The sequence below is a fragment of the Brachybacterium aquaticum genome (assembly GCF_014204755.1).
Classification (GTDB): domain Bacteria; phylum Actinomycetota; class Actinomycetes; order Actinomycetales; family Dermabacteraceae; genus Brachybacterium; species Brachybacterium aquaticum.
The window spans coordinates 1,534,893-1,592,563 of the sequence record NZ_JACHLZ010000001.1 but is presented as its reverse complement, the minus strand read 5'-3'; the positions used below and the strand labels follow the sequence as shown (position 1 = coordinate 1,592,563).

Here is a 57,671-nt window from a genome sequence, read left to right as displayed (position 1 = left end):
GCCGAGGACACCGACGTCGCCGAGATCCCCGAGGACGAGAGCACCGCCGACCCCGCTGACGCCTCGTCCGACGACTCCTCGACCGCCTCGACTGCCGACGACGCCGCGGAGGGCGCCGCCGATGCACCCCGCGGCGCGCACCTCGAGGACGGCCCGTACGACGCGGCCGACGCTCCCGAGGAGGACCGCATCGACCTCGGCGGTCTGCTCGTGCCGACCATCGACGGCATGGAGCTGCGCATGGAGGTCGACCAGCGCAGCGGCGCCGTCACCGGCGCGAACCTCGTCATCGAGGGCTCCTCCCTGCAGGTCCAGGCCTTCGCCGCCCCCAAGTCCCGCGGACTGTGGGAGGAGGTCCGCTCCTCCCTGCGTGACTCCGTGGTCAAGCAGGGCGGCACCGCCGAGACCCGGCCCGGCGCCTTCGGCACCGAGCTGATCACTCGCCTGCCCATCAAGCGCCCCGACGGCCGCACCGGCTACCGTCCCGCCCGCTTCATCGGCATCGACGGGCCTCGCTGGTTCCTGCGCGGCATCCTCACCGGCAAGGCGCTGGGCGATGCGGAGCAGTCCCGCCGCTTCGAGACCCTCGTCTCCCGCCTCGTCGTGGTGCGCGGCGCCGAGGCGATGGCGCCGCAGGAGCTGATCCCGCTGCACCTGCCGGGGGAGCGGCCCGGACTCGCCCAGATCCGCTCCGGCCCGCTGGACCCGCTGGCGCGGGGCCCCGAGATCACCGAGATCGGATGAGCACCCACCGAAGAGGCGATCCGCCCCGCCAGAGCCCGTCGCACGGGCCCGCGGAGCCGAACGGCCCGCGAGGACTCGTCGACCCCGCGAGCCCGTCGGCCGACGAGCCCGGTGCCGGCGCACAGGATGTCGACGGGCCCGACGTCGACGGGCCCGGTGCCGGCGCGGACGGCACCGCCCCGCGCAGCGGGCTCGGGGCCGTGCTGCAGGAGGAGGAGTTCTCCGTCTCCGACGCGATCGGCGGCCGACGCGGCATCGTCGAGTCCGTGCTGCCCACCCTGCTGTTCGTGGTCCTGTTCGTGGTCGCGCACTCCGTCGCGATCGCCGCGATCTCCGCGGTCGCCGTGGTGGTCGTGCTGCTACTGGCCCGCCTCGTGCAGCGCCAGAGCCCGGCCACCGTGCTCGGCGGCCTGATCGGCGTGGCGCTCGGCGCGATCCTCGCCCTACGCTCCGGTGACGGCGAGGACTTCTACTGGCCCGGGATCATCACCAACGCCGTGGCGCTGGTCGTGCTGCTGCTCTCGATCGCCGCCCGGTACCCGCTGATCGGCCTGTTCGTCAGCGTGCTGGACCCGCGGGTGAAGGACTGGCGCGAGGACCCCGACGCGTTCCGCGTGTACACCCGCGCGACGCTGCTCTTCGCGGCGCTCTACGCCGCGAAGGTCGCGGTGCAGCTTCCGCTGCTGCTGACCGGCCAGGTCGCTGCGCTCGGCGCCGCGAAGATCGCCATGGGCCTGCCCGCCTTCGCCGTGATCGCCTACCTGGTGTGGCTCATGCACCGCGGGCTGCTCGCCCGGCGCGACGCCCGCTGAGCTGATCGCAGCTCTCGGGGCGGCCCCGTCAGCCGACGTGATCGGGGAGACGCGCCGGGCCGGGCGCGACCCTCGTCCACAGGATGAGATGATGGACCGCGACGCGGCCCGGGGCCCCGCCCCGCACCGCCCATCGCAGCAGTCCGAGCACGCCTCGGACCCGGACAGCAGGAGAGTGGTCCGATGACCGACGCCGACCGCGCAGCGAGCGGACCCGCCCTCGGCGGCCGACTCCTCACCCTGACCGCCGGAGGGCCCGCCGCGGGCGGCACCTTCGTGGCCCGCCACGAGGGACGGGTGGTCTTCGTGCGAGGCACAGCGCCGGGCGAGACCGTCACCGCACGTCTGCTCGAGGACCCCGAGGAGAAGGCCGACGCCCGCTTCTGGCGCGCCGAGGCCCTGGACGTCCTCGAGGCCGGCGTGGACCGCGTGCCCTCCGTGTGGGAGGAGGCCGGGGTCGACGGCGTCGGCGGCGCCGAATGGGCGCACATCGCCCTGCCCGCCCAGCGCCGCATCGCCACCGAGGTCATGCAGGAGCTGCTGCGCCGCGCCGGGGTGAGCAGCTACCCCGTCGACGAGGTGCAGGTCGAGCCCGCGCCGCACGACGCCGACGGACTCGGTTGGCGCACCCGCGTGCGCTACGCCGTGGACGCCGACGGGAAGGTCGGTATGCGTGGCTGGCGCTCCCACGAGGTGCGCTCCGTCGGCGCCGACCCGCTGTCCGCGCGCGCCGTGCGCGAGCTGCGCCTGGGGGAGTGGACCGCCCCCGAGGGCACCGAGGCCGTGGACGCCGTGGCCCCGTCGGCCGGTCCCGCCTCCGTGGTCCTCATCGGCCGCGACCTCGACCCCGACGCCGTCGAGATCCCCGAGAGCTGGGGCGACGCCGACGTCGCGGTGCGCACCGCCAAGGGGCTCGTGCCCCTGCGCGGCGACGGCACCGTCCACGAGCGCGTGGGCGAGCGGCTGTTCGCCGTGAGCGCCACGGGCTTCTGGCAGTCCCACCGCCGTGCCGCCGAGCTGCTCAGCGAGGTCGTCGCCTCCGGCCTGCGCGCCCCCCGCGGTGGGAGCGCCTGGGACCTCTACGGCGGAGTTGGCCTGTTCACCGCGGTCGCCGCCGAGCAGGTGGGCCGCGACGGCTCCGTCGTGTCCGTCGAGGGCAACCGCCGCGCCTCCCAGCTGGCCGCCCAGAACCTCGAGGACCTCCCGCAGGTCTCCACCGCCACCGCCGACGTCACCGACTGGGTGCGCGCCCGCCGCGGCGGCGTGGACGCCGTGGTGCTCGACCCGCCCCGCGCGGGGGCCGGCGTGGAGCTCATGGGGCTGCTCGCCACCGCCGTGCGCCAGCGGATCGTGTACGTCTCCTGCGAGCCGGCCACCCTCGCCCGCGACCTCGCCGCGATCGAGAAGAAGGGCTGGAAGATCGTGGACCTGCGCGCCTTCGACCTCTTCCCCCACACCCACCACATCGAGTCCGTGGTGGTGCTGGAGCGCGCGAGCTCCTGAGCCGGGCGGACCGCGGGGGCGCTGCGGCGCCCTCCGCAGAACTCCGCAGCCCCCGACGTTCCTCGACGGCCTGCGGCCCTGGTCACATGCCCTCCCGTGTCCTGACGCGCCGTCAGGTCCGGGGGCATGCGCGTGGTATGGTTTATCTTGACGTCAAGATATCTGCCGGCCAGGCCGGCGGCCCCGTCGGCGCACCTCCTCGAGGGAAGTTCCTCGGTCGCAGTGCGCCCGTCGGCGCGCGTTCGTCCGCGAGGGACGCTCCGCGCGCCTACGATGATGGGGCTGATCCCCTACCAAAGGAGTTCGCCTGATGAGCACCGTCGACTCGTTCGCCGCGAAGCAGAACCTCGCTGTCGGGGGCACCGACTACGAGATCTTCGCGCTGGACGCCGTGGAGGGCGCGGACACGCTGCCCTACAGCCTCAAGATCCTGCTCGAGAACCTGCTGCGCACCGAGGACGGGGCGAACATCACCGCCGATCACGTCCGCGCGCTCGCGAACTGGGACGCCTCGGCCGAGCCGTCGGTCGAGATCCAGTTCACCCCCGCCCGCGTGATCATGCAGGACTTCACCGGCGTGCCCTGTGTCGTGGACCTGGCCACCATGCGCGAGGCCATGCAGGACCTCGGCGGCGATCCTGAGAAGATCAACCCCCTCGCCCCGGCCGAGATGGTCATCGACCACTCCGTCATGATCGACGTGGCCGGCCGCCTCGACGCGCTCGAGCAGAACATGGAGCTCGAGTACGAGCGCAACCGCGAGCGCTACCAGTTCCTGCGCTGGGGCCAGACCGCCTTCGACGACTTCAAGGTCGTCCCCCCGGGCACCGGCATCGTCCACCAGGTCAACATCGAGTACCTGGCCCGCACCGTCATGACCCGTGAAGTCGGTGGCGTGCTGCGCGCGTACCCCGACTCCTGCGTCGGCACCGACTCCCACACCACCATGGTCAACGGCCTGGGCGTGCTGGGCTGGGGCGTCGGCGGCATCGAGGCCGAGGCCGCGATGCTCGGCCAGCCGGTCTCCATGCTCATCCCGCGCGTGGTCGGCTTCAAGCTCACCGGCGGGATCCCGCCGGCCGCGACCGCGACCGACGTCGTGCTCACCATCACCGAGATGCTCCGCAAGCAGGGCGTCGTGGGCAAGTTCGTCGAGTTCTACGGCGAGGGCGTCTCCCAGGTCCCGCTCGCCAACCGCGCCACCATCGGCAACATGAGTCCCGAGTTCGGCTCGACCGCCGCGATCTTCCCGATCGACGAGGTCACCGTCGACTACCTGCGCCTGACCGGCCGCTCCGAGGAGCAGCTCGCGCTGGTCGAGGCCTACGCCAAGCGCCAGGGCCTGTGGCACGACCCCTCCACGGAGGTCGAGTACTCCGAGTACCTCGAGCTGGACCTGTCCACCGTGGTGCCCTCGATCGCCGGCCCGAAGCGCCCCCAGGACCGCATCGTGCTCACCGAGGCCAAGGAGTCCTTCCGCGAGGTGCTGCCCTCCTACGCCACCGGCCACGAGGTCCAGGGCAACGGCGACGGCTCCTTCCCTGCCTCCGACCCGGCCACCCCCGACTCCGACAACGAGTCCGGTGGCGCCGCGCCCGAGCACCAGCACGTGGTCGGCCGCGCCTCCAGTCCGGTCCAGGTCAAGGGGCAGGACTTCTCGATCGACCACGGCATCGTCTCGATCGCCTCGATCACCTCCTGCACCAACACCTCCAACCCCTCGGTGATGATGGCCGCGGGCCTGCTCGCCCAGAACGCGGTGGACCGCGGCCTGGCCGCGAAGCCGTGGGTGAAGACCTCGATGGCGCCCGGCTCCCAGGTCGTCACGAACTACTACACCAAGGCCGGTCTGTGGCCCGCGCTCGAGCAGCTCGGCTTCCACCTGGTCGGCTACGGCTGCACCACCTGCATCGGCAACTCGGGCCCGCTGTCCCCGGAGATCTCCGAGGCCATCGCCGAGAAGGACCTCGCCGTCACCGCGGTGCTCTCGGGCAACCGCAACTTCGAGGGCCGCATCAACCCCGACGTGAAGATGAACTACCTGGCCTCCCCGCCGCTGGTCATCGCCTACGCGCTCGCGGGCACCATGGACTTCGACTTCGAGAACGACGCGCTCGGCGAGGACAAGGACGGCCAGGACGTCTACCTGCGCGACATCTGGCCGAACCCCACCGAGGTCGAGAAGGTCATCTCCGAGTCCATCAACCAGGAGATGTTCACCGAGGACTACAAGGACGTCTTCACCGGCGACGAGCGCTGGCGGAGCCTGGAGACCCCCGAGGGCGCGACCTTCGACTGGGACGCCGAGTCCACCTACGTCCGCAAGCCCCCGTACTTCGAGGGCATGGAGCTGACCACAGAGCCGGTCACCGACGTCGAGGGCGCCCGCGTGCTGGTCAAGGTCGGCGACTCGACCACCACCGACCACATCTCGCCCGCCGGCTCCATCAAGCTGGACTCCCCGGCCGGCCGCTACCTGCAGGAGCACGGGGTCGCCCGCAAGGACTTCAACTCCTACGGCTCGCGCCGCGGCAACCACGAGGTGATGATCCGCGGCACGTTCGCGAACATCCGCATCAAGAATCAGCTGCTCGACGGCGTCGAGGGCGGGTACACCAAGAACTTCCTGACCGGTGAGCAGGAGTTCATCTACGACGCCGCCCAGGCCTACGCGGAGAAGGACATCCCGCTCGTGGTCCTGGCCGGCAAGGAGTACGGCACCGGCTCGTCCCGCGACTGGGCCGCCAAGGGCACCAAGCTCCTCGGCGTCCGGGTCGTCATCGCCGAGAGCTTCGAGCGCATCCACCGTTCGAACCTCATCGGCATGGGCGTCCTCCCGCTGCAGTTCCCGGCCGGCGAGACCGCCGAGTCCCTCGGCATCGACGGCACCGAGACGTTCTCCTTCACCGGGATCACGGCGCTGAACGAGGGCACCACCCCGAAGACCGTCAAGGTCGTCGCTGCCAAGGAGGACGGCACCGAGGTGTCCTTCGACGCGGTTGTCCGCATCGACACCCCCGGCGAGGCGGAGTACTACCGCAACGGCGGCATCCTGCAGTACGTCCTGCGGTCGCTGGTCACTGCGTGAGCGACGTGCTGCGAGGAACGAGCGGTAGGAGCTCGCGCAACAGGTGCTGCGTGAGCGACGTGCTGCGAGGTACGAGCGGTAGGAGCTCGCGCAAGAAGTAGAGCGTGACCGTTGCCCCTCGCGCCCCGGAACTCGTCATGGGTTCCGGGGCGCGGCCCGTTCAAGGGAGTGCCGAGGTCCGACCATGCACCCCTGCGCACCGCGTCTGCACCGCGTTGCACATCGGGCGCGAGGGCCGTGAATCCCCGGTGAAGATGTGCACAGATGTGACCATGTCGCGCGTCCGTCCAGGTCACGACGACGTACTCTGGGCAGGTCCCGATCCCGTCCCCGAGGGAGGACCGCGCGTGTCCACCACCGAGCAGCGAGCTGTCGCAGTGTCGCGACCCGCAGCGAGCGTGACCCCGTCCTCGCCCGCCTCCGCACCGGAGGAGCCGGCGATCCCCGAGAGCCCCGAGGCGCTGCGCGCCCTGCCCGCGCATCAGCTGCCCGGGCTCGCCCGCACCCTGCGTCGCCGCCTGGTGGAGATCTGCTCCGAGGCCGGCGGCCACCTGGGCCCGAACCTCGGCGTGGTCGAGCTGACCCTCGCCCTGCACCGCGAGTTCCGCTCCCCGCAGGAGCCGATCGTCTTCGACACCGGCCACCAGGCCTACGTCCACAAGATGCTCACCGGCCGCGCCGATCTCGAGGGTCTGCGCCGGCAGGGCGGCATCTCCGGCTACCCCGACCGCGGCGAGTCTCCCCATGACGTGGTCGAGAACTCCCATGCTTCTGGCTCCATCGCCTGGGCCCACGGCATCGACCGCGCCCACCGCCTCGCCGGCACCGCCGGCGTGGCGGTCGCGGTGATCGGCGACGGCGCCCTCACCGGCGGCGTCGGGCTCGAGGCGCTCAACGAGCTCGCCTCCGACACCGGCTCCCGCACCGTCGTGGTCCTCAACGACAACACCCGTTCCTACGCCCCGACCGTCGGCGGGATCGCCCGCCATCTCGCGGCGCTGCGCGAGGGCCGGCTCCGCGCGGGGGAGGACGTGTTCACGGGGCTGGGCCTGACCTACCTCGGCCCGATCGACGGGCATGACCACGGCGCGCTCGCGTCCGCGATGCACCGCGCCCGCGCCGCCGCCGAGGACCCGGACAGCTCCGGCGTGGTCGTGCACGTGCTGACCCGCAAGGGCGCCGGCTTCGCCCGCGCCGAGGCGGACGCCGTGGATCACTGGCACGCCACCGGGCCGTTCTCCCTGGAGGGGGAGGAGGCCACCAAGCCGGCCGCCCGCACCTGGAGCGCGCGCCTGGGCGAGACGGTGCTCGAGGCAGCCCGCGCCGACGAGCGCGTGGTCGCCGTCAGCGCCGCCATGGTCGACCCCGTGGGCCTGACCCCCCTGCAGCAGGAGATGCCGGGACGGGTGCTGGACGTCGGCATCGCCGAGCAGCTCGCCCTGGACACCGCCGCCGGCCTCGCCGCCGGCGGCCGCAGGCCCCTCGTCGCGCTCTACGCCACGTTCCTGAACCGCGCCCACGACCAGCTGCTGCTGGACCTCGCCCTGCACGGCGAGGACGTGACGATCACTCTGGACCGCGCCGGCGTCACCGGCGATGACGGTCCCAGCCACCACGGCATCTGGGACCTCGCCCTCGCCTCCCAGGTGCCGGGCCTCAGCCTCTGGGCCCCGCGCGACGGCGCACGCCTGGATGCCGCCGTGCCCGCCGCGCTCGCGACCTCCGGCCCCTCGATCGTGCGCTTCCCCAAGGGTGCCTGCCCGTCGGACCTCCCCGCCCTCGCCGCGCTGCCCGCCGGCGACGTGCTTTCGGGCGACGCGGAGGCCGCGGTCGACGTGCTGCTGGTGAGCATCGGCGCCCTCGCCGACCGCGCCGTGACCGCTGCCGAGCAGCTGCGCGCCCAGCACCCGGCGCTGAACGTGCTCGTGCTCGACCCGGTCCAGGCGCTGCCGCTCTCCCCGGCGCTGCTCGAGTTCGCCGCCTCTGCCCGCGCCGTCGTCACGCTCGAGGACGGCCTCGGCGAGCGGGGGATCGGCGCGGCGCTCGCAGCGGCGCTCGGCCGACGGGCCACGCTCTCAGCGCCCGCGCCCGTGGTGCGCACGCTGGGCATCGCGCTGGAGTTCATCCCGCACGCCAAGCGCGATGCGATCCTCACCGCGCAGGGCCTGGACGCCGCAGGGATCGCCGCGACGCTCGAGGAGCTCGTCGGCTGAGAGACCTCGCCGGCCGGCAGACCCGGCCGGTTGACGGACCTCGTCGGTTGACGGACCTCGTCGGTTGACGGACCTCGTCGGTCGGCCGCCCGGGCCCGGCACGGCTTGGCCGGACCAGTGGGTCGCGCTCTGGTCAGCCCAGCGAGCTGCGCGGGGCGGGGTCGTCGGCCCGGGCGGTGAGCACGACCGGTGCGCCGTCGGTGACCTGCAGGGTGTGCTCGGCGTGCGCGCCGCGGGAGCCGTCGGCCGAGAGCTGGGTCCAGCCGTCGCGCTCGTCGACCACGAGGTCCGAGGTGGTCGGCACGAGGAAGGGCTCGACCGTGATCAGCTGCCCCGCCACGAGCTCGGCACCGCCGCCGGGAGTGCCGTGGTTGGGGACGAACGGGGCCTCGTGCATCGTGCGGCCCACGCCGTGCCCGCCGAAGCGGTCGTTGATCGTGTAGCCCAGGGAGTGGGCCTCGTTCATCACGGCGTGGCCGATGTCGCCCACGGTCGCCCCGGCGGTGACCTGGTCGATGCCGGCCCACATCACCTGCTCGGTGTCGCGGATCAGCTGCAGGTCCGCGGCGCGGGGCGTGCCCACGGGGATCGTCAGGCACGAGTCGGCGACCCATCCCTCGAGCGAGACCGCGAAGTCCAGCGAGAGCAGGTCCCCGTCCTCGAGCACCCGGTCGTAGGGGCGGCCGTGCAGCACGCCCTCGTTCAGCGAGGTGCAGATGACGTACCCGAAGGGGGAGGCGCCGAACACGGGGTGGTAGTCGATGTAGCAGCTGGTGGCGCCGGCCTCGCGGATCATGCGGTGGGCCTCGGCGTCCACCTCCAGGAGGTTCCAGCCCACGTCCACGACCTCGCGCAGGTGCGAGAGGACGGAGGCGACGAACTCGCCCGCGGGGCGGGCCTGCGCGGTGGTGGGCAGCTCCTGGGTCGAGCTGCGGCGCCTGCGTCCGAGGATCATCGCTGCTCCTGCCAGGTGACCAGGCGCGCGCCCACCCAGGCGATCGCCGGGGCGAAGAGGGCGGCGCCGATCAGATGGGCGAAGACCATGCCCGCCGGCAGGCCGGTGAAGTACTGGATGTAGCCGACCATGCCCTGGGCGAGGGTGAGGGCGAGCAGCGCCCAGGCGGCGGTGCTCGCCTCGCGCCGGGCGCGCAGGCGGTGCAGCACCACCAGCAGCGCGATCAGCAGGGCGAGGAAGGCGTAGACCGCCATCGCGTGGACGCGGGAGATGACCACCGGATCGAGCATGATGCGGGTGATGTCCCCGGAGTCGCCCGAGTGCGGGCCGGTACCGGTGACGATGGTGCCGAGCACCAGCACCACGAAGCCGACCACCGCGAGCGCGACGTACAGGCCGAGCACCTTCCCGGGCACGGCCAGGCGCACGCGCCCGTCCCCGTCGTAGAGCCGCACCAGCAGCACCGTCGACAGCGCCCCGATCACGGGGGAGATGAGGAAGTGGGGGCTGACCAGGCCCGGGTGGAGGTCGAGCCACACCACGAAGGCGCCGATGAGCGCCTGCAGGGCGGTGCCGATCAGCGGAACCCAGGCGAGCATGCGGAAGCCGCGCCCCTTGTGGGACAGCCACCGGTAGGTCACCACCAGCACGGCGATCGCGAAGATGCTCAGCACACCGGTGAGGGTGCGGTTGCCGAACTCGACGAAGGGGTGGATGCCCGACTCCATCGTCAGCACGGGGGTGAACTGGCCGGGCTCGCAGTTGGGCCAGGTCGAGCAGCCCAGCCCGCTGCCGGTCAGGCGCACCGCGCCGCCGGAGAGGATGATGCCCATCTGGCAGATCAGGTTGCCCCAGAGCGCGATGGCGGCCAGGCGCGCCCGGCGCTGCGGCCCCCACGAGGTCAGGCGGGCATCGGGCAGGGTTGTGATCCGCCCGTGGCGCTCAGGGGTGCGCGCAGCGGGGGCGAGGGCGGGGCTGGACATGCCCAGCAGTCTAGGTTCCGCAGCGGACCGCTGTCTGGACGCCGGGCCCGGATGCGAGGGATCCCGCACCCGTCCGGTCGCTCAGGCGCCCGGCCCGTCGCTCAGACGTCCGTCCAGCGGAACCAGCGGATCACCGCGGCGACCCCGGCGACCGCCCACAGCAGCAGCACGACCACCGAACCGGCGGAGAAGGGGCCGTTCCCGAGGCAGGCGCGCAGCAGCTCCCCGAGCGCCCCGGAGGGCAGCAGGTCCACCAGGCCCCGCAGGAAACGCGGATAGGCGGCGGCGGGGAAGGCGACGCCGCCGGCGGCGACCAGCACCACGAACACCAGGTTCGACACGGCCAGCACGGCCTCGGTGCGCAGGGTCCCGGCGACCAGCAGGCCGAGCGCACCGAAGGCGACGGTCCCGACCAGCCACACCGGCACCGCGGCCAGCAGACCGAGCAGCTCCGGGCGCCACCCCAGCACGAGCGCGAGCAGGCCGAGCACGACCACCTGCAGCACATGCGTGGCGAGCGTGGCGAGGATCTTGCCGGCCAGGTACCCGTCCCGACCCAGCGGCGTGGTCGCCACCCAGCGCAGCACGCCGTTGCGCCGGTCGAAGCCGGTCATGATCGCCTGCGAGGTGAAGGACGTGGAGATCAGGGCGGTGGCGAAGGTCGCGGCAACCGCGGTGTCGATCGCCGGCACGCCCTCGATGCGGCCAAGTGGCAGCAGGCGCAGCCCGATGAGCACCATGGCGGGCATCACGATCGCGACCATGAGCTGCTCGCCGTTGGACAGCAGGATCCGCGCCTCGAGAGCGGCGTGGGCGAGGATGCGTCGCAGCGGCGGGGCGGGGCGCGGGCTCCGGTCCTCGGGGGCCGACGGGGTGGAGCCGCTCGTCGCGGCCCCGTTCGTCGCGGACCCGTTCGCCTCGGCCCCGTTCGCAGGGGCGGTGGTCGGCTCGGTCATCGCGTCTCCTCCGTCGCGGTGGTGTCCGGGCTGCGCCCCGCACGGGCGGTGGCGTCGGCCTCCTCCATGAGGTCCAGCAGCACGCTCTCCAGATCGGCGGCGCCGCCGGCGGTGACCTCGAGGGAGGCGCCGTGGCGGGCCGCCGCGGCGCGCAGGTCGGCCTCGAGCGCAGGGGCGACGGCGGGGTCCACGCCCGTGGCGGTCGCCTGCACGGTGAGACCGCCGTCGCGGGAACGGTGGGCGCTGATGACCTCCTGCACGGAGCCGGAGGCGACGACCTTCCCGCGGGCGATGACGTGGACCGCGTCGGCGAGACCGGTGACGTCGTCCATGAGATGGGTGGTCAGCACCACCGCGGTGCCGGTGCGGGCGAGGCCCCGGATCAGGGTGCGCACGCGCTTGCGGATCGCGGGGTCCATGCCGGCCGTCGGCTCGTCGAGGAACACGAGGTCGGGGCGGCCGATGATCGCAAGCGCCAGGGCCAGGCGCTGGCGCTGGCCGCCGGAGAGCCGGCGCACCAGGGTGCGGCCGAACTCGTCGATGCCGAGGTGCTCGGCGACCTGGTCGACGTCGAGCGGCGCCGCGTGCAGGGTCGCGCCGTAGCGCAGCAGGGACATCGCGGAGGTGCCCGAGACCAGACCGCCGTCCTGGATCATCACCCTCACCCGGGCACGGTGCTCGGGTCCGGCGCGCCAGGGGTCCTCGCCGAGGACCCGCACGGTGCCGCCGTCGGGCCGCAGCAGTCCCGTCGCGCAGGAGATGGAGGTGGTCTTGCCGGCACCGTTGGGGCCCAGGAGCGCCGTGACCCGACCGCGCTCGGCGGTCAGGCTCAGGCCGTCCAGGGCGCGGACGGCGCCGTAGCTGAGGGTGAGCTCGTCAGCGACGAGCGCGGGGGAGAGGTCGTCCATGGCGCGACCATGGTAGGCCTCCCGCCCGCGCTCGCTGTGCTCAGCCCGGGAGCGGTGTGATCAGCTCGCCGGCGGAGCGCCGCTCAGCGCCCGGTGACGTGCAACGGGGTGTGCGCCGGATCGACCACCTCGGCGGCGAGCGGCGCCTCGGGGGCGGCGCCGCCCGGACCCCAGGTGTCGGTCTCGAACCGGTCGCGGTCGTGGGCCTCCATCAGCGGGGACAGGTCCGGGCCCAGCGGCACGACCTGGGTGGGGTTGATGTCCTCGTGTACGTAGTAGTAGTGCCGCTTGATCTGCACGAAGTCGACCGTGTCGCCGAAGCCGGGGGTCTGGAACAGGTCCTTGGTGTAGTTCCACAGGTTCGGCATCGAGGCGAGGGTCTGGCGGTTGGCCTTGAAATGGCCGTGGTAGACGGGGTCGAAGCGGATCAGGGTGGGGAACAGGCGCACGTCCGCCTCGGTGATCGAGGGACCCATGAGGTAGCGGGACGTGCCGAGGCGCTCCTCGAGCTCGTCCAGCGCCTCCCACAGCAGCGCGAACTCGCGCTCGTAGTCCTCCTGGGAGCCGGCGAAGCCGACCTTGTACACCCCGTTGTTGACGCGATGGAGCATCCACTTGTTCAGCGCGTCGATCTCCTCGCGCTGCGCCTCGGGGTATAGGTCCGGGGCGCCCTCGCGGTGGAACTCGGTCCACTCGGTGGCGAAGTCCAGGGTGATGCGCTGGAAGTCGTTGGTCACCACGGCCTTGGAGGGCACGTCCACGACGGCTGGGACGGTGATGCCGCGGGGGTAGTAGGGGAAGCGGGCGAAGTACGCCTGCTGCAGGCGCTCGTAGCCGAGCACCGGGTCGACCCCGCCCTCGTCGAGGTCGAAGGTCCACGAGCGCATGTCGTGGGTGGGACCGGGCATGCCCACGGAGAGCACGTCCTCCAGGCCCAGCAGGCGGCGGGAGATCAGGGTGCGGTTCGCCCAGGGGCAGGCGCGCGCGGCGATGAGCCGGTAACGGCCCGCCTCGACGGGCCAGCCGTCGCGGCCGTCGCGGGTGATCCGGTCGTCGATGTAGTTCATGTCGCGATCGAACGCCTTGCCCTGCGTGACGTAGTAGCCGCGGGTCGAGTTCTCGGCGGTGGTGTCGGCGGTGGTGCTGGTGCCAGTGGTGTCTGCGGTGGTCATGCGGTCTCCTCCTGGGCGGGTCGGGGCTGATGGCGCCAGAGTAGTTGAAAACCGAACTAAATGGAAGTGCAGGGTGACAGGTGGGTCAGGGGGTGCGGGGCCGGGTGGCCCCCGTCGGCCGACGATCGCGCAGGTAAGGGCACCCTTCGTGCTGTGCCGCACACTACCCCGGCCCGTATTTGGAAAGCATTCTGTTGTAAAATCATGGGGGTCGAGGAGGGAGGATGCCACGATGACCGAGCCCGATCTCGAGCAGGACGTCGCGCAGTCCACGCGCGACCGACTCGTCGAGGCGATCTCCGCCCACGGGCCCATCGCGGCCCGTCAGCTGGCCGAGCGATTCGGCCTCACCAGCGCCGCCGTGCGGCGCCATCTCGCGGCCCTCGAGGCCCACGGGGTGATCATCGAGCACGAGGTCCCCGTCGCCCAGCGCGGCCGGGGCCGTCCCAGCAAGACCTTCGTGCTCGCCCCGCCCGTCCATGAGGGGCAGCCCGGCGGCTACGACGAACTCGCCGTGCTGGCCCTGGACGAGCTCGCACGACTCGGGGGCGACCAGGCGGTGGCGTCGCTCGCGGAGCGCCGCATCGCCGACTGGGAGCGCCTGCTCGCCGAGCGGGTCGCCGAGGCGGAGCAGGCGGGGGAGTTCGTCTCCACCGCGCGCCGCCTCGAGCTGCTCTCGCAGCTGCTCTCGGAGCGGGGGTACGCCACCACGGTGCGCCCGCTGCACGTCCCGCTCCCCGTCGGCCGCCGTGGAGGGTCCGCCACCACGCGTACCCTCGTCACGGCACAGCTCTGCCACGGCCGCTGCCCCGTCCTGGACGTGGCGGCGGACCATCCGGAGCTGTGCGAGGCCGAGACCCGCGTCATCTCCCGCATGATCGGGGCTCCCGTCCAGCGCCTGGCCACCCTGGCGCAGGGAGCTCACGCCTGCACGACCCACATTCCGCTCACCGAGGGAAGGACACCATGACGAGCGCACCGGAGAAGCTCACACAGGACGAGATCATCGAGTCCGTGGGCCAGTACGCCTACGGCTGGCACGACGACGACACCATCGGCGCCAGCGCGCGCCGCGGGCTGAGCGAAGAGGTCGTCCGCGACATCTCGGCCAAGAAGGGCGAGCCCGAGTGGATGCTCGAGCGCCGCCTGAAGGCCCTGAAGCTGTTCGACAAGAAGCCCATGCCCACCTGGGGCCCGGACCTGTCCGGCATCGCCTTCGACGACATCAAGTACTTCGTCCGCTCCACCGAGAAGCAGGCCACCTCCTGGGAGGAGCTGCCCGAGGACATCCGCGAGACCTACGACCGGCTCGGCATCCCCGAGGCGGAGAAGCAGCGCCTGGTCGCCGGCGTCGCCGCGCAGTACGAGTCCGAGGTCGTCTACCACCAGATCCGCGAGGACCTGGAGGAGCAGGGCGTCATCTTCCTGGACACCGACACCGCGCTCAAGGAGCACCCGGAGCTGTTCAAGGAGTACTTCGGCACCGTCATCCCCTCGGGTGACAACAAGTTCTCCGCACTGAACACCGCCGTGTGGTCCGGCGGGTCCTTCGTGTACGTCCCCAAGGGCGTGCACGTGGAGATCCCGCTGCAGGCCTACTTCCGCATCAACACGGAGAACATGGGCCAGTTCGAGCGCACGCTGATCATCGCCGACGAGGGCTCGTACGTGCACTACGTCGAGGGCTGCACAGCGCCGATCTACAAGTCCGACTCGCTGCACAGCGCCGTCGTGGAGATCGTCGTGAAGAAGGACGCCCGCGTCCGCTACACGACTATCCAGAACTGGTCGAACAACGTGTACAACCTGGTCACCAAGCGCACCACGGTGGAGCAGGGCGGCACCATGGAGTGGGTCGACGGCAACATCGGCTCCAAGGTCACCATGAAGTACCCCGCCGTCTGGCTGATGGGCGAGCACGCCCGCGGCGAGACGCTGTCCATCGCCTTCGCCGGCGAGGGCCAGCAGCAGGACACCGGCTCGAAGATGGTGCACATGGCGCCGCACACCTCGAGCTCGATCGTCTCCAAGTCGGTCTCCCGCGGCGGCGGCCGGACCTCCTACCGCGGCCTGGTGCAGGTCATGCCCGGCGCCGAGCACTCGGCCTCGACCGTGCTGTGCGACGCGCTGCTGGTGGACACGATCTCCCGCACCGACACCTACCCCTACGTCGACGTGCGCGTCGACGACGTCCAGATGGGCCACGAGGCCACCGTCTCCAAGGTCTCCGAGGAGCAGCTCTTCTACCTGATGAGCCGCGGCCTCGAGGAGACCGAGGCGATGGCGATGATCGTGCGCGGCTTCATCGAGCCCATCGCCCGTGAGCTCCCGATGGAGTACGCCCTGGAGCTGAACCGCCTGATCGAGCTGCAGATGGAAGGAGCAGTCGGCTGATGACGACCACTGATGTGAAGGGTGCCGAGTCCCTCGGGGACCCGACGGCCAATGAGAACGTCGGCCACGCCGCGGGCGCCGCGCCCGTGGCCGCCCAGACCGCCCTGGAGGGCGTCGAGACCGCCGCCGCTCCCGAGCTCGAGGACGAGGCGATCGCCCTGCCGGGCGATGCCCCGTCGGCCCGCGCCGCGCTGAACCGCGGCGCCCGCCTGCGCTCGTTCGAGATCGGCGACCACACGCGCCCCAAGAGCGACATCGAGGAGTGGCGCTTCACCCCGCTGCGCCGCTTCGCGCCGCTGTTCGAGGACGTCGCCACCGACGACCGCGAGGGCGATGCCGCGCTGGACTACGCCGTCACCGTCCCCGAGGGCGCCCCCGAGGCCTCAACCCTCGCGCCCGGTCAGGCGCCCCGCGGCACCACCCTGGTACCCGAGGACCTGCCCGCCGCGATCGCGTCGGCCCGCACCGAGCAGGCGCTGCACCTGGTGGCCGCGAAGAACGCCGCGTACGAGCAGCCGTTCCGCGTGGACGTCACCGGTCGCGGCGCGGACCGCCGCGGCAACGCGCACCTCGTGCTGGAGACCCAGGAGTCCTCGAGCGCGACCTTCGTGCTGAACCACACCGGCTCCGCGCAGTACGCGCAGAACGTCGAGCTCGTGGTCGGCGACAACTCGCAGATGACCGTCATCGCCCTGCAGGACTGGGACGACGACGCGCTGCACATCGCCACCCACCACGCGAAGCTCGGCCGGGACGCGAAGCTCAAGCACATCGTCGTCTCGCTGGGCGGCAGCGCCGTGCGCGTCAGCGCCATCGGCGAGTTCTCCGCCCCCGGCGCCGAGCTCGAGAACCTGGGCCTGTACTTCTCCGACGAGGACCAGTACCTCGAGCACCGGCTCTTCGTGGACCACGCCGCCCCGAACTGCTCCTCGGACGTCGCCTACAAGGGCGCGCTCCAGGGCAGAAAGGCGCGCTCCGTGTGGGTCGGCGACGTGCTGATCCGCAAGGAGGCCGAGGGCACCAACACCTACGAGCTCAACCGCAACCTCGTCCTCACCGAGGGCGCCCGCGCGGACTCCGTGCCGAACCTCGAGATCGAGACCGGCGAGATCGAGGGCGCCGGCCATGCCGCCGCCACCGGTCGCTTCGACGACGAGCAGCTGTTCTACCTGCGCGCCCGGGGCATCCCCGAGGCCGAGGCGCGGCGGCTCGTGGTGCGCGGCTTCTTCGCTGAGCTGATCCAGAAGATCGACGTCCCGGAGATCCGCGAGCACCTCTTCGAGTCCATCGAGAACGAGCTCGCCCGGAGCATGAACTGATGCCGGACGCCTTCGTCCCCGTCGCCGCCCTGGCGGACCTCGACCCCGGCACGGCGCTCGACGTCGTCGCCGGGGGCATCGAGATCGCCCTGGTGCGCGACGCGGACGGCGGCGTCCACGCCCTCGAGGACCTCTGCTCGCACGACGAGATCGCGCTGAGCGACGGCGACGTCGAGGGCTGCACCATCGAATGCTGGAAGCACGGCAGCCAGTTCGACCTGGTCACGGGTCGACCCCTGCAGCTGCCGGCCGTCCGTCCCGTGCGGGTGTTCCCCGTGCGGATCGACGAGGGCAGCGGCGAGATCCTGGTGGATCCGACCGCCGCCCCCGCCACCTGAGTCCCCGGGCACCCGCCCGTCCCACTGCTTCACCGTCACCACCAGCACCCCTGGTCAAGGAGATACCGCACATGTCGATCCTGGAGATCAAGAACCTCCACGCCACCGTCGAGACCCCTGAGGGCACCAAGGAGATCCTCAAGGGTGTCGACCTCACCATCCGCTCCGGCGAGACCCACGCGATCATGGGCCCCAACGGCTCGGGCAAGTCCACCCTCGCCTACGCCATCGCCGGCCACCCCAAGTACGAGATCACCGGCGGCGAGCTGCTGCTGGACGGCGAGGACGTCCTGGAGATGAGCGTGGACGAGCGCGCCCGCGCCGGCCTCTTCCTCGCCATGCAGTACCCGGTCGAGGTCCCGGGCGTGACCGTCTCGAACTTCCTGCGCACCGCCAAGACCGCGGTCGACGGCGAGGCCCCCGCGCTGCGCACCTGGGTCAAGGACGTCAAGGGCGCCATGGACGACCTGAAGATGGATCCCGTCTTCGCCGAGCGCAACGTCAACGAGGGCTTCTCCGGCGGCGAGAAGAAGCGCCACGAGATCCTCCAGATGCAGCTGCTCAAGCCCGGCATCGCCATCCTCGACGAGACCGACTCCGGCCTCGACGTCGACGCGCTGCGCATCGTCTCCGACGGCATCAACCGCGCCAAGGAGAACACCGAGGTGGGCATCATGCTGATCACCCACTACACCCGCATCCTGCAGTACGTGAAGCCGGACTTCGTCCACGTCTTCGTCAACGGCAAGGTCGCGGAGCAGGGCGGCCCCGAGCTGGCCGAGCGCCTCGAGAACGAGGGCTACGACCGCTTCCTGACCGGCGCCCAGGCCTGATGCGCCACGTCGCCGCGGCCCCGTCGCTGGGCCGCGGCGACCCACCCCCAACGATCGGGAGGATGCCATGACCGACCAGACCACCCCCGCCTCGACCGTCGGCGTCGAGGACGTGCTCGAGGCGATGAAGGACGTGATCGACCCCGAGCTCGGGATCAACGTCGTCGACCTCGGCCTCGTCTACGGCGTCACCGTCGAGGACGGCAACGCCGTCATCGACATGACGCTCACCTCTGCGGCCTGCCCGCTCACCGACATGCTCGAGGAGCAGACCTTCGCGGTGCTGGACCCCATCACCGAGTCCCACCGGATCAACTGGGTGTGGATGCCGCCGTGGGGCATGGAGAAGATCACCGATGACGGCCGCGAGCAGCTGCGCGCCATCGGGTTCAACCTCTGAAGCCCTGCTGACGCCCTGAGCTCCGTCGCCGCGGAGGCCCACCCCTGTGCGGGGTGCTCCTGCGCGGGCCCGCGGCGAGTTGTGCGCCCTCAGGGTCGATGTCCCTCGCGACATCGACCCTGAGGGCGCACAACTCTGTCCGGACCCGTCAGCCGACGACGGCGGCGGCGTCGGTGAGCTCGAGCCCGTGCGCCTCGGCGGTGCCGGCGTGGGTCAGCGCGCCCTCGTGGGTGTGCAGGCCCGCGACGAGCGCCGGATCGGCCCGCAGCGCGTCACGCCACCCGGCCCCGGCGAGCTTCAGGATGTAGGGGAGGGTCGCGTTGTTCAGCGCTGCGGTCGCGGTGACCGGCACCGAGCCGGGCATGTTCGCCACACAGTAGTAGACGGTGTCGTGCACCCGGAAGGTGGGGTCGTCGTGCGTGGTGGGGCGGGAGTTCTCGAAGCAGCCGCCCTGGTCGATCGCGACGTCCACCAGCACCGAGCCCGGCTTCATTCGCGCGACCATCTCGTCGGTGACGAGCTTTGGCGCCTTCTTGCCCGGGATCAGCACGGAACCGACCACGACGTCGGCCCGCTCGATCTGCTCGGCGAGGTCGAGGCTGGTCGAGTAGCGGGTGAGGATCCCGCCGTGGTGCATGTTCGCGATCTGCCCGAGCCGCGCGACGTTGAGGTCCATGACGGTGACGTTCGCGTGGAGGCCGTGCGCCATGAGCGCCGCCTGCTCGCCGACCACACCGCCGCCCACGACCAGCACGTTCGCCTCGGAGGTGCCGGGCACGCCGCCCATCAGCACCCCGGAGCCGCCGAGCGGCGACATCAGGTGGTACGCGCCCACCTGCGCGGCGAGGCGGCCGGCGATCGCGCTCATCGGCGCGAGCAGCGGCAGGGAGCGGTCCGGCAGCTGCACGGTCTCGTAGGCGACCGCGGTCGTGCCCGACGCGAGCAGCGCCTCGGTGAGCTCGCGATCCGCGGCCAGGTGCAGGTAGGTGAAGAGGATCTGCCCCGTCCGCAGCCGCCCGTGCTCCTCCGGGAGCGGCTCCTTGACCTTCACGATCATCTCGGCCTGCTCCCAGACCTCGTCGGCCGAGCCGAGGATCCTCGCGCCCGCGGCCTCGTAGTCCGCGTCGGTCACGCGTGAGCCGAGACCGGCACCGGTCTCCACGACGACCTCGTGCCCGCGCACCACCAGCTCGTGGACGCCGGCGGCTCCCAGACCGACCCGGTTCTCGTTGTTCTTGACCTCCCGGGGCACCCCGATGCGCATGTCCAGCCTCTCTACTGTCCCTCGTGGCCGCGGTCACGGCCTCGGCCCCAGGATGACACCTCGGCGGGGCTTCCGCGGCGGATCCGCGCGGGCGGGCCGCGGGGCTCGGCCGACGTGTGGACGCCGGGTCTCGGCCGACGGGGGAGCGGCGAGGGGGCCGGGCTGTGGGACGCGGCACCGTGGGCGGATATCCGAGGGCTGCGACGGCCCGTCGGCCCTAGACTCGATCCGGCCCTTCGCGGCCGTCCCTCGTCGACAAGGAGCCCCATCCCGTGATCACCGTGCACGACCTCGCCATCCGCGTCGGCGCCCGGCTGCTCATGAGCGACGTCTCCTTCCAGGTCACCGACGGGGACCGGGTCGGTCTGGTGGGCCGCAACGGTGCCGGCAAGACGACGCTGACCAAGGTCCTCTCGGGCACCCTGGACCCCACCGAGGGCAGCGTCGAGGTCTCCGGCGAGCTCGGCTACCTCCCGCAGGACACCCACAGCGGCGAGGACACCGAGAGCGTGCTCGCCCGCATCCTCTCCGCCCGCGGGCTCGACGGGATCCTGAAGCGCCTGCGCCGCGCCGAGCAGGAGATGGGCGACATGAACCTCTCCGAGGCCAAGCGCATCAAGGCCATGGACCGCTACCCGCGCCTGGAGGCCGAGCTCGACGCCGCCGGCGGTTACGCGGCCGAGGCCGAGGCCAAGCGGATGGCCGCGAACCTCGGCCTCCCCAACCGCCTCCTCGAGCAGGAGCTCGGCACCCTCTCCGGCGGCCAGCGCCGCCGCGTGGAGCTCGCCCGCATCCTGTTCTCCCAGGCCACGACGATGATCCTGGACGAGCCGACCAACCACCTCGACCACGACTCGATCGTGTGGCTGCGCGAGTACCTCATGACCTACCGCGGCGGCCTGATCGTGATCAGCCACGACGTGGAGCTCGTCGAGCAGGTCGTGAACAAGGTGTTCTACCTCGATGCGAACCGCTCGGTCATCGACATCTACAACATGGGCTGGAAGCAGTACCTGCGCCAGCGCGAGGACGACGAGAAGCGTCGCAAGCGCGAACGTTCCAATGCGGAGAAGAAGGCCACGGCCCTGACCGCCCAGGCCGAGAAGATGCGCGCCAAGGCCACCAAGGCCGTCGCCGCCCAGAACATGCTCAAGCGCGCCGAGCGGATGCTCGACGGCGTGGAGGGGGAGCGGCAGAAGGACCGCGTCGCCTCGCTGCGCTTCCCCAAGCCGGCCCCCTGCGGCAAGACCCCGCTCATGGCCGAGGACCTCTCGAAGTCCTACGGCAGCCTCGAGATCTTCACCGGCGTGGACCTCGCGATCGACCGCGGCTCGCGCGTGGTGATCATCGGCCTGAACGGCGCCGGCAAGACCACCCTGCTGCGCATCCTCGGCGGCGTGGACCAGCCGGACACCGGGCAGATCATCCCTGGTCACGGCCTGCGCATCGGCTACTACGCCCAGGAGCACGAGACCCTCGACCTGGACCGCACGGTCCTGGAGAACATGATGACCGCGGCCTACGAGCTGCCCGAGGTCGAGGCCCGCAAGATCCTGGGCTCCTTCCTGTTCACCGGCGACGACGTCCACAAGCCCGCCCGCGTCCTCTCCGGCGGCGAGAAGACCCGCCTCGCGCTCGCGGCCCTCGTGGTCTCCAGCGCCAACGTGCTGCTGCTGGACGAGCCGACCAACAACCTCGACCCCGCCAGCCGCGAGGAGATCCTCGGCGCGCTCGCGGCCTTCGAGGGCGCGGTCGTGCTGGTCTCCCACGACCCCGGCGCGGTCGCGGCTCTGAGCCCCGAGCGCGTGCTGATGATGCCCGACGCCGTCGAGGACCTCTGGAACGCCGAGTACCAGGAGCTCATCGAGCTCGCCTGAGCCCCGCGGCGGCAGCGCCCGCCGGCCGCCCTCGACACCCCCTGTCGGCGCCCTCGGGCACCCCCGCCGGCCGCCCTCGGGCACCCCCGTCGGCCCCGCTCCGACGGGATTGTCGGCGCGCCCGATTTGCGAGCCTGTGACGTGCGGCATAGTCTCGGGCGTCATCCGGCCCCCTCCGGAGCGCCGGACCTCATCGCAGAGGTCCTCGCGCATCCGTTCCCCGCGCCGGCTCGACGAGGAGGAGCGAAGACCGTGAGCGAATCCGCCCGACCGTCCGCGCTGCGCAGACTGTGCGCAGCCGGCGCCGCCCTCGCGCTGGGGGCGACGCTCTCCGCCTGCGGCTCGGCCGACTCCGGCCCCCCGGAGCTGACCTGGTACATCAACCCCGACAACGGGGGACAGGCGCAGATCGCCCAGCAGTGCACCGAGGAGGCGGACGGCGCGTACACCATCACCACCTCGCTGCTCCCGCGCGACGCCGCCAGCCAGCGCGAGCAGCTGGCCCGCCGCCTGGCCGCCGGCGACCGGTCCATGGACATCATGAGCCTGGACCCGCCCTACATCCCCGAGCTCGCCGAGCCCGGCTTCCTCGCCCCGGTCCCGGAGGACCTCGTCGAGTCCTCCACCCAGGACGTCGTCGAGGGCGCCGTGCAGGGAGCCACCTGGAAGGACGAGCTGGTCGCGGTCCCGTTCTGGGCCAACACCCAGCTGCTGTGGTACCGCGAGTCGGTCGCCGAGGAGGCGGGCCTGGACATGTCCCAGCCCGTCACCTGGGACCAGCTGATCGAGGCCGCGGAGACCACCGACTCCTACCTCGGCATCCAGGGCATCCGCGCTGAGTCCATGACCGTGTGGGTCAACGCCCTCATGGAGTCCCAGGGCCAGGCGATCATCGAGAACCCCGACGCCCCGGCCGACGAGACCCAGCTGGCGCTGGACTCCCCGGCGGGCGACGAGGCCGCGAGGATCATCTCCACCATCGGCTCCGAGGGCCTCGCCGGCCCCGGCGCCACCACCCAGGACGAGAACGTCGCCATGGCCCAGTTCCAGGGCGACCAGGGCTCCTTCATGGTGAACTGGCCGTTCGTCTACACCGCCACCCAGACCTCCGTCGAGCAGGGCAGCGTCGACCAGGAGGTCCTGGACGACATGAAGTGGACGACCTACCCGCAGATTACCGAGGACCAGGAGTCCACACCCCCGCTGGGAGGGATCAACCTCGGCGTCGGCGCGTCGAGCGAGCACCCGGACCTCGCCTACGAGGCGATCCGCTGCATCGCCTCTCCCGAGAAGCAGGCGCAGTACTTCCTCTCGGACGGCAACCCGCCGGCCTCCACCACCGCGTACGACGACCCGGAAGTGCAGGACGCCTACCCCATGGCGCCCGAGATCCGCGAGTCCCTCGAGCGGGCCGCGCCCCGCCCGCAGACCCCGTACTACAACGAGATCTCGCTGGGCATCCAGCAGCACTGGACCCCGATCTCCGACGTCACGGAGTCCACGCCCGCCGAGTCCCAGGAGTTCATCCAGTCCGTGCTCAGAGGGGAGGCCCTGCTGTGAGCGAGACCGCAGCCGCACCGACGAGAGCGGCGGACCCGCCGGTCGAGGAGCGTCGGAAGCCGAAGAAGGCGCCGCTCAGCGACCGCGCCCGGGCGGAGCGCCGCCTCGGGATCATGCTGGCCGCCCCGGCCTTCGTGGTGATGGTCGCCGTGACCGTCTACCCGATCGTCCAGGCGTTCTTCGACTCCCTGTTCTCCTACCGCCTCACCGCCCCCGACGAGCGCGAGTTCGTGGGCCTGGCCAACTACGGCGTGCTCTTCACCGACCCGGTGTTCTGGAAGGACCTGGGCGTCACGGTGCTGATCACCCTGGTCACCGTCGCGGTCGAGCTCGTGCTCGGCTTCGTCCTGGCGCTGGTGATGCACAACGCGATCACGAAGCTGCGCGGCCTGCTGCGCACCGCGATCCTCGTGCCCTACGGCACGATCACCGTGGTCTCCGCCTTCGCGTGGTTCTTCGCCTTCGACATCAACACCGGCTTCGTGAACTCGTGGCTGCCCTTCGTGGAGGACAGCTTCAACTGGTTCGGCTCGGCGGCCCCGGCGCTGACCGTGATCATGCTCAGCGAGATCTGGAAGACCACCCCGTTCATATCCCTGCTGCTGCTGTCCGGCCTCGCACAGGTCCCCGGTGAGCTCACCGAGGCCGCTCGCGTGGACGGCGGGACCCGCTGGGAGATCATGCGCCGCGTGGTCCTGCCGAACATGAAGGCGGCGATCATGGTCGCGGTCCTGTTCCGCGCCCTGGACGCCTTCCGCATCTTCGACAACGTGTTCATCATGACCAACGGCGCCTACGGCACCGAGGTCCTCTCGCTGCTGGCATACCGCACCTCGATCGGCCGGCTCGAGATCGGGATGGGCTCGGCGATCTCCGTGGTGCTGTTCCTGTGCGTGATCGGCATCGCGATCGTCGCGATCAAGGGCTTCAAGGTCGATCTGACCTCGGGGGAGGGACGCTGAGATGAAGGGCATGACCACCAAGCAGAAGGTCGGCTGGATCGCGATCACCGTCGTGGTGCTGGTGTACACGCTGGGGCCGCTGGTCTCCATCCTGATGACCTCGTTCAAGGCCACCGGCGACCTCACCACCGGACGCTTCCTGCCCACGAGCTTCGTGCTGGACAACTACACGCAGATCTTCGCCGGCTCCGCGCGGGACCTGTTCCTGCCGGCGCTGCGCAACTCGATCGGCATCACCCTGATCGCCACCGCCATCGCGGTGGTGCTGGCGACCCTGTGCGCCTACGCCATCGCCCGCCTGGACTTCCCGGGTAAGCGCCTGGTGCTCTTCAGCGCGCTCGGCGTGTCGATGTTCCCGGTGATCTCGATCGTCACGCCGCTGTTCAACCTGTGGCGCACCATCGGCCTGTACGACACCTGGGCCGGCCTGATCATCCCGTACCTCTCACTGACCCTGCCGATCTCGATCTACACCCTCGCCGCGTACTTCCAGCAGATCCCCTGGGATCTCGAGCGCGCGGCCCAGGTCGACGGCGCAACCAGCTTCGAGGCCTTCCGGAAGGTCATCGTCCCGCTCGCGCTGCCCGGCGTGTTCACGACCGCGATCATCGCGTTCTTCATCGCCTGGAACGACTTCGTCTACGGCATCTCGCTGACGTCGACGTCCGCCGCGCGGCCGGTCCCGGCGGCGCTGGCCTTCTTCACCGGCGCCTCGCAGTTCGAGGAGCCCACCGGCGCGATCTCGGCCGCCGCGATCATCGTCACCATCCCCATCATCATCATCGTCGTGCTCTTCCAGCGCCAGATCGTCTCCGGTCTGACGCAGGGCGCGGTCAAGGGCTGACCCCAGGAGGTACCACCGGCCATGGCCACCATCGAGATCCAGAACCTGGTCAAGAAGTACGACGACGGCTTCCCCGCCGTGAACGACGTCAGCCTCGACATCGCCGACGGCGAGTTCGTGATCCTCGTCGGCCCCTCGGGCTGCGGGAAGTCGACGCTGCTGCGGATGATCGTCGGCCTCGAGGACATCACCGACGGCGAGTTGCGGATCGACGGCAGGCGCGTCAACGAGATCGCGCCCCGCGACCGCAACCTCGCCATGGTGTTCCAGAACTACGCGCTCTACCCGCACCTGACGGTGTACGACAACATCGCCTTCCCGATGCGGCTGAGCAAGAACAACGTCTCCGAGGACGAGATCGACAAGCGCGTGCGCCACGCCTCGTCGATGCTCGGGCTCGACGACCACCTGGAGCGCAAGCCCGGCAACCTCTCCGGCGGTCAGCGCCAGCGCGTGGCGATGGGCCGGGCGATCGTCCGCAACGCCGACGCCTTCCTCTTCGACGAGCCGCTGTCGAACCTCGACGCCAAGCTGCGCGGCCAGATGCGCACCCAGATCGCGCAGCTGCAGCGCCGCCTCGGCATCACCAGCGTCTACGTCACCCACGACCAGACCGAGGCGATGACCCTCGGCGACCGGGTCGCGGTGCTGAAGAAGGGCCGCCTGCAGCAGGTCGCCTCCCCGCGAGAGCTCTACGAGCAGCCCGCGAACCTGTTCGTCGCCGGCTTCATCGGCTCGCCCTCGATGAACTTCCTGCCCGCGCGGGAGGCCGACGGACGCCTGCGCACCCCCATCGGGGACCTCTCCGCGCCGGACCGCGTCATCGAGGCCGCCCGCGGCAAGGACCTCGTGCTGATCGGCGTGCGGCCCGAGCACTTCGAGGACCTCGAGTTCGTGGACGAGGCGCTGCTCGAGCACGGCACCGAACTCACCGCCACCCCCACCCACACCGAGTGGCTCGGCAACGAGCAGTACGGCTACATCGACTACGAGAAGGACCCCAAGGTCGCCGAGGTCCTCGACGAGCTCGCGAAGGACCTCGACCAGGACGAGATCCCACCTCAGGTCGTCGTCACCCTCAGCTCCGCCAGCCGCATCCGCGGCGGCAACGAGGCGAAGCTCTGGGTCGACACCCGCAAGCTGCACGTCTTCGACGTCTCGACCGGTGAGAACCTCACCCGCGACGAGGAGAAGGGCGCGGAGCTCACCCGCCGCGCCGCCGAGGACCGTCAGCGCGAGATCGAGAACGCTGCCGCCGCGGACGGCTGAGCACAGCAGCGCGATCGAGCACAGCAGCGCGATCGAGCACAGCAGCGCGATCGAGCACAGCAGCACCCGCGCGCGCCGGGCCCCGCCGAGGAGGCGGGGCCCGGCGCGCCGTCGGCCGACGGCGCGCCACCACCGGATTCAGCCTCTCATACGTGTACCGTGACAAACGCCTGATATCCGCTGTGAAAGGCCCGTCGTGTTCGTCCTCTCCCTCTCCGGTCGCCCCGGCCACGGCCGCCCCGCCGTCGACCCCGTCCCCGCATTGCTCGAGGCGCTCGCGGAGGTGGAGCTGCCCCTGCCGCCCGAGCGCACCGCCGGCCCCGACGCGCTCATCCTCGCCGCCCGCGGCGAGACAGCCCTCGAGGTGATGCTGCGGGCGCTGGAGGTGGGCGGCACCGCCATCGGCCTCGGCATCGGGGCGGTGGACCGCCCGCTGCCCGTCTCCGTCCGCGAGCTCGGCGGCCCGGCCGTCGCCGCCGCCGCGCAGGCCCTCGCCGCGGCGACCACCACCTCCCAGGTCCCGCTCGCCGTCCGCGCGGCCGATGCGCGCCAGCAGGACACCGCCACCGACGTCGAGGCCGTGCTGCGCCTGATCGGCTGGATGGTCCGCACCCGCAACCGCGGCCAGCGCGAGACGGTCCGGGCGCTGCGCGAGGAGCCCGGCGCCACCCAGGCCCGCCTCGCCGAGCGGCTCGGCGTCACCCAGCAGACCGTCTCCCGCGCCGTGAAGACGAGCGGCTGGCGCGAGGAGAGCGCCGCCCACCCCCTGGCCGTGCGGCTGCTGAGCATGATCGACCTCACGTCGAGCCGCTGAGTCCGTCGGCCGCCGGGGGAGAGGCGGGCCTGCGCGCTATCCTTGGTCCGCCCCGACGACTACCGAGGAGACCCATGGCGACGACGAACGACCTCAAGAACGGAATGGTGCTGGTCCTCGATCAGCAGCTCTGGAGCGTGGTCGAGTTCCAGCACGTCAAGCCCGGCAAGGGCCCGGCCTTCGTGCGCACCAAGCTCAAGAACGTCATGTCCGGCAAGGGCGTGGACAAGACCTTCAACGCCGGTGTGAAGGTCGAGACCGCCACCGTGGACCGCCGCGACATGCAGTTCTCCTACATCGACGGCGACATGTACGTGTTCATGGACACCTCGAACTGGGAGCAGACCAACGTCTCCGAGGAGACCGTGGGCGAGGCCAAGGACTTCATGCTCGAGGGCCAGGACGTGGTCATCGCCTTCCACGAGGGCAATGCGCTCTTCGTCGAGCTGCCCGCCTCCGTGGTGCTCACCATCGAGTTCACCGAGCCCGGCCTGCAGGGCGACCGCTCCAGCGGCGGCACCAAGCCCGCGCGCCTGGAGACCGGCCGCGAGATCCAGGTCCCGCTGTTCCTGAACCAGGGCGACAAGGTCAAGGTGGACACCCGCTCCGGCGACTACCTCGAGCGCGTCAAGTGACCCGAGGCTCCACCACGGGCGGCGCCGACCAGCCGAAGGCCCCGAAGCCGACCGGCCTCCCCCTCCCCACCCGGGAGGGGGCGGAGGTCGAGCTCGAGCGCACCGTCCCGGCCGCCGCGGACCGCCTCCACGGGCGCACCCGCGACCGCATCCGCGCCCTGGACGTGCTCTTCGAGGCCGACGCCAAGCAGGCGCCGGTCCTCGACGTGCTCCAGGAGCGGCTGCGCCGCACCGCCGCCCAGACCCCGCTGCCCGAGCGCTCGCGCGCCCTGGTGGAGCTGTACGCCCCGCACGCCACGGACATCGACGAGGACCTCGCCACGCACTCGCGCGACTGGCCCCTGCATCGCATGCCCGCGGTGGACCGGGCGATCCTGCGCCTCGGCGCCGCCGAGGTGCTGCACGGTGCGGCCGACGGGGAGCGCGGCGCTATCATCGGCGAGTACACCAAGATCGCCGAGGTCCTCTCGACCGACGACTCCCCGCGCTTCGTCAACGGGCTTCTCCAGCGCCTCGTCGACGTGAGCGGCCTGCTGCCCTGAGCAACCTCTCCTGAGATCCCGCCGCTGACCGCGCCGCCCGCCCCGTCCGAGGGGCGGGCACGCCGGTGCCTGCACCGGCCCGCCTACTAGACTTGGCACCGCTCGCACGAGCATCCCCACCCCTTTAACGACACGTCCCGTGAGGCGTGGAAGGGAGACACCGCATGACCACCGCATCACCCGCCGGCGACGGCACCGAGAAGCCCGCGGGCCCAGGTCCGGAGCCGGGCGCAGAGCGCTCCCGCGTGCTGGGCCCCGAGGAGATCCGCCGGGCCCTCACCCGCATCGCGCACGAGATCCTCGAGAGCGGCCACGGCGCTGACGACCTCGTGCTCCTGGGCATCCCGCACCGTGGCGTGCCGCTGGCCCGCCGCCTCGCCGAGCAGATCGCCCGCGCCGAGGGCCGCCCGGACGACGAGGACCTCTCCGCCCTGTACGGGTCGCTGGACATCACCATGTACCGCGACGACCTGCGCCGGAACCCCACCCGGGCCCCGAGCCCCACCCGCATCCCGCCCGCCGGCATCGACGGCCGCACCGTCGTGCTCGTGGACGACGTGCTCTACTCGGGCCGCACCATCCGCGCGGCGCTCGATGCGCTGGGCGCCGTCGGCCGTCCCGCCGCCGTGCGCCTGGCCGTCCTCGTGGACCGCGGCCACCGCGAGCTGCCGATCCGCGCCGACCACGTCGGCAAGAACCTGCCCACCTCCCGGACCGAGCGGGTCCACGTCCAGCTCGCCGAGACCGACGGCGAGGACGCGGTGGACATCGTCCGCCCCGCCGCAGCCCCGGCGGCCGCATCGACCGGTGAGGGGGAGCGCGCATGAGGCACTTCATCTCCATCGCCGACCTCTCCCGCGAGGAGGCCCTCGAGGTCCTCGCGACCGCCGAGCACATGGCCGGCACCCAGTCCCGCGCCATCCGCAAGCTGCCCACCCTCGTGGGCACCACGGTCGTAAACCTCTTCTTCGAGGACTCCACCCGCACCCGGATCAGCTTCGAGGCCGCCGCGAAGCGCCTCTCCGCGGACGTCATCAACTTCTCCGCCAAGGGCTCCAGCGTCTCCAAGGGCGAGTCCCTGAAGGACACGGCCCTGACCCTCCAGGCCATGGGGGCCGACGCGGTCGTGGTCCGCTCGGGCTCCTCCGGCGCGGCGCACCTGCTCGCCCACGCCGGCTGGATCGACCAGCCGATCGTCAACGCCGGTGACGGCGCGCACGAGCATCCCACCCAGGCGATGCTCGACGCCTTCACCCTGCGCCGCCACCTGCGCCCCGGCGACCCGCGCGCCGACCTCGAGGGCCTGCACGTGGTCATCGTCGGCGACGTGCTCCACTCGCGAGTGGCCCGCTCGAACGTGCTGCTGCTGACCCTGCTCGGTGCGCGCGTCACCCTGGTCGCCCCGCCCGCGCTGGTGCCCGTCGGCGCCTCCGCCTGGCCCTGCGAGATCTCCTATGACCTCGACGCGGCGCTCGCGACCGGCCCCGACGCCGTGATGATGCTGCGCGTGCAGCGCGAGCGGATGGTGGGCGGCGGGTTCTTCCCGACGGCGGGGGAGTACTCCCGCCGCTACGGGCTGAGCATCGCCCGTGCCGCCGCCCTGCCCGTGCACACGATCGTCATGCACCCCGGCCCGATGAACCGCGGCTTCGAGATCGCCGGCGCCGTCGCGGACTCCCCCCGCAGCGTCATCGTCGAACAGGTCGCCTCCGGCGTGTTCGTGCGAATGGCCGTGCTCTACCACCTGCTCGCCACCGACGACCGGGAGACGACCCGTGACCGCTGAGACCACCGCCCCCCAGGCCCCTGTTTCCCGGGCCTCTGCGTCCCCGGCCGACGAGCCCGCCGGCCCCGCCACCGCCCTGCTGCTGCGCGGCGGCCGCCCCTACGGCGAGGACGTCCAGGACGTGCTCGTCGTCGGCGGTCGCATCGAGGCCGTCGGCCCGGACCTCGAGGCGCCCGAGGGCGCCGAGGTGATCGACGCGGGCGGCTGCATCGTGCTGCCCGGCCTCGTCGACCTCCACACCCACCTGCGCGAGCCCGGCGGGGAGGAGGCCGAGACCGTCGAGACCGGCACCCGCGCCGCCGCCCGCGGCGGCTACACCGCCGTGCACGCCATGGCCAACACCACCCCCGTCGCCGACACCGCGGGCGTGGTCGAGCAGGTCGCCCGCCGCGGCGAGAGCGCCGGCTGGTGCACCGTCCGCCCCGTCGGCGCCGTGACCGTGGGCCTCGGCGGCGAGCGGCTCGCCGAGCTCGACGCCATGGCCAACTCCCGCGCCCGTGTGCGCGTGTTCAGCGACGACGGCAAGTGCGTGCATGACCCCGTGCTCATGCGCCGCGCGCTCGAGTACGTGAAGTCCTTCGACGGCGTCATCGCTCAGCACGCCCAGGACCCGCGCCTGACCGAGGGTGCCCAGATGCACGAGGGCGTGGTCTCCGCGGAGCTGGGGTTGGCCGGCTGGCCCGCCGTCGCCGAGGAGTCGATCATCGCCCGCGACGTGCTGCTCGCCCAGCACGTCGGCTCCCGCCTGCACGTGTGCCACCTGTCCACCGCCGGCAGCGTGGACATCGTGCGCTGGGCCAAGGAGCGCGGCATCGCCGTGACCGCCGAGGTCACCCCGCACCACCTGCTGCTCACCGACGAGAACGTGCGCCAGTTCGACGCCGTGTTCAAGGTGAACCCGCCACTGCGCACCGCCGAGGACGTCGAGGCGGTCCGCGCCGGACTCGCCGACGGCACCATCGACATCGTCGCCACCGACCACGCCCCCCACCCCGCGGACTCCAAGGACCGCGAGTGGGACCAGGCCGCGATGGGTATGACCGGTCTCGAGACCGCCCTGTCCCTCGTGCAGTCCACCATGGTCGACGAGGGCCGCCTCACCTGGAGGGACGTCGCCCGGGTGATGTCCGAGAAGCCCGCCGAGATCGGCCGCGACGAGGACCAGGGCCGCCCGCTCGCCGTCGGGGAGCCCGCGAACCTGCTGGTCTGGGACCCGCGCCCCGTCCGCGTCACCGACCCCGCCGAGCACGCCTCCCTCGGGCGCAACTCGCCCTTCGCGGGCCTGGAGCTGCCCGGTGCGAACCGGCTCACCCTGCTCGGCGGCCGACCCACCGTGCGCGACGGCGCGGTGGTGGAGCGGTGAGCGACCGGCTCGTCCCCGTCCTGCTGCTGACGCTGCTCTTCCTCGCGGCGCTCGGCGCCATGGCCTGGGGCTGGCGGCGCCGCGGACGCACCCAGTCCGACCTGCCCGCCCCGTCGGCCGCGGCGCTCGAGGAGCTGGGGGAGACCCTCGCCCACGGGCCCGTCGGCGCGATCTACGTGGACACGGTCCTGGCCGAGCAGCCGCTCGAGCGGGTCGTCGCCCACGGCCTCGGTCAGCGCGCCCGCGCCGAGGTCTCCCTCGGCAGCGGCGGCTCCTGGCATCTCGAGCGCCAGGGCCTCGGCGCCCTGACCATCCCGGCAGGCGCTGTCGCCGAGCTCACCTCCGGCCCGGGCATGGCCGGCAAGTTCGTGGGCGGCGACGGCCTGCTCATCATCCGCTGGCGCCTCGGCGACCGGCTCCTGGACACCGGCCTGCGGCTCGACGACCGCGCCGATCACGACCTCCTGCTCTCCCGGAAGGAGCACGCATGACCACCTCCGCCCCCACTGCCTCCCGACCCCCGGTGCGCCGCGCCCCGCACGAGCGCGCCCTGCTGGTCCTCGAGGACGGCACCGTGCTGCGCGGCTCCGCCTACGGGGCCCGCGGCGCCCGCCTCGGCGAGGTCGTGTTCTCCACCGGAATGACCGGCTACCAGGAGACCCTCTCCGACCCCTCCTACGCCGGACAGATCGTCGTTCAGACCGCCCCGCACATCGGCAACACCGGTGCGAACGCCGGGGACATGGAGTCGCGCAAGGTGTGGGTGCGCGGCTACGCCGTGCGCGACGCCTCCCGCATCTCCTCCAACTACCGCGCCGAGCAGACCCTCGACGAGCTGCTCGTCGACAGCGACGTGGTCGGCATCAGCGACATCGACACCCGCATGCTCACCCGACGCCTGCGCGACACCGGCTCCATGCGCGGCGGCATCTTCTCCGGCGACGCGCTCGAGCGCCCCGAGGAGGAGCTGCTGGCCGAGGTGCGCGAGCAGCCCTCCATGGAGGGCGCGAGCTTCGTCGAGGAGGTCACCATCGACCAGCCCGTCGTGCTCGAGCCCGAGGGCGAGGTCGTCGCGACCGTCGCCGCCGTGGACCTCGGCATCAAGGGCGCCACCCCCCGCAACATGCTCGAGCGCGGACTGCGCGTGCACCTGCTGCCCGCCACCACCTCCCTCGAGGACCTCCTGGCCATCGGCCCCGACGCCGTGTTCTTCTCCAACGGCCCCGGCGACCCCGCCACCGCCACCGCCCAGATCGAGCTGCTGCGCGGCGTTCTCGACGCCGGCCTGCCCTTCTTCGGGATCTGCTTCGGCAACCAGCTGCTCGGCCGCGCCCTCGGCTTCGACACCTACAAACTGAAGTTCGGCCACCGCGGCATCAACCAGCCCGTCCAGGACCGCGAGACCGGTCAGGTCGCCATCACCGCCCACAACCACGGCTTCGCCGTGGACGTGCCGCTCGAGGGCGAGCACACCGCCCCTCACGACGGCGGCCGCTACGGCCGGGTCGTCGTCTCCCACGTCGGCCTGAACGACGACGTGGTCGAGGGCCTGCGCTGCCTCGACATCCCCGCCTTCTCCGTCCAGTACCACCCCGAGGCGGCCAGCGGACCCCACGACGCCTCGCCCCTGTTCGACCGTCTGGTGGAGCTCGCCGTCGCGCACCGCGACGCCGCCGGCCCCGCCGCCGACGCCACCGCTTCCGCCTCCGAGGAGTCCTGATGCCCCGCCGTTCCGATATCTCCTCCGTCCTGGTCATCGGCTCCGGCCCGATCGTCATCGGCCAGGCCGCCGAGTTCGACTACTCCGGCACCCAGGCCTGCCGCGTGCTGCGCGAGGAGGGCCTGCGGGTCATCCTCGTCAACTCCAACCCGGCCACGATCATGACTGACCCGGAGATCGCCGACGCCACCTACATCGAGCCGATCGACCCGGACATCATCCGCTCGATCATCGCCAACGAGCGCCCCGACGCCCTGCTGCCCACCCTCGGCGGTCAGACCGCGCTGAACGCCGCGATCGCCCTGGCCGAGAACGGGACCCTCGAGGAGTTCGGCGTCGAGATGATCGGCGCGAGCCTGGACGCGATCCAGAAGGCCGAGGACCGCCAGAAGTTCAAGGAGGTCGTCGAGCGGGTGGGCGGCGAGTCCGCGCGCTCCCGCATCTGCCACACCATGGACGAGCTGCTCGAGGCCGCCGACGAACTCGGCTACCCCATGGTGGTGCGCCCCAGCTTCACCATGGGCGGGCTCGGCTCCGGCATGGCCTACGACGAGGCGGACCTGCGCCGCATCGGCGGTGACGGCCTGCACTACTCGCCGACCTCCGAGGTCCTGCTCGAGGAGTCGATCCTGGGCTGGAAGGAGTTCGAGCTCGAGCTCATGCGCGACGGCGCGGACAACTGCGTGGTCATCTGCTCCATCGAGAACGTCGACCCCGTCGGCGTGCACACCGGCGACTCCGTCACCGTCGCCCCGGCCCTCACCCTCACCGACGTCGAGCTGCAGAAGCTGCGCGACCTCGGCATCGCGATCATCCGCGAGGTCGGCGTGGACACCGGCGGCTGCAACGTCCAGTTCGCCACCCACCCCGAGACCGGCCGTATCGTCGTCATCGAGATGAACCCGCGCGTCTCCCGCTCCTCGGCGCTGGCCTCCAAGGCCACCGGCTTCCCGATCGCGAAGATCGCCGCGCGCGTCGCCATCGGCTACACCCTCGACGAGATCCGCAACGACATCACCGGCACCACCCCCGCCAGCTTCGAGCCGGCGCTGGACTACGTCGTGGTCAAGGTGCCCCGCTTCGCCTTCGAGAAGTTCCCCGCCGCGGACCCCACCCTCACCACCACCATGAAGTCGGTGGGCGAGGCGATGGCGCTCGGGCGCAACTTCACCGAGGCGCTCGGCAAGGCGCAGCGCTCCATCGACGTCAAGGGCGCCACCCTCGACTACCGCGGCGAGCCGCCCACGGCCGCCGAGGTCGCCGAGCTGCTCGAGGCCGTGCGCACCCCCACCGCGGAGCGCCTGCTGTCCATCGGCCGGATCCTGTGGTCCGCGGCCGAGGGAATCCTCGATCCCGCCGAGACCCTCGACCGGCTCGGGGAGGCCACCGGTATCGACCGCTGGTTCCTCGACCAGATGCTCCTGGTCGCCGAGATCGCGGCGGAGGTCCGCGCCGGCGACGTGCTGGACGCCGAGCTGCTCGCGCTCGCCAAGCGCCACGGCCTCTCCGACGACCAGATCGGCAACCTGCGCGGCCAGAGCGGTGACGTGGTCAAGGGCGTGCGCGAGGCCCTCGGGATCAACCCCGTCTACAAGACCGTGGACACGTGCGCCGCGGAGTTCGCCTCCCGCACCCCGTACCACTACTCCACCTATGACCAGGAGACCGAGGTCGAGAAGCGCGAGCGCCCGGCCGTGCTGATCCTCGGCTCGGGCCCCAACCGCATCGGCCAGGGCATCGAGTTCGACTACTCCTGCGTCCACGCCGCGCTCGCGCTCGGCGACCCGGAGCTGCCCGGCGGCGGCTACGAGACGGTCATGATCAACTGCAACCCCGAGACGGTCTCGACGGACTACGACATCGCCGACCGGCTCTACTTCGAGCCGCTCACCTTCGAGGACGTCGTCGAGGTGTACGAGGCGGAGAAGGCCGCCGGCCCCGTCGCCGGCGTCATCGTGCAGCTGGGCGGGCAGACCCCGCTGTCCCTCGCCCGCCGCCTCGAGGCCGAGGGCCTGCCGATCATCGGCACCAGCCCCGCCGCGATCGACAACGCCGAGGATCGCGGCCACTTCGGCGCGGTCCTGGCCGAGGCCGACCTGCCCGCCCCGCCCTACGGCACCGCCTGGGGGCTCGGCGACGCCATCGAGGTCGCCGCCAAGGTCGGCTACCCGGTGCTGGTGCGCCCGAGCTACGTGCTCGGCGGCCGCGGCATGGAGATCGTCTTCGACGAGGAGGGCCTGGTCGACTACGTGGGCCGCAACCTCCCCGACGGCGGCCGCGCCGAGGCCCCGATCCTCATCGACAGCTTCCTGGACACCGCGATCGAGATCGACGTGGACGCCCTGTACGACGGCGAGGAGCTCTACCTCGCCGGGATCATGGAGCACATCGAAGAGGCCGGCATCCACTCCGGCGACTCGGCCTGCACCCTGCCGCCGGTCACGCTCGGCGCCCCGGTGCTCGAGCGGATCCGCACCTCCACCCTCGCCATCGCCGAGGGCGTGGGCGTGCGCGGCCTGCTGAACGTCCAGTACGCCCTCTCCCACGGGGTGCTGTACGTGCTCGAGGCGAACCCCCGCGCCTCCCGCACCGTGCCCTTCGTCGCCAAGGCCACCGGCGTGCCGCTCGCCCAGGCGGCGGCCCTGCTCATGGCCGGCACCTCCATCGCGGACCTGCGCCGCGGCGGCGTGCTGCCCGCCACCGGCGACGGCTCCGACCTGCCCGAGGAGACCCCGATCGCGGTGAAGGAAGCCGTGATGCCCTTCAAGCGGTTCCGCACCGCCGAGGGCCGCGCGGTCGACTCGGTGCTCGGCCCGGAGATGCGCTCCACCGGCGAGGTCATGGGCATGGACTCCACCTTCCCGCTCGCCTTCGCCAAGTCCCAGCTGGCCATCGGCGGCCAGGGCCTGCCCACCTCCGGCAGCGCCTTCGTCTCCGTCTCCGACCGCGACAAGCGCTCCCTGCCCCTGCCGGTCGCGCGACTGGCCGCGCTCGGCTTCGAGATCCTCACCACCGCCGGGACCGGCAAGGTCCTCAGCCGCTACGGCATCCCCTGCCGCGTGCTGCGCAAGGCCTCCGAGGCCGGCGAGGAGGCGAGCGTCATCGAGCTCATCGAGGCGGGCGAGGTGGACCTGGTCCTGAACACCCCCTCCGGCTCGAACGCCCGCGTGGACGGCTACGCCATCCGCGCGGCCGCGACCAGCATGGACGTCCCGGTCATCACGACCCTGCAGGAGTTCCAGGCCGCCGTCCAGGCGATCGAGGCGAGGCCCGTGGAGCCCTTCGAGGTGCGCAGCATCCAGCAGCACACGGCGCTGCTGCGCGAGGTCCGGGCGCGACGGGACGCGCAGGCGTCCGCCGACGCGGCCGACGAGGCCCGCGCGACCGCGAAGGTCGGCGCGTGAGCGCCGGCCCTGCCGGCACAGGGGCGGGTGCGGGGGAGGTCACGACGGAGGGCGCCGCGCCTGCCCCCTTCGGCCGGGTCCTCCAGGCCGCGGTCGCCGCGCAGGGACCGCTGGTCGCAGGGATCGACCCGCACGCCGCACTCCTGACCGAGTGGTCCCTGCCGGACACCGCCGCGGGCGCGCGCGAGTTCTCGCTGCGCGTGCTCGAGGCGGTCGCGGGCCGGGTCGCGGCGATCAAGCCGCAGTCGGCCTTCTTCGAGCGCCACGGCTCCGCGGGCGTCGCGGTGCTCGAGGAGCTCCTGGCCGCGGCCCGCGAGACCGGGGTGCTGACGATCCTCGACGTCAAGCGCGGCGACATCGGCTCGACCATGGCCGCCTACGCCCAGGCGCACCTGCTCCCGGGCGCGCCGCTCGAGGCCGACGCGATCACGGTCAGCCCGTACCTCGGCACCGGCTCCCTCGATCCGGCCGCGGAGCTCGCGACCGCGCACGGCAAGGGACTGTTCCTCCTCGCGCTCACCTCCAACCCCGACGGGCCGCAGGTGCAGCACGCCCTGACCGGCAAGGACACGCCGGTCGCCCTCGAGATCGCGCGACACGCCGAACGGATCGGCGGCGCGGCACCGGGGGAGTGGGGCAGTGCCGGTCTCGTGGTCGGCGCGACCGTCGGCGACGCCTACCGGCGGCTCGGCCTGGATGCCGCGGCCCCGTCGGCCCCGCTGCTGGCCCCCGGGGTCGGCGCCCAGGGTGCCGGCCCGGCCGAGGTCGCCGATGTCTTCGGTGAACGCGCAGGTCAGGTGCTGGTCTCCGTGTCCCGGGGGTTCCTGGCCGCAGGCCCCGACACCGCCGCGCTGGCCGCTCGCGCCGACGAGCTGACCGGCCAGTACCGCTGAGCCCGTCGGCCCCCGCCGGGCGGGCCCGTGAGCACCCCTTCCGGCCCCGCCAGACGGGCCGCCGCGAGAGCCCCGCCGAGGGGCCGACAGGCGCGGGACCAGGGACTTAGCGTGTCAAACGTGCCCTCGGCCACGATTTTGGGGTTACGCTCTTCCCACACCGGGGACCTCCCGGACCATGGACGTCACCAGCGACAGAACAAGAGGTAAGAACAGTGGCTCTCCCTCCCCTCACCCCTGAGCAGCGGGCCGAGGCCCTGAAGAAGGCCGCCGAGGCTCGTCGCGAGCGTGCGGCCATCAAGGCCCGGCTCAAGGACAGCGCCGGCCACCGCGGCGAGGAGATCAAGAAGGTCCTGGAGGAGGCCGAGACCAACGAGGTCGTCGGTCGTCTGCGCGTCTCCGCCCTGCTGGAGGCCCTGCCCGGCGTGGGCAAGGTCAAGGCGCAGCAGATCATGGAGGAGATCGGCATCTCGCCCTCCCGCAAGATCCGCGGCCTCGGCTCCCACCAGGCGGAGAAGCTCGTCGCCCACTTCTCCGAGTGACCCCTGAGCATTCCACCGGGGCCGGCGCGATGACCGCACCGGCCCCGGTGACAGTCCTGGCAGGCCCCACCGCCGTGGGGAAGGGGACCGTGTCCGCGGCGATCCGCGAGCGGTACCCCGAGATCTGGCTGTCCGTCTCCGCGACCACACGGGCCCCGCGGCCCGGCGAGGTCGACGGCGTGCACTACCGCTTCGTCACCGAGGAGGAGTTCGCGCGCCTGATCGAGACCGGTCAGATGCTCGAATGGGCCGTCGTCCACGGCCGCAACAAGTACGGCACCCCGCGCGGACCGGTCGAGCAGGCCGTCGCCGAGGGGCGTCCCGTGCTGCTCGAGATCGACCTCGCCGGCGCCCGGCAGATCCGCGAGACGATGCCCGAGGCGCGCTTCGTGTTCCTGGCCCCGCCGGACTGGGACACCCTGGTCCAGCGGCTCGTGGGCCGCGGCACCGAGGACGCCGAGGAGCGCGAGCGCCGCCTGGCGACCGCGCGCGTCGAGCTCGCCGCCGAGTCCGAGTTCGACGTCACCATCGTCAACGACCGGGTGGACCGCGCCGCCGACGAGCTCGCCTCGCTGCTCGGCGTGAACGACCTCACCTGACCCCGGACGCTCCCGCCCTCGCCGCCCGGCGCGGAAGGGCGTATCCTGGAGCGTCGCACGCCGTCACCCAGGAAGGGACATCCGTGGCCGGAACAGTCGCCCAGCCCGAAGGCATCACGAACCCCCCGATCGACCGTCTCCTCGAGACCGTCGACTCGAAGTACGCCCTGGTGCTGTACGCCTCGCAGCGCGCGCGCCAGATCAACGCCTACTACTCGCAGCTCTCCGAGGGCCTGCTCGAGTTCGTCGGCCCGCTGGTGGACGTCGAGAACCAGGAGAAGCCGCTGTCGATCGCGCTGCGCGAGATCGACGAGGGCCTCCTCACCGTCCGCGAGATCGACGAGGAGGAGTACGCCGCGCAGAACGAGCCGGATCCCAACGCCCCGGCCCCGCTGCTGCTCGGCGACGACGCCCCCGAGGTCCCGCCGACCGACTTCACCCTCTGATCCCGGCGCCGCCGGCATCACCACAGGGTCAGCCATGAGCACCCCGCAGCGCACGCTCGCCGGTGCCCGCGTCCTCGTGGGCGTCGGCGGCGGGATCGCCGCCTACAAGACCGCGCACCTGGTGCGCGGTCTTGTCGGTGAAGGGGCCGAGGTGCGGGTCGTCCCCACCCCGGCCTCGCTCGAGTTCGTGGGCGCCGCAACGTGGGAGGCGCTCAGCCACCACCCGGTGCTCACCTCCGTCTTCGAGGACGTCGACGAGGTCGCCCACGTCCGCCACGGCCAGGAGGCGGACCTGCTGGTCATCGCCCCCGCCACCGCGGACCTGCTCGCACGGCTGCGGATCGGCCGGGCCGACGACATGCTCACCGCCTCCGCCCTGGTCACCCGCGCGCCGGTGGTGCTCGCCCCCGCGATGCACACCGAGATGTGGGAGCACCCCTCCACCCGCGACAACGTCGCCGTGCTGCGCGAGCGCGGCACGATCGTGCTCGAGCCCGCCGTCGGCCGCCTCACCGGCCCCGACTCCGGTCCCGGCCGCCTGCCCGAGCCCGAGGCGATCCTCGACGCCGCCCGCGCGGCCCTGGCCGCACCGCGCGACGAGCGCGGCGCCGTGGTGCGCGACCTCGTCGGCCGCGAGCTGCTCATCACCGCTGGCGGCACCCGCGAGGACCTCGACCCCGTCCGCTTCCTCGCCAACCACTCCTCCGGCCGACAGGGCTGGGCCCTCGCCCACGCCGCCCTCGTGCGCGGCGCCCGGGTGCGCCTGGCCGCCGCGAACGTCGCGCTCGAGACCCCGCCCGGCGCCCAGCGCCTGGACTTGGGCAGCGCCGCCGAGCTCGCCGAGACCGTCGCCGCGCACCGCGGGAAGGTCGACGCGCTGGTCATGGCCGCCGCCGTGGCGGATTTCACGGCCGCCGGGAAGTCCGACGCGAAGATCAAGAAGGACGAGTCCGACCCCGACTCCGTGCCGACCCTCGCCCTGCGTCGCACCGAGGACATCCTGCGCAGCAGCGTCCTGGACCGCGGGGACGCCGAGCGGCCCGCGATCGTCGGCTTCGCGGCCGAGACCGGCGGCGATGGCGTCAGCGCCCTCGAGCTCGCCCGCGCCAAGGCGCGCCGCAAGGGCGCCGACCTGCTCGTCTTCAACGACGTCACCAGCGGCGTGTTCGGCGCCGCCGACAACGCCGTGCGGATCCTGGACCGCGAGGGCGAGGAGCTCGCCACGGCCGAGGGGACCAAGACCCAGGTCGCCCACGCCGTGCTCGACGAACTCGTCGGTCGGCTCCCGCAAGTACCCTGATCACCATGACCACCAGCGAGCTGCGCACCTTCACGTCCGAATCGGTCACCGAGGGGCACCCCGACAAGATCTGCGACCAGATCTCGGACGCCATCCTCGACGACCTGCTCGCCCAGGACCGCGACGCGCGCGTCGCGGTGGAGACCATGGTGACCACCGGACTCGTCCACGTGGCCGGCGAGGTGCGCACCTCCGGCTACTCCGATGTCGCCACGATCGTGCGCGACGTGATCCGCCGCATCGGCTACGACTCCTCGGAGAAGGGCTTCGACGCCGACTCCTGCGGTGTCGAGGTCTCCATCGGCGCGCAGTCCCCGGACATCGCCCAGGGCGTGGACACCTCCTTCGAGGCCCGCGGCGACGCGGCCGCGGAGGCCTTCTCCCGCCTCGGCGCCGGGGACCAGGGACTCATGTTCGGCTACGCCTGCCAGGACACCCCCGAGCTCATGCCGCTGCCGATCCACGCCGCGCACCGCCTCACCCAGAACCTCTCCACCGCCCGGCGCGACGGAGTGCTGCCCTACCTCCGCCCCGACGGGAAGACCCAGGTCTCCATCGGCTACGACGAGGACGGCGTGGCCCGCACCGTCGAGGCGATCGTCGTGTCCACCCAGCACAGCGAGGAGGTGGACCTCACCAGCCAGCTGGCGCCTGCGATCTCCAAGGTCGTCATCGCCCCCGTGCTCGAGGACCTCGAGGCCCTGGGCCTGGACACCTCCCCGGTGAAGCTGCACATCAACCCCTCTGGCCGCTTCGTGCTCGGCGGCCCGAAGGGCGACGCTGGCCTCACCGGCCGCAAGATCATCGTGGACACCTACGGCGGCATGGCCCGCCACGGCGGCGGCGCCTTCTCCGGCAAGGACCCCAGCAAGGTGGACCGCTCCGGCGCCTACGCCATGCGCTGGGTGGCCAAGAACATCGTCGCCGCGGGCCTCGCGGACCGCTGCGAGGTCCAGGTCGCCTACGCCATCGGCGTCGCCGAGCCGGTGGGCCTGTACGTGGAGACCTTCGGGACCGGCAAGGTCCCCTCCCACCAGATCGCCGCCGCGGTGCGGAAGGTCTTCGACCTGCGCCCCGCCGCGCTCATCGACGCCCTCGACCTGCTGCGCCCCATCTACGCGCTCACCAGCGTGCATGGCCACTTCGGCCGCGAGCTCCCCGAGTTCACGTGGGAGCGCACCGACCGCGCCGAGGAGCTGGAGCGCGCCCTGTGAGCACGAACGACCCGATCCCGGCCGTCGGCGCCGACGTCCCGCCCTCCGGGCTCGACCCCGAGATCGCCCAGCGCCTGAAGCGCGACGACGCGGGCCTTGTCGCCGCCGTCGTCCAGGACGCGACCGACGAGCGCGTGCTCATGGTCGGCTGGATGGACGACGAGGCGCTGCACCGCACCCTCACCACCGGGCGGGTGACCTTCTGGTCCCGCTCCCGGCAGGAGTACTGGCGCAAGGGCGACACCAGCGGCCACGTCCAGTGGGTCCGCTCCGTCGCCCTGGACTGCGACTGCGACACCCTGCTGGTCCGCGTGGACCAGGTCGGCGCGGCCTGCCACCGCGGCACCGACACCTGCTTCGACGGCGGCGAGCTCGACGCCGTCGTCCTCGAGACCACGGAGCGCACCGCATGACCGACCTCCCCCAGGACCCCCAGGACTCCCGCACCGAGGCCTACCCCGAGCAGGTGGGCGGTCGCGAGGGCGCTGCGCTCGGCCGCGTCACCCCGGACCGCGAGACCTTCCGCGCCCTCGCCGCGCGCCAGCGCGTCGTCCCCGTCTCCGTGCGCCTGCTCGCCGACGAGGACACGCCCGTGTCCCTCTACCGCCGCCTCACCGCGGACGGCGACGGCCGCGGCACCTTCCTGCTCGAGTCCGCCGGGGAGGGGGAGACCTCCCGCTTCTCGATCATCGGCACGAGCGCCCGCGCTGTGCTCACCGAGCGCGACGGCCAGGTCCACTGGCACGGCGACGTACCCGCCGGCATCCCCACCACCGGCACCCCGGTCGAGGCGCTGCGCGAGATCACCAGCGCCTTCCGCGCCGCCCGCCAGGAGCACCTGCCGCCCTTCACCGGCGGGATGGTCGGCTACATCGCCTACGACGCGGTGCGCTACTGGGAGAAGCTCGACGCCGCCCCGCCCGACGAGATCGGCCTGCCGGACGTGTCGATGCTCCTCGCGCAGGACGTGGTCGTCCACGACGCCCACGACTCGACCGTCGTGCTCGTCGCCAACGCCCTGAACCTCAACGCCACCGACGACGGGGTCGACGCCGCCTACGACGACGCCCTCGCGCGCCTGGACCGGCTGCGCGAGCGTCTGCGCACCCCGGTGGACAGCGGGCCCGTCGTCTACGACGCGGTCACGGAGCTGACGCCGAAGGCTCGCACCACCCAGCTCGAGTACGAGAGGGCGGTCGCTGAGGCGGTGCGCGACATCGTGGACGGCGAGATCTTCCAGGTCGTCCCCTCCCAGCGCTTCTCGCTGCCCACCGCGGCGCATCCGCTGGACGTGTACCGGGTGCTGCGTCGTATGAACCCGAGCCCCTACATGTACCTGCTGCGCACGGTCGACGCGGACGGCGCACCGATCGACGTGGTCGGGGCGAGCCCCGAGTCGCTGGTGACCGTGCGCGGCACCACCGCGACCACCCACCCGATCGCCGGCTCCCGCCCCCGCGGCGCCACCCCGGAGGAGGACGAGCAGCTCGCCGCGACGCTGCTCGCCGACCCCAAGGAACGCTCCGAGCACCTCATGCTCGTGGACCTCGCCCGCAACGACCTGCAGAAGTTCTGCGAGCCCGGCACCGTGGTGGTGCGGGACTTCATGCACATCGAGCGGTTCTCCCACATCCAGCACATCGTCTCGACCGTCACCGGGCACCTGCGCGACGACGCGATCGCCTACGACGCGCTGCGCGCCACCTTCCCGGCCGGCACCCTCTCCGGGGCGCCGAAGCCCTCCGCCATGCGGATCATCGACCGGCTCGAGCCGGTGCGGCGCGGGGTGTACGGCGGGACCGTCGGCTACGTCGACTTCGCCGGCGACATGGACATGGCCATCGCCATCCGCACCGCCGTGCTCAAGGACGGCACCGCCCACGTCCAGGCCGGCGGGGGAGTGGTCGCCGACTCCGACGCCACCATGGAGCACCGCGAGTCCCAGTCCAAGGCCGCCGCCGCCCTCCGCGCCGCCGCCTCGGCGGACACGCTGCGCCGCGCATGAGGCTGAAGCGCAGCACCGCCGTCCTCGCCGGCCTCGTCGCCGCCGGGCTGCTCGCCGGCGCGACCCGCACCCCCTGGGTGCAGGCGAGCGCCCCGGACCTTGCCGGCACCGCCCAGCAGGTCTCGGTCACCGGCTCCGACGCGGCACCGGCCGTGCTCGCCCTCGCCCTCGCGGGCCTCGCGGCGGCGCTGGCGACCTCGCTGTCCTCGGCCTGGGTGCGATTCCTCACCGGCCCGGTGATGGTCCTGGCCGGCGTCGCCGCCGCCGTCGCATCCCTCGGCGCGGTGCGGGATCCGGCGGCGGCCGCTCGCGGCGCGGTCGTCGAGGCCACCGGGGTCTCCGGCGGCGAGATCGCGGCCGACGCGACCGCCTGGCCCCTCATCGCGCTCGTCCCCGCCGCGGCCCTCGCCCTCGTGGGCGTGCTCGTGCTGGTCGCGGGCCGCGCCTGGCCCGTGGGCACCCGCTACCGCAGCGCCGCCGTCGCCGCGACGGCCGATCCGGCCGACGACCCCGCCGCCGCCTGGGACGCGCTCAGCCGCGGCGAGGACCCGTCGGTCGCGGGGGAGGACCATGACGAGGGGTCCGACGGCCGCCCCGACGCCCGCACCGGCGAGGACCCGAAGCGCTGACACGGCTCACGGACCCGCACGGCTCGAACCGGCGCGACGTGGCACAATGGCCCTGACCGGGACCCTGAACTGGAGAAGGACCATGCCGAAGACCTACGTCGTGCCGCCGCCGCCCCACCACAACGAGGGCAAGACCGTCGCGAGCTGGACCATGAACCTCGGCATCGTCCTCGGGTCCGTCGTCCTCGCCGCCGGGATGATCCTGCCGGACCTGTCCGTGCTGATCTGGGTGGGAGCGGCGATCGTCGCCCTCGCGATCATCGCCGGCATCGTGCTCTCCGCGGCCGGCCTCGGCCAGCCCAAGCACTACGGCCACCCCGTGACCGGGCCCGCCGCCCGCACCCACGAGGCCCCCGCCGTGCAGGTCGCCGAGGCCGACGCCCGGTGACCACCGCGGCACAGGAGCGGCCGGGCCGGGCCGCGCCCGGCGCCCCCGCCCCCCGCGGGGCGCGCCGCCTCCTGCTGCCGCTGGGAATCGTCGGCGCCGGGCTCGCCCTGGCCGTCGGCGTGCAGCTGGTCTTCGACCCCTTCCGCACCCACATCCCCCTGTGCATCGTGCACCAGCTGACCGGGCTGGACTGCCCGGGCTGCGGCGCGATCCGTGCGGTGCACTCCCTGCTCGCCGGGGACCTGCTCCTGGCCCTGCGCAGCAATGCGCTGCTGGTCCTGTCCCTGCCGCTGATCGCCGCCGGACTGGCGATGTGGACCGTCCGGCGGGTGCGCGGACTGCGCACCGACCTGATGCCCTCGCGCACCGCGCTGCTGGTCATGGTCGGGATCGCCGTGCTCTTCGGGGTGCTGAGGAACCTTCCCGCCTTCTGGTTCCTGGCCCCCATCTCGTACGTCGGCGCCTGAGCCCGCCGCTCAGCCCGTCGAACACCGCGGGACCCGCGCCCGTCGCGGTCCCGCCCTATCCGCAGGAGACCGAGTGACCACCACCGGAACCGTCCTCGACGACATCATCGTCGGCGTGCGCGAGGACCTCGCGCCCCGCCGCGCCGCCGTGCCCGACGCCGAGATCGAGCGCCTCGCCCGCGAGGCCGCCCCCGCTCTCGACGCCCGCGCCCACCTGGCCGGCGACGGCAGCACCATGGGACTGATCGCCGAGGTGAAGCGCTCCAGCCCCTCCAAGGGGGCGCTGGCCGAGATCCCCGAGCCCGCGGAGCTGGCCGCCGCCTACGCCGACTCCGGCGCCTGTGCCATCAGCGTCCTCACCGAGCAGCGCCGGTTCCGCGGCACTCTCGCCGATCTCGACGCCGTGCGCGCCCGGGTCGACGTGCCCGTGCTGCGCAAGGACTTCGTCGTCGAGCCCTACCAGGTCCTCGAGGCCCGCGCCCACGGCGCCGACCTCGTGCTGCTGATCGTCGCGGCCCTCGAGGACTCCCAGCTGCGGGATCTGCACGCCCTCATCGGCGAGCTCGGCATGCAGGCCCTGGTCGAGACCCACACCGAGGACGAGCTCGCACGGGCCCTGGACCTCGGCGCCGACATCATCGGCGTCAACGCCCGCAACCTCAAGGACCTCACCGTCGACCTCGACCGCGCCGCCGCCCTGCTGCGGAGCATCCCCGCCGGGCCCCTCGGGATCGGCGAGTCCGCCGTGCTCGGCGTCGCCGATGTGGAGGCCTACGCCGCCGCCGGCGCCGACGCCGTGCTGGTCGGCGAGGCCCTGGTCACCTCGGGCGATCCCGCCGCCGCGGTCGCCTCGTTCCGCCAGGTCGCGCGCCGCGGCCGCCCCGCCCCGGAAGGAGCTCAGGCATGAGCAGCCCCGACACCCCCCAGGACAGCGCCCTGCGCGCGACGAGCCCCGCCGGCGAGCCCGTCGTCCTGGACCTCACCCGACCCTCCACCGCGCTGCGCTCCGCGGCCGGGCCCTACTTCGGCGAGTTCGGCGGGCGCTTCCTGCCCGAGGCGCTCGTCCCGGCGCTCGACGAGCTCACCGAGGTGTACGAGAAGGCGATCATCGAGCCCGAGTTCGTCGCCGAGCTGCGCGCCCTCGCCGCCGACTACACCGGGCGCCCCTCCCTGCTCTCCGAGGCGCCTCGCTTCTCGCAGCTCGCCGGCGGCGCCCGCATCCTCCTCAAGCGCGAGGACCTCAACCACACCGGCTCCCACAAGATCAACAACGTCCTCGGCCAGGCACTTCTGACCCGGCGCATGGGCAAGAAGCGCCTGATCGCCGAGACCGGCGCGGGCCAGCACGGCGTCGCCACCGCCACCGCCGCAGCCCTGTTCGGCCTGGACTGCACCATCTACATGGGCGCCGAGGACACCGAGCGCCAGGCCCTGAACGTCGCCCGCATGCGCCTGCTCGGCGCCGAGGTGGTCGCCGTGGAGCAGGGCTCGCGCACCCTCAAGGACGCGATCAACGAGGCCTTCCGCGACTGGGTCGCGAACGTGGAGACCACCCACTACCTCCTCGGCACCGTCGCCGGCCCCCACCCCTTCCCGGCCATGGTCCGCGACTTCCACCGCGTGATCGGCGAGGAGGCCCGCGCCCAGACCCTCGAGCGGGTGGGCCGCCTGCCCGACGCGGTCGTCGCCTGCGTGGGCGGCGGCTCCAACGCCATGGGCATCTTCCACGCCTTCCTCGACGATCCCGAGGTGCGGCTGCTGGGCTGCGAGGCCGGCGGCGACGGCATCTCCACCGGCCGCCACTCCGCCACCATCACCGGCGGCTCCCCCGGCGTGCTCCACGGCGCCCGCAGCTTCGTCATGCAGGACGAGGACGGCCAGACCATCCCCTCCCACTCCGTCTCCGCAGGCCTGGACTATCCCAGCGTCGGCCCCGAGCACGCATGGCTGGCGGACACCGGCCGCGCCGAGTACCGCGCGATCGATGACGGCCCCGCCATGGACGCCTTCGCGCTGCTGTCGATGACCGAGGGCATCATGCCCGCCATCGAGTCCGCGCACGCCCTGGCCGGAGCGCTCGAGCTGGGCCGCGAGCTGGGGGAGGGCGCCGTCATCGTCGTCAGCCTCTCCGGCCGCGGCGACAAGGACGTGGACACCGCCTCGCGCTGGTTCGGCCTCGTCGGCGACGACCCCGCCCGCGCCGACCTCGGCGCCCTGCGGGACCTCGCCCGCAGCACCTCGCCCGAGACCCCGGAGGAGACCCGATGACCGCCGCCGACGCCTCGCGCCCCGATGCCCAGAGCACCGCCTCCCCGCGCCCCGACTCCCCGCGCCCCGACTCGCAGCGGCTCCGCGCCGCGGAGGTGCTCGACCGCGCCCGGGCCGAGAACCGTGCCGCTCTCGTCGGCTACCTGCCCGTCGGCTACCCCGACCTGCAGCGCTCGATCGACGCCGCCCGCGTCCTCATCGACAACGGTGCCGACATGATCGAGCTCGGCCTGCCCTACTCCGATCCGGTGATGGATGGCCCGGTCATCCAGAAGGCGGCCTCCGCCGCGCTCGAGGCGGGGACCCGCACCCGCCACGTCCTCGAGGCCGTCGAGGCGCTCTCCGGCCGCGGCGCCGCAATCCTCGTGATGAGCTACTGGAACCCGGTCCTCGCCTACGGCCCCGACGCCTTCGCGCGCGACCTCGCGGCCGCCGGCGGCGCCGGGCTCATCACCCCCGACCTCATCCCCGACGAGGGCGCCGACTGGATCGCCGCGTCCGAGGAGCACGGCGTGGACCGCGTGTTCCTCGTCGCACCGAGCTCCCCGCGCGACCGCCTCGAGCATGTGGTCTCGCACACAACCGGATTCGTGTACGCCGCGAGCACCATGGGCGTCACCGGCACCCGGGCCAGCGTGTCCACGGCCACCGAGGGGCTGGTGGAGCGGACCCGCGCCGCCGGTGCGACCAACGTGTGCGTGGGTCTGGGCGTCTCTCATGGTGAGCAGGCCGCGCAGGTCGGCGCGTACGCTGATGGAGTGATCGTCGGGTCCGCCTTCGTGCGCGCGCTGCTCGAGCACGAGGGCGACGACCGGGCGGCACTCACCGCCCTGGCGGAGGTCGCCAAGGACCTCCGCGCAGGCGTCGAGCGCGCCCGCGCCTGACCCGCCCCCCGACCGGGACCTCCCGGTCCCGGACCCCGGCCCTCCCGGCCGGGCGGCACGGCCCCGTCGGCCGAACGGCACGGCCCCGTCGGCCGGAGTGACCGGCCCTCGTGGCCGAGGAGAGACGGCCCCTGTCGGCCGGGAGAGGAGAGGACCCGATGATCCCGAGCCCCTCCGTCTCCGCCCTCTCGCTCGGCCCGCTGACGATCCACTTCTACGCCCTGTGCATCCTCGCCGGCATCGGCGTGGCCATGTGGTGGGCCACCAAGCGCTGGGAGAAGCGCGGCGGCGACGGCGACACCCTGTTCGACATCATGTTCGTCGCGGTGATCGCCGGCATCGTCGGCTCCCGCGTCTGGCACGTCCTGACCTCCCCGGAGCCCTTCTTCGGCGAGAACGGCAACCCGATCGCCGTGCTGTACATCTGGCAGGGCGGGCTCGCGATCTACGGCGGCGTCGCCGGCGGCGCGCTCGCGGTGTGGATCATGTCCCGGATCAAGGGTGTGTCCTTCACGGCGCTGGCCGACACCGTCGCGCCCACCCTGCTCATCGCCCAGGTGCTGGGCCGCTTCGGCAACTGGTTCAACCAGGAGCTGTACGGGCCGCCGCTGGACGCCTGGTGGGCCTGGGACATCACCTGCGTCACCAACGGGCAGACCATCAACGGCTGCGTGCCCGGCACGTACCACCCCACCTTCCTGTACGAGCAGCTGTGGAACCTCGCGGCCCTGGCCGTGCTGCTCCTGCTCGCCCACCGCTTCCAGCTCGCCGGCGGCCGCCAGTTCTGGGCCTATGTCGCCCTGTACTCCACCGGCCGCGCCTGGATCGACGCGATCCGCTCCGAGCCCGTGCTCATGGTCGGCCCGCTGCGCATCCACACCCTCGTCGCCATCCTCATGGCCCTCGTGGGCGTGGCGATGTTCGTGATCCTCACCTACCGCAAGCGCAAGCGCGGCGGCGAGGTCGTCGCGGCCGACGGCTCCTTCACCCTGCTCGCCCAGACCGAGGGCAACGGCCCCGACGAGGACGAGGTGGAGAAGTCCGGCACCCCGCCCTCCGCCGGCACCGAGAACCCGCCCGGCACCTAGACCGCACCCCCGAGACGTCGCATCGCGCCACGCCCTCGGGGGCGGTCCCTGGGACCGGGACGACGTCGGCCTCCGACGTCCCCGCTCTTCCGTCCGCCCCCAAGGAAAGGGCCAGCGCCATGCTCCCCCTCAACTCCCGCTTCTCCTCCTTCCCCGCCGCGCAGGGCCTGTACCGGTCCGAGAGCGAGGTGGACTCCTGCGGCGTCGCCATGATCGCGACCCTCCGCGGCGAGCCGCAGCACCTGATCGTCGAGCACGCCCTGACGGCGCTGCGCAACCTCGACCATCGCGGCGCGGTGGGCGCCGAGGAGAACACCGGCGACGGCACCGGCATCATGGTCCAGCTGCCCGACTCGTTCCTGCGCGAGGTCAGCGGCCTCGACCTGCCGCCGCTGGGCGCCTACGCCGCCGGCATCGCCTTCGTGCCCCGCACCCCCGAGGGCCGCGCCGAGGTGCGCGACGCGCTCCAGGCCATCGCCGCCGAGGAGGGCCTCGTCCTGCTCGGCACCCGCGACGTTCCCACCACCGACGGCCTCGTCGGCCCCTCCGCGGAGGCGGTCCGCCCTGACGTCGTGCAGGTCTTCCTCGCCGACGCGGCGGGGGAGCGCACCGGCCTGGACCTCGAGCGCGCCGCCTTCGCCGTGCGCCGCCGGGTCGAGCACAGCACCGAGGGGTACTTCCCGTCCCTCTCCACCCGGGTGATGGTCTACAAGGGCATGCTCACCCCGATGCAGCTGGACGAGTTCTACCCGGACCTGCGCGACCCCCGCTTCGCCTCGGCGATGGCGATCGTCCACTCCCGCTTCTCCACCAACACGTTCCCGGCCTGGCCGCTCGCGCACCCCTTCCGCACCATCGCGCACAACGGCGAGATCAACACCGTCATCGGCAACCGCAACCGCCTGCGCGCGGCCGAGGGCGCGATGGAGACCGACGTGTTCGGCGAGGACTTCTCCCGCCTGCTGCCGGTCTCCACCCCCGGCGGCTCCGACTCCGCGGGCCTGGACGAGGTGGCCGAGCTGCTGCACCTCTCCGGCCGCTCGCTGCCCCACGCGCTCATGATGCTCATCCCCGAGCCGTGGGAGAACGACGAGTCGATGGACCCCGACCTGCGGGCGTTCTACGAGTACCACGCCGCGCTCCAGGAGCCGTGGGACGGCCCCGCCGCGGTCGTGTTCTCCGACGGCACCCAGGTGGGTGCGCGCCTGGACCGCAACGGCCTGCGCCCGCTGCGCTACTGGGTGATGGAGGACGACCTGGTGGTGCTCGGCTCCGAGACCGGCCTGATCGACGTGCCCCGCTCCGAGGTGGTCCGCACCGGCCGCGTCGCCCCCGGCGAGATCTTCCTGGTGGACCTCGAGGCGGGCGAGATCGTGCCCAGCGACGAGCTGAAGCACCGCATCGCCACCGAGCACCCCTACGGCACCTGGGTCAAGGAGCAGAAGGTCGCGCTGTCGTCCCTGCCCGTGCGGGAGCACATCACCCACTCCCGCGCCTCGGTGCTGCGCCGCCAGCAGACCTTCGGCTACACCGAGGAGGAGCTGCGGGTGCTGATCGCGCCCATGGCCGCCAAGGGCGCCGAGCCGATCGGCGCAATGGGCACCGACACCCCCATCGCCGTGCTCTCGGACCGGCCGCGGCTCCTGTTCGACTACTTCACGCAGATGTTCGCGCAGGTCACGAACCCGCCGCTGGACTCCCTGCGCGAGGAGATCGTCACCTCCCTCGGCGTGACCATCGGCCGCTCCCGGAACCTGCTGGACGCCACCCCGCAGCATGCCCGCCAGCTGGCGCTGGACTTCCCGATCATCGACTCCGACCAGCTCGCCCAGCTGCTGGCCGTGGACGCGCACCCCGCCACCGCCGACTTCCACACCGTCCGCCTGCGCGGCCTGTACCCCGTCGGCGGCGGGACCGCCGCGCTCGAGGCGCGCCTGAAGGAGATCTGCGAGGAGGCCGTCGCCGCGATCGACGACGGCGCGACCTTCCTTGTCCTCTCCGACCGCGACACCAACCAGGTCCTCGCCCCGATCCCCTCGCTGCTGCTCACCAGCGCCGTCCAGCACCACCTGGTGCGCACGGGCCGGCGCACCGCGGCCGCGCTCGTGGTCGAGGCCGGGGACGTGCGCGAGGTCCACCACGCCGCGCTGCTGATCGGCTACGGCGCCAGCGCCGTGAACCCCTACCTCGCCATGGAGAGCGTCGAGGAGCTCGTCGAGCGCGGCGTGATCAGCGACCTCACCCCCGAGCAGGCCGTCGCCAACTTCAACTACGGGCTCGGCAAGGGCGTCCTGAAGATCATGTCCAAGATGGGCATCTCCACCGTCGCCTCCTACCGCGGCGCCCAGATCTTCGAGGCCGTGGGCCTGTCCCAGGAGCTCGTGGACACCTGGTTCCCCGGCACCGTCTCGCGCATCGGCGGCATCGACCTGGACGTCATCGCCCAGGAGACTGCCGCTCGCCACGCCCTCGCCCACCCGGTCGACGGCGTGCACCAGCCCCACCGCGGCCTGACCGTGGGCGGCGAGTACCAGTGGCGCCGCGAGGGCGAGCCGCACCTGTTCACCCCGGAGGCCGTGTTCCGCCTCCAGCACTCCACCCGCTCCCGCCGGTACGACGAGTTCCGCAAGTACACCGACGCGGTCGACGACCAGCACGAGCGGCTGATGACCATCCGCGGCCTGCTGCGCCTGCGCACCGACGAGAGCACCCCGATCTCGATCGAGGAGGTCGAGCCGGTCGAGTCGATCACCCGGCGCTTCATGACCGGGGCGATGAGCTACGGCTCCATCTCCCAGGAGGCGCACGAGACCCTCGCCATCGCCATGAACCGCCTGGGCGGCATGTCCAACAGCGGCGAGGGCGGGGAGGATCCCGAGCGCGTCCACGATCCCGAGCGCTCCAGCGCCATCAAGCAGATCGCCTCGGGCCGCTTCGGCGTCACCAGCGAGTACCTCTCCTTCGCCAAGGACATCCAGATCAAGATCGCCCAGGGCGCCAAGCCCGGCGAGGGCGGCCAGCTGCCGCCGGAGAAGGTGTACCCGTGGATCGCCCGCACCCGGCACTCCACCCCCGGCATCGGGCTGATCTCCCCGCCGCCGCACCACGACATCTACTCGATCGAGGACCTGGCCCAGCTGATCCACGACGCGAAGTCCGCGAACCCGTCGGCACGCATCCACGTCAAGCTGGTCTCCCGCTTCGGTGTCGGCACGGTCGCGACCGGCGTGTCCAAGGCGCACGCCGACGTGGTGCTCATCTCCGGCCACGACGGAGGCACCGGCGCGAGCCCGCTGAACTCGCTCAAGCACGCCGGCACCCCCTGGGAGCTGGGCCTGGCCGAGACGCAGCAGACCCTGCTGCTCAACGGCCTGCGCGACCGCATCACCGTCCAGGTCGACGGGCAGATGAAGACCGGTCGCGACGTGGTCATCGCGGCGCTGCTCGGCGCCGAGGAGTACGGCTTCGCCTCCGCGCCCCTGGTCGTCTCCGGCTGCGTGATGATGCGGGTGTGCCACCTGGACACCTGCCCCGTGGGCGTGGCCACCCAGAACCCGGAGCTGCGCGCCCGCTACGACGGGCACGCCGACCACGTGGTGACCTTCTTCCAGTTCGTCGCGGAGCAGGTCCGCGAGCACCTCGCCTCCCTCGGCCTGCGCACCCTGGACGAGGCCATCGGCCGCACCGACCTGCTGGGCCTGCGCGAGGACACCCGCTCCCGCACCGCGCTCGGCCAGGCGAAGCGGGAGGGCCTGGACCTCGAGGCGGTGCTCGCCGCCCCGACCATCCACGAGGGCGACTTCCCGCGCCGCCGCCGCGGCCAGGACCACGGCCTGGAGAAGGCCCCGGACCACCCCTGGATCGCCGCGGCCGCCGACGTCATCGACGGTGCCGCCCCGAGCATCCGCCTCGAGGGCAGCGTCCGCAACGTCGAGCGCAGCGCCGGCACCCTGCTCGGCCACGAGGTCACCCGCCGCACCGACGGTCGCGGCCTCGAGGAGGACGCGATCGTGCTCGACCTCGACGGCACCGGCGGCCAGTCCTTCGGCGCCTTCCTGCCCCGCGGCGTGAGCATGCACCTCACCGGCGATGCGAACGACTACGTCGGCAAGGGCCTGTCCGGCGGCATCATCGCCGTCGGCCACGGCACCGGCACGGAGCCGTCGCTGACCTCCGCCCCGATCGCCGGCAACACCTGCGCCTACGGCGCGACCTCCGGACGCCTGCTCCTCGCCGGCGCCGCGGGGGAGCGGTTCGGGGTGCGCAACTCCGGCGCGACGCTCGTCGTCGAGGGCATCGGCGACCACGGCGCCGAGTACATGACCGGCGGTGCCGTGTTCGTGCTCGGGCCCACGGGCCGCAACCTCGGCGCCGGCATGAGCGGCGGCACGCTGTTCGTGCTGGACCTGGACGAGTCCCGCCTGAACCCCAAGGACGCCGCCGGCTTCTCGATCACCCCGGTGCGCGAGGAGCACCGCGAGTTCGTGCTCGAGACGCTGCGCGACCACGCCGCCCGCACCGGCTCCGACCGCGCGGCCGCGCTGCTGGCCGACGAGGACGAGCTGATCGGCCGGCTCACCGAGGTCGCGCCCCGCGCGTTCCTCACCATCACCGCGATCCGTGAGGACGCGGTGGCCCAGGGGATCGACCCCGATGCGAACGATGTCTGGAACGAGATCATGGAGGCCACCCATGGCTGATCCCCGAGGATTCCTGCGCTACCGCGACCGCGAGCTGCCCGCCCGCCGTCCCGTGCCCGTGCGCCTGATGGACTGGCGCGAGGTCTACGAGGCCCGCGAGAAGGGCACCCTGTCCGTCGTCTCCCGCCAGGCCGGCCGCTGCATGAACTGCGGCATCCCCTTCTGCCACCAGGGCTGCCCGCTGGGCAACCTGATCCCGGAGTGGAACGACCTCGTCTACCGCGACGACTGGGAGGAGGCCGCCGAGCGACTCCACGCGACCAACAACTTCCCCGAGTTCACCGGCCGCGCCTGCCCCGCCCCCTGCGAGTCCAGCTGCGTGCTCGGCATCAACCAGCCGCCCGTGACCATCAAGAACGTCGAGGTGTCGATCATCGACCGCGCCTTCGACGAGGGCTGGGTCCGCCCGGTCGAGCCCACCCGCCAGACCGGCCGCTCCGTGGCCGTGGTCGGCTCCGGTCCCGCCGGGCTCGCCGCCGCCCAGCAGCTCACCCGCGCCGGTCACCGCGTCGTCGTGCTCGAGAAGGACGACCGCCTCGGCGGCCTGCTGCGCTACGGCATCCCCGAGTTCAAGCTCGAGAAGCGCCACGTGGACCGCCGCCTGCAGCAGATGCGCGCCGAGGGCACCCGCTTCCGGACGGGCGTGGACGTGGGCGGCGAGGGCGAGGACGCGCTCGGCGTCGAGGAGCTCTCCACCCGCTTCGACGCGGTGATCCTGGCCACCGGCGCCTCCGTGCCGCGCGAGCTGCCCGTGCCCGGCCGCGACGCCACCGGCATCCACCCGGCCATGGAGTACCTCACCCAGGCGAACCGCCTCGTGGAGGGTGACTGGCTGAGCGACCCGATCAGCGCCGAGGGCAAGGACGTCGTCATCATCGGCGGTGGCGACACCGGCGCCGACTGCCTCGGCACGGCGCTGCGCCAGGGCGCGAAGTCCGTCACCACCCTCGCCATCGGCACCCAGCCGCCCAGCGAGCGCGACGAGTCCCAGCCCTGGCCCGTGCACCCCGTGCTGTTCGAGGTCTCCACCGCCCACGAGGAGGGCGGCGACCGCTCCTACCTCGCCTCCACCACCGGCTTCGAGGTCGACGAGAACGGCGCCGTGACGGGTCTGAAGGTCGCCCGCACCCAGTACGTGGACGGCCGACGCATCCCCACCCCCGGTACCGACACCGTGCTCCCCGCCACCCTGGTGCTCATCGCGATGGGCTTCACCGGGGCCCGCGAGGAGGGTCTGCTGAAGGGCCTCGGCGTGGAGATGACCTCACGCGGCAACATCGTGCACGACGGCTCCTGGGCCACGAACGTGCCGAACGTGTTCACCGCGGGCGACTGCGCCCGAGGCCAGAGCCTCATCGTCTGGGCCATCGCGGAGGGACGTTCGGCCGCGGCGGCCGTGGACGAGCACCTGATGGGCTCGACCTCCCTTCCGCGTCCCGTGGCGCCGGGGGAGAAGCCCGTCACAGTGTGACAGGATGGGTCCAGCACACGCGACGCTGCGGCCCTTCTGCGGCGCCCGCGCGCCGCCCCCCGGAGGGTCGCGGCCCTTCATACGAACTACAGATGGGTTGACATGCGCAAAGCGAAGATCGTCTGCACCCTTGGTCCCGCGACCAATACCTACGAGCAGATCCGGACGCTGATCGAATCCGGGATGAACGTGGCGCGGATGAATCTCAGCCACGGCACCTACGACGACCACGAGGCGGTCTACGCGAACATCCGCAAGGCCTCCGAGGACCTCGGCAAGAACGTCGCGGTGCTCGTGGACCTCCAGGGCCCGAAAATCCGCCTCGGCAACTTCGAGGCCGGTTCGCACTTCCTCGAGGTCGGCGACACCTTCACCATCACCACCGACGACATCGTCGGCACCAAGGAGCGCGTCTCCACCACGTTCAAGGGCCTGCCGGGCGACTGCCGCCCCGGCGACGTGCTGCTGATCGACGACGGCAAGGTCTCCGTGCGCGTCACCGACGTCACCGCCACCGACGTCACCACCATCGTCGAGGTCGCCGGCCCGGTCTCCAACCACAAGGGCATCAACCTGCCGGGCGTCGCCGTGTCCGTCCCCGCCATGAGCGAGAAGGACATCGCGGACCTGCGCTGGGGCCTCGGGCTCGGCGCCGACCTCATCGCGCTGTCCTTCGTGCGCGACGCCCACGACATGGACGACGTCCTGCGCATCATGCAGGAGGAGGGGCGCCGCGTCCCCGTCATCGCCAAGATCGAGAAGCCGCAGGCCGTGCGCGCGCTGCGCTCCATCGTCGGCGCCTTCGACGGCATCATGGTCGCCCGTGGCGACCTCGGCGTGGAGCTGCCGCTGGAGCAGGTGCCGCTGGTGCAGAAGCGCGCCATCGAGCTCGCCCGCCGCAACGCGAAGCCCGTCATCGTCGCCACCCAGGTGCTCGAGTCGATGATCGAGAACCCGCGCCCCACCCGCGCCGAGGCCTCCGACTGCGCCAACGCCATCCTCGACGGCGCCGACGCGGTCATGCTCTCCGGCGAGACCAGCGTGGGCAAGTACCCCTTCGAGGCGGTGCGCACCATGGCCCGCATCGTCACCAACACCGAGGAGAACGGCGCGGACCGCATCCTGGCGCTCGGCACGATTCCGCACACCCGCGGCGGCGCGATCACCCGCGCGGCCTCCGAGATCGGCGACCAGCTCTCCGCCCAGTACCTGGTGACCTTCACCGAGTCCGGCGACACCGCCCGCCGCCTCTCCCGCCTGCGCCCGACCATCCCGCTGCTGGCCATGACCCCCTACCCCGAGGTCGCCCGCCAGCTGTCGCTGACCTGGGGCGTCGAGGCGCACCTCGTCCCGATGCAGCGCGACACCGACGAGATGGTCCAGGTCGTCGACGACCTCCTGCGCGAGCAGAAGGGCCTGCAGAAGAACGACCTGGTCGTCATCGCGGCCGGTTCGCCCCCCGGCGTCCACGGCTCGACCAACACCCTGCGCGTGCACCGCATCGGCGACCTCGACGGCACCGAGTCGGCCCGCATCGAGGCCGACCGCATCGCCGCCGGTCAGTGAGCGCCGGCGGTCAGTGAACGCCGTCTCGACGCACTGCTGAGCCGCCACCACCGCTGACCGCCGCGAGAGCGGCCCGCACCGCTGACCCTGCGGAAGCGGACCGACACAGCGCCACGGCGCCCGTGACCGAGAGGTCGCGGGCGCCGTTCGCGTATGATCGGAAGTCCCTGCTCACGGGTGGGGAGCCCGTCCCCGGGCCGTGCACCGGGGTGCCCCACGATACCGAGGAGGGTGCGGTGGCCCGCAGCCGGCGTCCGACCCTGGCCGACATCGCCCGTCGCACCGGCTTCTCCGTCCCCACCGTGTCGATGGCGCTGAACGACAAGCCCGGCTCCCGCATCGCCGATTCCACCGCGAAGCTGATCAAGGAGGCCGCGGCCGAGCTCGGCTACGTCGCCGACGCGACCGCGCGCAGCCTGCGCACCGGGCGCACCGCGACGATCGGCTTCATCTCCGACGAGGTCACGGTGACCCGCTTCGCCGCGGGCATGCTGCGCGGCCTGCTGGAGACCGCCGAGCAGCGCGACCACTCGGTGATGATCGCCGAGGTCGA

The 57,671-nt window shown here is 72.4% G+C and carries 50 protein-coding genes (2 of these 50 cut by a window edge); 44 read left to right on the top strand and 6 right to left on the bottom strand.

Annotated elements, in window-relative coordinates; all coding sequences use genetic code 11:
- The 5 genes from HNR70_RS07120 to HNR70_RS07100 form a co-directional block, all read left to right on the top strand.
- Nucleotides 1-744, top strand: the 3' portion of a protein-coding gene (locus HNR70_RS07120; protein WP_184326597.1) for a DUF3710 domain-containing protein. 57 nt of this gene lie to the left of the window's left edge; only the last 744 of its 801 coding nucleotides appear in the window; its start codon lies beyond the left edge, outside the window; it ends in the stop codon at nt 742-744.
- A complete protein-coding gene (locus HNR70_RS07115; protein WP_184325029.1) occupies nt 741-1,556 on the top strand; it encodes a DUF3159 domain-containing protein in 816 nt (271 codons plus the stop codon). Before HNR70_RS07120 ends, HNR70_RS07115 begins: the two co-directional genes overlap by 4 nt.
- A 183-nt stretch (nt 1,557-1,739) precedes the next feature.
- Nucleotides 1,740-3,059 carry a class I SAM-dependent RNA methyltransferase gene (locus tag HNR70_RS07110; protein ID WP_184325028.1) on the top strand — a complete coding sequence of 440 codons (1,320 nt, stop codon included), beginning with the start codon at nt 1,740-1,742 and terminating at the stop codon, nt 3,057-3,059.
- 310 nt (nt 3,060-3,369) lie between these two features.
- The gene (gene acnA, locus HNR70_RS07105; RefSeq protein WP_184325027.1) at nt 3,370-6,147 is read left to right on the top strand and encodes an aconitate hydratase AcnA; all 2,778 of its coding nucleotides are present in this window, start codon (nt 3,370-3,372) and stop codon (nt 6,145-6,147) included.
- 347 nt (nt 6,148-6,494) lie between these two features.
- Nucleotides 6,495-8,360, top strand: a complete 1,866-nt coding sequence (locus HNR70_RS07100; protein ID WP_312857600.1) for a 1-deoxy-D-xylulose-5-phosphate synthase — start codon at nt 6,495-6,497, stop codon at nt 8,358-8,360.
- A 133-nt stretch (nt 8,361-8,493) separates the two neighbouring features.
- Here the strand turns inward: HNR70_RS07100 and map are convergent, their stop codons facing one another.
- From map to HNR70_RS07075, 5 genes are all read right to left on the bottom strand, one after another.
- Nucleotides 8,494-9,315 (bottom strand): type I methionyl aminopeptidase, encoded by an 822-nt coding sequence (gene map, locus HNR70_RS07095; RefSeq protein ID WP_184325025.1) that lies wholly within the window; start codon nt 9,313-9,315, stop codon nt 8,494-8,496.
- A complete protein-coding gene (locus HNR70_RS07090) occupies nt 9,312-10,298 on the bottom strand; it encodes a COX15/CtaA family protein (RefSeq protein ID WP_184325024.1) in 987 nt (328 codons plus the stop codon). Before HNR70_RS07090 ends, map begins: the two co-directional genes overlap by 4 nt.
- Nucleotides 10,299-10,399: 101 nt before the next feature.
- Entirely contained in the window at nt 10,400-11,254 is an 855-nt protein-coding gene (locus HNR70_RS07085) for an ABC transporter permease (protein ID WP_184325023.1), read from the bottom strand.
- Complete coding sequence (locus HNR70_RS07080) at nt 11,251-12,162, bottom strand: ABC transporter ATP-binding protein (protein ID WP_184325022.1); 912 nt, start codon at nt 12,160-12,162, stop codon at nt 11,251-11,253. The genes HNR70_RS07085 and HNR70_RS07080 overlap by 4 nt, the downstream gene beginning before the upstream one ends.
- 83 nt (nt 12,163-12,245) lie before the next feature.
- Nucleotides 12,246-13,334, bottom strand: a complete 1,089-nt coding sequence (locus HNR70_RS07075) for a glutathione S-transferase family protein (RefSeq protein WP_184325021.1) — start codon at nt 13,332-13,334, stop codon at nt 12,246-12,248.
- Between the two features lie 232 nt (nt 13,335-13,566).
- On the opposite strand from HNR70_RS07075, the gene HNR70_RS07070 reads away from it, so the two are divergent.
- From HNR70_RS07070 to HNR70_RS07045, 6 genes are all read left to right on the top strand, one after another.
- Nucleotides 13,567-14,304 (top strand): helix-turn-helix transcriptional regulator, encoded by a 738-nt coding sequence (locus tag HNR70_RS07070; RefSeq protein WP_184325020.1) that lies wholly within the window; start codon nt 13,567-13,569, stop codon nt 14,302-14,304.
- Nucleotides 14,301-15,728: a Fe-S cluster assembly protein SufB gene (sufB, locus tag HNR70_RS07065; protein ID WP_184325019.1), complete on the top strand. Its 1,428-nt coding sequence runs from the start codon at nt 14,301-14,303 to the stop codon at nt 15,726-15,728. The genes HNR70_RS07070 and sufB overlap by 4 nt, the downstream gene beginning before the upstream one ends.
- Entirely contained in the window at nt 15,728-17,047 is a 1,320-nt protein-coding gene (gene sufD, locus HNR70_RS07060) for a Fe-S cluster assembly protein SufD (protein ID WP_184325018.1), read from the top strand. The genes sufB and sufD overlap by 1 nt, the downstream gene beginning before the upstream one ends.
- Nucleotides 17,047-17,385: a non-heme iron oxygenase ferredoxin subunit gene (locus HNR70_RS07055; RefSeq protein WP_184325017.1), complete on the top strand. Its 339-nt coding sequence runs from the start codon at nt 17,047-17,049 to the stop codon at nt 17,383-17,385. The genes sufD and HNR70_RS07055 overlap by 1 nt, the downstream gene beginning before the upstream one ends.
- A gap of 71 nt (nt 17,386-17,456) precedes the next feature.
- Nucleotides 17,457-18,218, top strand: coding sequence for a Fe-S cluster assembly ATPase SufC (gene sufC, locus HNR70_RS07050; protein WP_184325016.1), 762 nt, complete (start codon nt 17,457-17,459; stop codon nt 18,216-18,218).
- Nucleotides 18,219-18,285: 67 nt separating this feature from the next.
- Nucleotides 18,286-18,618 carry a metal-sulfur cluster assembly factor gene (locus HNR70_RS07045; protein ID WP_184325015.1) on the top strand — a complete coding sequence of 111 codons (333 nt, stop codon included), beginning with the start codon at nt 18,286-18,288 and terminating at the stop codon, nt 18,616-18,618.
- A gap of 148 nt (nt 18,619-18,766) precedes the next feature.
- On the opposite strand, the gene ald is transcribed toward HNR70_RS07045, so the two are convergent.
- Nucleotides 18,767-19,882, bottom strand: coding sequence for an alanine dehydrogenase (ald, locus tag HNR70_RS07040; protein WP_184325014.1), 1,116 nt, complete (start codon nt 19,880-19,882; stop codon nt 18,767-18,769).
- 272 nt (nt 19,883-20,154) lie between these two features.
- On the opposite strand from ald, the gene HNR70_RS07035 reads away from it, so the two are divergent.
- The 33 genes from HNR70_RS07035 to HNR70_RS06875 form a co-directional block, all read left to right on the top strand.
- A complete protein-coding gene (locus HNR70_RS07035; RefSeq protein ID WP_184325013.1) occupies nt 20,155-21,759 on the top strand; it encodes an ABC-F family ATP-binding cassette domain-containing protein in 1,605 nt (534 codons plus the stop codon).
- 252 nt (nt 21,760-22,011) lie between these two features.
- A complete protein-coding gene (locus tag HNR70_RS07030; protein ID WP_312857599.1) occupies nt 22,012-23,319 on the top strand; it encodes an extracellular solute-binding protein in 1,308 nt (435 codons plus the stop codon).
- Nucleotides 23,316-24,281 (top strand): carbohydrate ABC transporter permease, encoded by a 966-nt coding sequence (locus HNR70_RS07025; RefSeq protein WP_184325012.1) that lies wholly within the window; start codon nt 23,316-23,318, stop codon nt 24,279-24,281. Before HNR70_RS07030 ends, HNR70_RS07025 begins: the two co-directional genes overlap by 4 nt.
- A gap of 10 nt (nt 24,282-24,291) precedes the next feature.
- Complete coding sequence (locus HNR70_RS07020; protein ID WP_184325011.1) at nt 24,292-25,125, top strand: carbohydrate ABC transporter permease; 834 nt, start codon at nt 24,292-24,294, stop codon at nt 25,123-25,125.
- Between the two features lie 21 nt (nt 25,126-25,146).
- On the top strand, nt 25,147-26,394 hold the full coding sequence (locus HNR70_RS07015) for an ABC transporter ATP-binding protein (RefSeq protein WP_184325010.1): 1,248 nt from the start codon (nt 25,147-25,149) through the stop codon (nt 26,392-26,394).
- 196 nt (nt 26,395-26,590) lie between these two features.
- Entirely contained in the window at nt 26,591-27,208 is a 618-nt protein-coding gene (locus tag HNR70_RS07010; protein ID WP_184325009.1) for a helix-turn-helix transcriptional regulator, read from the top strand.
- Between the two features lie 74 nt (nt 27,209-27,282).
- On the top strand, nt 27,283-27,843 hold the full coding sequence (efp, locus tag HNR70_RS07005; RefSeq protein ID WP_184325008.1) for an elongation factor P: 561 nt from the start codon (nt 27,283-27,285) through the stop codon (nt 27,841-27,843).
- Nucleotides 27,840-28,385 (top strand): transcription antitermination factor NusB, encoded by a 546-nt coding sequence (gene nusB / locus HNR70_RS07000; protein WP_184325007.1) that lies wholly within the window; start codon nt 27,840-27,842, stop codon nt 28,383-28,385. The genes efp and nusB overlap by 4 nt, the downstream gene beginning before the upstream one ends.
- Nucleotides 28,386-28,549: 164 nt before the next feature.
- Nucleotides 28,550-29,212 carry a bifunctional pyr operon transcriptional regulator/uracil phosphoribosyltransferase PyrR gene (gene pyrR, locus HNR70_RS06995; RefSeq protein WP_246375172.1) on the top strand — a complete coding sequence of 221 codons (663 nt, stop codon included), beginning with the start codon at nt 28,550-28,552 and terminating at the stop codon, nt 29,210-29,212.
- Nucleotides 29,209-30,171, top strand: a complete 963-nt coding sequence (locus HNR70_RS06990; protein ID WP_184325006.1) for an aspartate carbamoyltransferase catalytic subunit — start codon at nt 29,209-29,211, stop codon at nt 30,169-30,171. Before pyrR ends, HNR70_RS06990 begins: the two co-directional genes overlap by 4 nt.
- Nucleotides 30,172-30,247: 76 nt before the next feature.
- Nucleotides 30,248-31,534 (top strand): dihydroorotase, encoded by a 1,287-nt coding sequence (locus tag HNR70_RS06985; RefSeq protein ID WP_184326594.1) that lies wholly within the window; start codon nt 30,248-30,250, stop codon nt 31,532-31,534.
- Nucleotides 31,531-32,025: a PH-like domain-containing protein gene (locus tag HNR70_RS06980; RefSeq protein ID WP_184325005.1), complete on the top strand. Its 495-nt coding sequence runs from the start codon at nt 31,531-31,533 to the stop codon at nt 32,023-32,025. Before HNR70_RS06985 ends, HNR70_RS06980 begins: the two co-directional genes overlap by 4 nt.
- On the top strand, nt 32,022-33,254 hold the full coding sequence (gene carA, locus HNR70_RS06975; protein WP_184325004.1) for a glutamine-hydrolyzing carbamoyl-phosphate synthase small subunit: 1,233 nt from the start codon (nt 32,022-32,024) through the stop codon (nt 33,252-33,254). The genes HNR70_RS06980 and carA overlap by 4 nt, the downstream gene beginning before the upstream one ends.
- On the top strand, nt 33,254-36,658 hold the full coding sequence (gene carB, locus HNR70_RS06970) for a carbamoyl-phosphate synthase large subunit (RefSeq protein WP_184325003.1): 3,405 nt from the start codon (nt 33,254-33,256) through the stop codon (nt 36,656-36,658). Before carA ends, carB begins: the two co-directional genes overlap by 1 nt.
- Nucleotides 36,655-37,551, top strand: a complete 897-nt coding sequence (pyrF, locus tag HNR70_RS06965) for an orotidine-5'-phosphate decarboxylase (protein ID WP_184325002.1) — start codon at nt 36,655-36,657, stop codon at nt 37,549-37,551. Before carB ends, pyrF begins: the two co-directional genes overlap by 4 nt.
- Before the next feature lie 215 nt (nt 37,552-37,766).
- A complete protein-coding gene (mihF, locus tag HNR70_RS06960; protein ID WP_122940556.1) occupies nt 37,767-38,093 on the top strand; it encodes an integration host factor, actinobacterial type in 327 nt (108 codons plus the stop codon).
- Between the two features lie 29 nt (nt 38,094-38,122).
- Entirely contained in the window at nt 38,123-38,692 is a 570-nt protein-coding gene (gmk, locus tag HNR70_RS06955; RefSeq protein ID WP_184326593.1) for a guanylate kinase, read from the top strand.
- Between the two features lie 83 nt (nt 38,693-38,775).
- Nucleotides 38,776-39,138: a DNA-directed RNA polymerase subunit omega gene (gene rpoZ, locus HNR70_RS06950; RefSeq protein WP_184325001.1), complete on the top strand. Its 363-nt coding sequence runs from the start codon at nt 38,776-38,778 to the stop codon at nt 39,136-39,138.
- A gap of 34 nt (nt 39,139-39,172) precedes the next feature.
- Entirely contained in the window at nt 39,173-40,438 is a 1,266-nt protein-coding gene (gene coaBC, locus HNR70_RS06945; protein WP_184325000.1) for a bifunctional phosphopantothenoylcysteine decarboxylase/phosphopantothenate--cysteine ligase CoaBC, read from the top strand.
- 5 nt (nt 40,439-40,443) lie between these two features.
- The gene (gene metK / locus HNR70_RS06940; protein WP_184324999.1) at nt 40,444-41,652 is read left to right on the top strand and encodes a methionine adenosyltransferase; all 1,209 of its coding nucleotides are present in this window, start codon (nt 40,444-40,446) and stop codon (nt 41,650-41,652) included.
- On the top strand, nt 41,649-42,065 hold the full coding sequence (gene hisI, locus HNR70_RS06935; RefSeq protein ID WP_312857598.1) for a phosphoribosyl-AMP cyclohydrolase: 417 nt from the start codon (nt 41,649-41,651) through the stop codon (nt 42,063-42,065). The genes metK and hisI overlap by 4 nt, the downstream gene beginning before the upstream one ends.
- Nucleotides 42,062-43,657 carry an anthranilate synthase component I gene (locus tag HNR70_RS06930; RefSeq protein WP_184324998.1) on the top strand — a complete coding sequence of 532 codons (1,596 nt, stop codon included), beginning with the start codon at nt 42,062-42,064 and terminating at the stop codon, nt 43,655-43,657. Before hisI ends, HNR70_RS06930 begins: the two co-directional genes overlap by 4 nt.
- Entirely contained in the window at nt 43,654-44,286 is a 633-nt protein-coding gene (locus HNR70_RS06925; protein WP_184324997.1) for a Trp biosynthesis-associated membrane protein, read from the top strand. Before HNR70_RS06930 ends, HNR70_RS06925 begins: the two co-directional genes overlap by 4 nt.
- An 82-nt stretch (nt 44,287-44,368) precedes the next feature.
- The gene (locus tag HNR70_RS06920) at nt 44,369-44,674 is read left to right on the top strand and encodes an HGxxPAAW family protein (protein WP_246375171.1); all 306 of its coding nucleotides are present in this window, start codon (nt 44,369-44,371) and stop codon (nt 44,672-44,674) included.
- Complete coding sequence (locus tag HNR70_RS06915) at nt 44,671-45,141, top strand: DUF2752 domain-containing protein (RefSeq protein WP_184324996.1); 471 nt, start codon at nt 44,671-44,673, stop codon at nt 45,139-45,141. Before HNR70_RS06920 ends, HNR70_RS06915 begins: the two co-directional genes overlap by 4 nt.
- 73 nt (nt 45,142-45,214) lie before the next feature.
- The gene (gene trpC, locus HNR70_RS06910) at nt 45,215-46,048 is read left to right on the top strand and encodes an indole-3-glycerol phosphate synthase TrpC (RefSeq protein ID WP_184324995.1); all 834 of its coding nucleotides are present in this window, start codon (nt 45,215-45,217) and stop codon (nt 46,046-46,048) included.
- Nucleotides 46,045-47,409 (top strand): tryptophan synthase subunit beta, encoded by a 1,365-nt coding sequence (gene trpB / locus HNR70_RS06905; protein WP_221421106.1) that lies wholly within the window; start codon nt 46,045-46,047, stop codon nt 47,407-47,409. Before trpC ends, trpB begins: the two co-directional genes overlap by 4 nt.
- Complete coding sequence (trpA, locus tag HNR70_RS06900; protein ID WP_246375170.1) at nt 47,406-48,293, top strand: tryptophan synthase subunit alpha; 888 nt, start codon at nt 47,406-47,408, stop codon at nt 48,291-48,293. The genes trpB and trpA overlap by 4 nt, the downstream gene beginning before the upstream one ends.
- A 158-nt stretch (nt 48,294-48,451) precedes the next feature.
- Entirely contained in the window at nt 48,452-49,381 is a 930-nt protein-coding gene (gene lgt, locus HNR70_RS06895; RefSeq protein WP_184324994.1) for a prolipoprotein diacylglyceryl transferase, read from the top strand.
- A 119-nt stretch (nt 49,382-49,500) separates the two neighbouring features.
- Nucleotides 49,501-54,081: a glutamate synthase large subunit gene (gene gltB, locus HNR70_RS06890; protein WP_184324993.1), complete on the top strand. Its 4,581-nt coding sequence runs from the start codon at nt 49,501-49,503 to the stop codon at nt 54,079-54,081.
- On the top strand, nt 54,074-55,552 hold the full coding sequence (locus tag HNR70_RS06885; protein WP_184324992.1) for a glutamate synthase subunit beta: 1,479 nt from the start codon (nt 54,074-54,076) through the stop codon (nt 55,550-55,552). The genes gltB and HNR70_RS06885 overlap by 8 nt, the downstream gene beginning before the upstream one ends.
- Nucleotides 55,553-55,654: 102 nt before the next feature.
- Entirely contained in the window at nt 55,655-57,118 is a 1,464-nt protein-coding gene (pyk, locus tag HNR70_RS06880) for a pyruvate kinase (RefSeq protein ID WP_184324991.1), read from the top strand.
- A gap of 236 nt (nt 57,119-57,354) precedes the next feature.
- A protein-coding gene (locus tag HNR70_RS06875) for a LacI family DNA-binding transcriptional regulator (RefSeq protein ID WP_184324990.1) crosses the window boundary here: on the top strand, nt 57,355-57,671 show its beginning. The gene runs 715 nt beyond the window's last position; 317 of the gene's 1,032 nt are visible here — the first part of the coding sequence; its start codon is at nt 57,355-57,357; its stop codon lies beyond the right edge, outside the window.

Excerpts from the sequence above, each read along its gene's own strand:
- HNR70_RS06930 (WP_184324998.1), top strand. The coding sequence starts at position 42,062 with ATGACCGACCTCCCCCAGGACCCCCAGGACTCCCGCACCGAGGCCTAC.
- carB (WP_184325003.1), top strand. The coding sequence starts at position 33,254 with ATGCCCCGCCGTTCCGATATCTCCTCCGTCCTGGTCATCGGCTCCGGC.
- HNR70_RS07020 (WP_184325011.1), top strand. The coding sequence starts at position 24,292 with ATGACCACCAAGCAGAAGGTCGGCTGGATCGCGATCACCGTCGTGGTG.
- HNR70_RS07015 (WP_184325010.1), top strand. The coding sequence starts at position 25,147 with ATGGCCACCATCGAGATCCAGAACCTGGTCAAGAAGTACGACGACGGC.
- HNR70_RS06920 (WP_246375171.1), top strand. The coding sequence starts at position 44,369 with ATGCCGAAGACCTACGTCGTGCCGCCGCCGCCCCACCACAACGAGGGC.
- coaBC (WP_184325000.1), top strand. The coding sequence starts at position 39,173 with ATGAGCACCCCGCAGCGCACGCTCGCCGGTGCCCGCGTCCTCGTGGGC.
- trpA (WP_246375170.1), top strand. The coding sequence starts at position 47,406 with ATGACCGCCGCCGACGCCTCGCGCCCCGATGCCCAGAGCACCGCCTCC.
- gmk (WP_184326593.1), top strand. The coding sequence starts at position 38,123 with ATGACCGCACCGGCCCCGGTGACAGTCCTGGCAGGCCCCACCGCCGTG.
- HNR70_RS07090 (WP_184325024.1), bottom strand. The coding sequence starts at position 10,298 with ATGTCCAGCCCCGCCCTCGCCCCCGCTGCGCGCACCCCTGAGCGCCAC.
- ald (WP_184325014.1), bottom strand. The coding sequence starts at position 19,882 with ATGCGCATCGGGGTGCCCCGGGAGGTCAAGAACAACGAGAACCGGGTC.
- lgt (WP_184324994.1), top strand. The coding sequence starts at position 48,452 with ATGATCCCGAGCCCCTCCGTCTCCGCCCTCTCGCTCGGCCCGCTGACG.
- HNR70_RS07115 (WP_184325029.1), top strand. The coding sequence starts at position 741 with ATGAGCACCCACCGAAGAGGCGATCCGCCCCGCCAGAGCCCGTCGCAC.
- HNR70_RS07055 (WP_184325017.1), top strand. The coding sequence starts at position 17,047 with ATGCCGGACGCCTTCGTCCCCGTCGCCGCCCTGGCGGACCTCGACCCC.
- HNR70_RS07070 (WP_184325020.1), top strand. The coding sequence starts at position 13,567 with ATGACCGAGCCCGATCTCGAGCAGGACGTCGCGCAGTCCACGCGCGAC.
- HNR70_RS07080 (WP_184325022.1), bottom strand. The coding sequence starts at position 12,162 with ATGGACGACCTCTCCCCCGCGCTCGTCGCTGACGAGCTCACCCTCAGC.
- metK (WP_184324999.1), top strand. The coding sequence starts at position 40,444 with ATGACCACCAGCGAGCTGCGCACCTTCACGTCCGAATCGGTCACCGAG.
- HNR70_RS06885 (WP_184324992.1), top strand. The coding sequence starts at position 54,074 with ATGGCTGATCCCCGAGGATTCCTGCGCTACCGCGACCGCGAGCTGCCC.
- sufD (WP_184325018.1), top strand. The coding sequence starts at position 15,728 with ATGACGACCACTGATGTGAAGGGTGCCGAGTCCCTCGGGGACCCGACG.
- HNR70_RS06925 (WP_184324997.1), top strand. The coding sequence starts at position 43,654 with ATGAGGCTGAAGCGCAGCACCGCCGTCCTCGCCGGCCTCGTCGCCGCC.
- trpB (WP_221421106.1), top strand. The coding sequence starts at position 46,045 with ATGAGCAGCCCCGACACCCCCCAGGACAGCGCCCTGCGCGCGACGAGC.
- HNR70_RS07085 (WP_184325023.1), bottom strand. The coding sequence starts at position 11,254 with ATGACCGAGCCGACCACCGCCCCTGCGAACGGGGCCGAGGCGAACGGG.
- efp (WP_184325008.1), top strand. The coding sequence starts at position 27,283 with ATGGCGACGACGAACGACCTCAAGAACGGAATGGTGCTGGTCCTCGAT.
- gltB (WP_184324993.1), top strand. The coding sequence starts at position 49,501 with ATGCTCCCCCTCAACTCCCGCTTCTCCTCCTTCCCCGCCGCGCAGGGC.
- carA (WP_184325004.1), top strand. The coding sequence starts at position 32,022 with ATGACCACCTCCGCCCCCACTGCCTCCCGACCCCCGGTGCGCCGCGCC.
- HNR70_RS07045 (WP_184325015.1), top strand. The coding sequence starts at position 18,286 with ATGACCGACCAGACCACCCCCGCCTCGACCGTCGGCGTCGAGGACGTG.
- map (WP_184325025.1), bottom strand. The coding sequence starts at position 9,315 with ATGATCCTCGGACGCAGGCGCCGCAGCTCGACCCAGGAGCTGCCCACC.
- pyrR (WP_246375172.1), top strand. The coding sequence starts at position 28,550 with ATGACCACCGCATCACCCGCCGGCGACGGCACCGAGAAGCCCGCGGGC.
- pyk (WP_184324991.1), top strand. The coding sequence starts at position 55,655 with ATGCGCAAAGCGAAGATCGTCTGCACCCTTGGTCCCGCGACCAATACC.
- acnA (WP_184325027.1), top strand. The coding sequence starts at position 3,370 with ATGAGCACCGTCGACTCGTTCGCCGCGAAGCAGAACCTCGCTGTCGGG.
- HNR70_RS07075 (WP_184325021.1), bottom strand. The coding sequence starts at position 13,334 with ATGACCACCGCAGACACCACTGGCACCAGCACCACCGCCGACACCACC.
- sufB (WP_184325019.1), top strand. The coding sequence starts at position 14,301 with ATGACGAGCGCACCGGAGAAGCTCACACAGGACGAGATCATCGAGTCC.
- sufC (WP_184325016.1), top strand. The coding sequence starts at position 17,457 with ATGTCGATCCTGGAGATCAAGAACCTCCACGCCACCGTCGAGACCCCT.
- HNR70_RS07110 (WP_184325028.1), top strand. The coding sequence starts at position 1,740 with ATGACCGACGCCGACCGCGCAGCGAGCGGACCCGCCCTCGGCGGCCGA.
- HNR70_RS06990 (WP_184325006.1), top strand. The coding sequence starts at position 29,209 with ATGAGGCACTTCATCTCCATCGCCGACCTCTCCCGCGAGGAGGCCCTC.